Origin of the sequence: Microcoleus sp. Aus8_D2 (assembly GCF_036702665.1) — a bacterium.
Taxonomy (GTDB): Bacteria; Cyanobacteriota; Cyanobacteriia; order Cyanobacteriales; family Microcoleaceae; genus Microcoleus.
The window spans coordinates 78,870-124,123 of record NZ_JAUBUN010000018.1; the positions used below are offsets into that span (position 1 = coordinate 78,870).

General features: G+C 46.1%; 30 protein-coding genes and 2 pseudogenes. 14 read left to right on the plus strand and 18 right to left on the minus strand.

Annotation, left to right across the window (positions count from 1 at the left end):
• Positions 1-1,931 (minus strand): tetratricopeptide repeat protein (locus QUB64_RS16215; RefSeq protein WP_333394125.1); only part of this gene is annotated, 1,931 nt, incomplete at its 3' end.
• Positions 1,932-2,224: 293 nt separating this feature from the next.
• On the opposite strand from QUB64_RS16215, the gene QUB64_RS16220 reads away from it, so the two are divergent.
• On the plus strand, positions 2,225-2,488 hold the full coding sequence (locus QUB64_RS16220) for a hypothetical protein (RefSeq protein WP_333271704.1): 264 nt from the start codon (positions 2,225-2,227) through the stop codon (positions 2,486-2,488).
• Between the two features lie 605 nt (positions 2,489-3,093).
• On the opposite strand, the gene tsaB is transcribed toward QUB64_RS16220, so the two are convergent.
• The 3 genes from tsaB to QUB64_RS16235 all read right to left on the minus strand — a co-directional run bounded on the left by tsaB (position 3,094) and on the right by QUB64_RS16235 (position 6,231).
• A complete protein-coding gene (gene tsaB / locus QUB64_RS16225; protein WP_333271702.1) occupies positions 3,094-3,858 on the minus strand; it encodes a tRNA (adenosine(37)-N6)-threonylcarbamoyltransferase complex dimerization subunit type 1 TsaB in 765 nt (254 codons plus the stop codon).
• 2 nt (positions 3,859-3,860) lie between these two features.
• The gene (locus QUB64_RS16230; RefSeq protein ID WP_333271700.1) at positions 3,861-5,570 is read right to left on the minus strand and encodes a serine/threonine-protein kinase; all 1,710 of its coding nucleotides are present in this window, start codon (positions 5,568-5,570) and stop codon (positions 3,861-3,863) included.
• A gap of 412 nt (positions 5,571-5,982) precedes the next feature.
• On the minus strand, positions 5,983-6,231 hold the full coding sequence (locus tag QUB64_RS16235) for a Ycf34 family protein (protein WP_333271698.1): 249 nt from the start codon (positions 6,229-6,231) through the stop codon (positions 5,983-5,985).
• 108 nt (positions 6,232-6,339) lie between these two features.
• Between QUB64_RS16235 and QUB64_RS16240 the strand changes: the two genes are divergently transcribed.
• On the plus strand, positions 6,340-7,593 hold the full coding sequence (locus QUB64_RS16240; protein WP_333271696.1) for a CCA tRNA nucleotidyltransferase: 1,254 nt from the start codon (positions 6,340-6,342) through the stop codon (positions 7,591-7,593).
• A 178-nt stretch (positions 7,594-7,771) separates the two neighbouring features.
• Here QUB64_RS16240 and QUB64_RS16245 read toward each other — a convergent pair whose 3' ends face one another.
• From QUB64_RS16245 to QUB64_RS16260, 4 genes are all read right to left on the minus strand, one after another.
• On the minus strand, positions 7,772-8,134 hold the full coding sequence (locus QUB64_RS16245) for a DUF952 domain-containing protein (protein ID WP_333271694.1): 363 nt from the start codon (positions 8,132-8,134) through the stop codon (positions 7,772-7,774).
• A gap of 13 nt (positions 8,135-8,147) precedes the next feature.
• Complete coding sequence (locus QUB64_RS16250) at positions 8,148-8,306, minus strand: hypothetical protein (protein ID WP_333271691.1); 159 nt, start codon at positions 8,304-8,306, stop codon at positions 8,148-8,150.
• A 56-nt stretch (positions 8,307-8,362) separates the two neighbouring features.
• Positions 8,363-8,815 carry a cupin domain-containing protein gene (locus QUB64_RS16255; protein WP_333271687.1) on the minus strand — a complete coding sequence of 151 codons (453 nt, stop codon included), beginning with the start codon at positions 8,813-8,815 and terminating at the stop codon, positions 8,363-8,365.
• A 452-nt stretch (positions 8,816-9,267) separates the two neighbouring features.
• Complete coding sequence (locus tag QUB64_RS16260) at positions 9,268-10,038, minus strand: cysteine hydrolase family protein (RefSeq protein ID WP_333271684.1); 771 nt, start codon at positions 10,036-10,038, stop codon at positions 9,268-9,270.
• A gap of 378 nt (positions 10,039-10,416) precedes the next feature.
• Here QUB64_RS16260 and QUB64_RS16265 point away from each other — a divergent pair, with 378 nt between their 5' ends.
• The 5 genes from QUB64_RS16265 (at position 10,417) to QUB64_RS16285 (ending at position 16,658) form a co-directional block, all read left to right on the plus strand.
• Positions 10,417-11,826, plus strand: a complete 1,410-nt coding sequence (locus QUB64_RS16265) for an amidohydrolase (RefSeq protein WP_333271681.1) — start codon at positions 10,417-10,419, stop codon at positions 11,824-11,826.
• 106 nt (positions 11,827-11,932) lie between these two features.
• Complete coding sequence (locus QUB64_RS16270) at positions 11,933-13,123, plus strand: glycoside hydrolase family 10 protein (RefSeq protein ID WP_442921666.1); 1,191 nt, start codon at positions 11,933-11,935, stop codon at positions 13,121-13,123.
• A 119-nt stretch (positions 13,124-13,242) separates the two neighbouring features.
• Positions 13,243-13,920 carry a DUF2459 domain-containing protein gene (locus QUB64_RS16275; RefSeq protein ID WP_333271676.1) on the plus strand — a complete coding sequence of 226 codons (678 nt, stop codon included), beginning with the start codon at positions 13,243-13,245 and terminating at the stop codon, positions 13,918-13,920.
• Between the two features lie 207 nt (positions 13,921-14,127).
• A complete protein-coding gene (gene hisA / locus QUB64_RS16280; protein ID WP_333271892.1) occupies positions 14,128-14,901 on the plus strand; it encodes a 1-(5-phosphoribosyl)-5-[(5-phosphoribosylamino)methylideneamino]imidazole-4-carboxamide isomerase in 774 nt (257 codons plus the stop codon).
• 347 nt (positions 14,902-15,248) lie between these two features.
• Complete coding sequence (locus QUB64_RS16285) at positions 15,249-16,658, plus strand: cation:proton antiporter (protein ID WP_333271674.1); 1,410 nt, start codon at positions 15,249-15,251, stop codon at positions 16,656-16,658.
• 310 nt (positions 16,659-16,968) lie between these two features.
• Here the strand turns inward: QUB64_RS16285 and QUB64_RS16290 are convergent, their stop codons facing one another.
• Positions 16,969-17,193, minus strand: a complete 225-nt coding sequence (locus tag QUB64_RS16290; RefSeq protein WP_333271672.1) for an ADP-ribosylglycohydrolase family protein — start codon at positions 17,191-17,193, stop codon at positions 16,969-16,971.
• 25 nt (positions 17,194-17,218) lie between these two features.
• On the minus strand, positions 17,219-17,977 hold the full coding sequence (locus tag QUB64_RS16295) for an ADP-ribosylglycohydrolase family protein (protein WP_333271670.1): 759 nt from the start codon (positions 17,975-17,977) through the stop codon (positions 17,219-17,221).
• Between the two features lie 117 nt (positions 17,978-18,094).
• Here QUB64_RS16295 and QUB64_RS16300 point away from each other — a divergent pair.
• Positions 18,095-20,986, plus strand: a pseudogene (locus QUB64_RS16300) (two-partner secretion domain-containing protein).
• A gap of 337 nt (positions 20,987-21,323) precedes the next feature.
• Here the strand turns inward: QUB64_RS16300 and QUB64_RS16305 are convergent.
• The 4 genes from QUB64_RS16305 to QUB64_RS16320 all read right to left on the minus strand — a co-directional run bounded on the left by QUB64_RS16305 (position 21,324) and on the right by QUB64_RS16320 (position 27,988).
• Positions 21,324-23,498, minus strand: coding sequence for a glutamine synthetase III family protein (locus tag QUB64_RS16305; RefSeq protein WP_333271667.1), 2,175 nt, complete (start codon positions 23,496-23,498; stop codon positions 21,324-21,326).
• 1,172 nt (positions 23,499-24,670) lie between these two features.
• Positions 24,671-25,282, minus strand: a complete 612-nt coding sequence (locus tag QUB64_RS16310) for a 2OG-Fe(II) oxygenase (protein WP_333271665.1) — start codon at positions 25,280-25,282, stop codon at positions 24,671-24,673.
• Positions 25,283-25,502: 220 nt separating this feature from the next.
• Positions 25,503-27,704 (minus strand): ATP-binding protein, encoded by a 2,202-nt coding sequence (locus QUB64_RS16315; protein WP_333271662.1) that lies wholly within the window; start codon positions 27,702-27,704, stop codon positions 25,503-25,505.
• 110 nt (positions 27,705-27,814) lie between these two features.
• The gene (locus QUB64_RS16320; protein WP_333271660.1) at positions 27,815-27,988 is read right to left on the minus strand and encodes a hypothetical protein; all 174 of its coding nucleotides are present in this window, start codon (positions 27,986-27,988) and stop codon (positions 27,815-27,817) included.
• A 19-nt stretch (positions 27,989-28,007) separates the two neighbouring features.
• Between QUB64_RS16320 and QUB64_RS16325 the strand changes: the two genes are divergently transcribed.
• The 4 genes from QUB64_RS16325 (at position 28,008) to QUB64_RS16340 (ending at position 37,654) form a co-directional block, all read left to right on the plus strand.
• Positions 28,008-29,120: an ankyrin repeat domain-containing protein gene (locus QUB64_RS16325; RefSeq protein WP_333271657.1), complete on the plus strand. Its 1,113-nt coding sequence runs from the start codon at positions 28,008-28,010 to the stop codon at positions 29,118-29,120.
• Between the two features lie 358 nt (positions 29,121-29,478).
• Complete coding sequence (locus QUB64_RS16330) at positions 29,479-31,659, plus strand: SpoIIE family protein phosphatase (RefSeq protein ID WP_333271654.1); 2,181 nt, start codon at positions 29,479-29,481, stop codon at positions 31,657-31,659.
• 258 nt (positions 31,660-31,917) lie between these two features.
• Positions 31,918-32,046 carry a hypothetical protein gene (locus QUB64_RS16335; RefSeq protein WP_333271652.1) on the plus strand — a complete coding sequence of 43 codons (129 nt, stop codon included), beginning with the start codon at positions 31,918-31,920 and terminating at the stop codon, positions 32,044-32,046.
• Positions 32,047-32,308: 262 nt separating this feature from the next.
• Positions 32,309-37,654, plus strand: a complete 5,346-nt coding sequence (locus QUB64_RS16340) for an AAA family ATPase (protein ID WP_333271649.1) — start codon at positions 32,309-32,311, stop codon at positions 37,652-37,654.
• A gap of 223 nt (positions 37,655-37,877) precedes the next feature.
• Here the strand turns inward: QUB64_RS16340 and QUB64_RS16345 are convergent.
• Both QUB64_RS16345 and QUB64_RS16350 read right to left on the minus strand, forming a co-directional pair.
• Positions 37,878-38,159: pseudogene (locus QUB64_RS16345) on the minus strand (type II toxin-antitoxin system PemK/MazF family toxin); the annotation flags it as partial.
• 55 nt (positions 38,160-38,214) lie between these two features.
• The gene (locus QUB64_RS16350; protein ID WP_333271646.1) at positions 38,215-38,340 is read right to left on the minus strand and encodes a hypothetical protein; all 126 of its coding nucleotides are present in this window, start codon (positions 38,338-38,340) and stop codon (positions 38,215-38,217) included.
• 209 nt (positions 38,341-38,549) lie between these two features.
• On the opposite strand from QUB64_RS16350, the gene QUB64_RS16355 reads away from it, so the two are divergent.
• Together QUB64_RS16355 and QUB64_RS16360 are read left to right on the plus strand one after the other, a co-directional pair.
• Positions 38,550-41,099 (plus strand): glycoside hydrolase family 31 protein, encoded by a 2,550-nt coding sequence (locus QUB64_RS16355; RefSeq protein ID WP_333271643.1) that lies wholly within the window; start codon positions 38,550-38,552, stop codon positions 41,097-41,099.
• A gap of 314 nt (positions 41,100-41,413) precedes the next feature.
• Complete coding sequence (locus QUB64_RS16360) at positions 41,414-43,279, plus strand: ABC transporter ATP-binding protein (protein WP_333271640.1); 1,866 nt, start codon at positions 41,414-41,416, stop codon at positions 43,277-43,279.
• A 95-nt stretch (positions 43,280-43,374) separates the two neighbouring features.
• On the opposite strand, the gene QUB64_RS16365 is transcribed toward QUB64_RS16360, so the two are convergent.
• Positions 43,375-44,955: a hypothetical protein gene (locus tag QUB64_RS16365; RefSeq protein ID WP_333271638.1), complete on the minus strand. Its 1,581-nt coding sequence runs from the start codon at positions 44,953-44,955 to the stop codon at positions 43,375-43,377.
• 19 nt (positions 44,956-44,974) lie between these two features.
• Positions 44,975-45,254, minus strand: a 280-nt coding sequence (locus tag QUB64_RS16370) for a hypothetical protein (RefSeq protein WP_333271636.1), incomplete at its 5' end; no start/stop codon positions are given.

Sequence of the window (45,254 nt, forward strand, 5' to 3'; positions counted from 1 at the left end):
CGATCGCCCACGGCGCGTGTTAGGGGAAGCGACTGGCTGTAATACTCCAAGGCTTTCTGTTTTTCTCCCAAATTATCATAGACTAAACCGATATTGTTGAGGGTGGTGGCTTCCCCGCCGCGATCGCCCACGGCGCGTTTTAGGGGAAGCGACTGGCTGTAATACTCTAAGGCTTTCTGTTTTTCTCCCAAATCAGAGTAAACTTTGCCGATGTTGCTGAGGGTGACGGCTTCCCCGCCGCGATCGCCCACTGCGCGTCTCAGGGGAAGCGACTGGCTGTAATACTCTAAGGCTTTCTGTTTTTCTCCCAAATCATCGTAGACACTACCGATGTTGTTGAGGGTGTTGGCTTCCCCGGTGCGATCGCCCACGGCGCGTGTTAGGGGAAGCGACTGGCTGTAATACTCTAAGGCTTTCTGTTTTTCTCCCAAATCATTGTAGACAGCCCCGATATTGCTGAGGGTGGTGGCTTCTCCGCCGCGATCGCCTACTGCGCGTTTTAGGGGAAGCGACTGGCTGTAATATTCCAAAGCTTTCTGTTTTTCTCCCAAAGCTGAGTAGACACTACCGATGTTGTTGAGGGTGACGGCTTCTCCGCTGCGATCGCCCACGGCGCGTGTTAGGGGAAGCGACTGGCTGTAATACTCCAAGGCTTTCTGTTTTTCTCCCAAATTATCGTAGACAGCCCCGATATTGCTGAGGGTGACAGCTTCTCTCGAACGATCGCCCACGGCGCGTGTTAGGGGAAGCGACTGGCTGTAATACTCCAAGGCTTTCTGTTTTTCTCCCAAATCATCGTAGACACTACCGATGTTGTTGAGGGTGTTGGCTTCCCCGGTGCGATCGCCCACTGCGCGTGTTAGGGGAAGCGACTGGTTGTAATACTCTAAGGCTTTTTGTTTTTCTCCCAAATCTGAGTAGACTAAACCGATGTTGTTGAGGGTGCTGGCTTCCCTGCCGCGATCGCCCACTGCGCGTGTTAGGGGAAGCGACTGGCTGTAATATTCCAAAGCTTTTTGTTTTTCCCCCAATGCTGAGTAGACACTACCGATATTGTTGAGGGTGACGGCTTCTATCGAACGATCGCCCACTGCGCGTGTTAGGGGAAGCGACTGGCTGTAATACTCCAAAGCTTTTTGTTTTTCTCCCAAATCATCGTAGACTAAACCGATGTTGTTGAGGGTGACGGCTTCCCTGCCGCGATCGCCCGTTGCCCGACTCAGTGGCAGCGACTGGTTGAAATACAAGAGTGCTTTCTGTTTTTCTCCCAAATCTGAGTAGACTCTACCGATATTGGTGAGGGTGAGGGCTTCTATCGAACGATCGCCCACTGCGCGTGTTAGGAGAAGCGACTGGCTGTAATACTCCAAAGCTTTTTGTTTTTCCCCCAAATTATCGTAGACTAAACCGATGTTGTTGAGGGTGACGCCTTCTATCGAACGATCGCCCACTGCGCGTGTTAGGGGAAGCGACTGAGTGTAATACTCCAAAGCTTTTTGTTTTTCCCCCAAATCTGAGTAGATTAAACCGATGTTGTTGAGAGTGACGGCTTCCCTGCCGCGATCGCCCGTTGCCCGACTCAGTGGCAGCGACTGGTTGAAATACAAGAGTGCTTTCTGTTTTTCTCCCAAATCTGAGTAGACTCTACCGATACTGGTGAGGGTGAGGGCTTCCCCGCTGCGATCGCCCGTTGCCCGATACAGCTTCAATGCTTCTTCCAATTTCGCGATCGCACTTTTTTTCGCTTCCTTTGTTCCTTCTTCGTAAAGTTTTGCTGCTTCTGTATATATTTTATCGGCAGCCTCGGTACTGCTAGTTTGTGCTGTTTGTAGGGGTTTGACTGCGGGGGCTGTTGCTGCAACGGCTGGGCTTAATTGAAGGGCGAGGGCGATCGACATACCAGTAAAAACTAATTTAGTGCGATCGAACATGATCGAGCCCTGCTACTAAGATATTTTCTTCAATTCTACTCATTCACCCTGAAGCGTCAAGGTGGAAAGATGTGATATATATCTTTACTTTTTATGCGGCCTTTTTGAGCCGGATGTTGATTTATTTCCGGTTTTTTATACTAATAGGAATGACGCGAGCCGACCCAAGAAACCGGGTTTTTTAGCGGGATTAAAAGCTACACAGCAGTTTTTTCCTCAAAAAACCCGGTTTCTGCGGCCAAGACTAGCAATTGCTAAAATGAGCTTGTAGTGCGATCGAACTTTTGCCCAAAATGAGCAACAGCCTAATTAACCCCGATTCTATAAACACCTACTGGGATTGCCCCGAGTGTGGCGGCACAGGCACAGTCAGCACAGAAACCTGCCCCGAATGTCTCGGAGCAAAATACATTGATATCGACGCAGTAACTAGCTGGATGCTCGCTTTTATGGAATCTCGCGGCTGCAATCCCGACGAAATCGAGCAATTGCGAACCGAAAATCCAGATTCGCTGACATTAACATTTTGCCTCGAACTTTGTCTCGCCCTGAAATAAACAACAACAAAAACTCATTCTTCTCTTCTTTACTCTTCCTTTGCGCCCTTCGCGCCTTCGCGGTTCATAAAAAAATCTCCTTCACAAATCATTGAAAACGGCCACACCAACTCCAAAATTCATAGCATTTTATCCCGAAAATACAAATTTTCCAAACTCATCTAACAGTATTTGTAGGGTGCGTCGCCACAGACAATCCCTCAACAAAGAGCAACAATCTGACAGATCCGCACCTTATACAATTTTGACAGATTTTTGACGCAAGATTCTTGGGCGGAGTGAAAGCGAGACTTGTGTACTCCAGCATTGTGTAGGTGCGTCGCTATGAGATTGTCGCTCTTTGTTGAGGATTTTTCGTAGCGACACACCCGCTCGATTACTCCAGCATTGTGTAGGTGCGTCGCCATGAGATTGTCGCTCTTTGTTGAGGATTTTTCGTAGCGACACACCCGCTCGATTACTCCAGCATTGTGTAAGGTGCGTCGCTATGAGATTGTCGCTCTTCATTTATGATTTTTCGTAGCGACACACCCTACCAATATTTAATTCATCAATTCTTCCCAATTCTTCAATCTAAAATCCCAAATCCCAAATCAAAAATCGGCTCATTTTCCCTGTACGGGATGTTGCCCGTAATAAGGCAAAGCATCAAACCAATCAGGCCGACTTCCTTTTTTCCACTCCAAATAAGCCAAATCCAACACACCAGAAACCGACGCACCCAACTCGCTGCCAACTTCAATCAACTGATAGGAATTTCCCCAACTTTCTAGCTTTTCCTGCCAAGATTCCGCCGTCATTACCGAATCGGCAAACAACTCAGTTACACCAGAATTCTTATTAACTGAATAAACAGCCCCAAATAATTGACCACGCTGTGCAGGCATTTGCAGCGCAATATCCAAAACAAGAGGGGATTCCTCTCTCAAAAGCCCCCCCTTAGCAAGGGGGGGTTGGGGGGGGTTCTCGCTCTTACCAAGAGGGAATTCCTCACTCAAAAGCCCCCCCTTAGCAAGGGGGGGTTGGGGGGGCTCCAACCAAGCGACAGCCGCCAAAGTTGAAATCGCAAAAACCGGAATATTTAACTGTTGAGCCAAAGTCCGCGCCGTCACCATACCCATGCGAGTGCCAGTGAAACCTCCGGGCCCTTTCGCTACTGAAATAAAAGCCAAATCCGCCCAAGTTTGCGGCTGGATAAATTCTACTAAATGCTGGTGCAAATCCGTTGCTAAACTGCGGCCCAAATTCCAAGTTTGACAGCGAGAATCGCCGGAAAAATTGCTGATTGCTAAGCCTAATTCGGGGGTTGCCGTGTGCAGGGCTAAACCGTATTTTTTAACTAATGTTCCGTCTTGGGGATTGCTATTCACGATTAATGATAATTTTCCTTAACAAAAAACAGAGGCAATGCCACAACTAAGCAACCCAAAAGAATGCCAAATATTCCGGTATTTAAAATCCTGGAATTACCCATGCCACCAGTTATCAAAAACAGCACTACTAAACTGGCAAATAAATTCTTGTTCGCAAATTCTTTATTTTGGGAAACTTGATGTTTGACCACCATAAAACCGGAGGCAACTATTAGCGCGAACCAAGAATTAAAGATGACTATTTGAGAGCCAAAGATAAACCAAACTAAAGCAAACATGAGCGAATCGAGCCAGAAATCCTGAGTTTTCAACTTCGGAAGCCAAAATTCTTGGGTAGCAACTGGGGCGATTTTCTTGGCTAATTGATTGTGTTGCAGTCGCACGAGTTTGTTTTTAAATTGAATCTTGGGATCGATTTGCAATACTTCCTTCCACTCGGGGACGCGAGAATTGTTAACTCTTCCCAACAGCTTAATGGCTGCGACTTTATTTAACTGCAAATCGGTGATTTTGGTGGCAATTATTTGGGATAAGTGCGGATAGTGAACGGGATTGTCTTCGGTTCTGTTGATGACGATATTGAGCTTTTGTTTGGCTTGACTAACTTGGATTGTAACATTGTACGGGGCGATCGCCTCTTGTAAAGCTTGCTGAATTTCGGCTTGCTGTTCCCGACTGAACAGCGAAGGTACCGGTGGCAGCACAGGCTTCGATTCTGCGGGGATTTCCGGCGCATCTAGCACGGGCTGCGCGTCTAAATACACCGGCTTGGGGTTCAACTGCCGGATGACTGCGGATGCTGAACTGTAGCGGCGGTTGGTGGCACTTTGGAGCATCGTATCGAGGATGCGGCCGAAATCGTCGCTAACAGCACTCTTCAAATAATTGCGCCAAGCCCAAGAATCCTCGGCGCTGTCGAACAAGTCGAAGGGAGGAATGTGAGTCAGCAAGTGAATGCAAGTAACGCCCAAACTGTAGATATCGCTGGCAAAAACTGCTTTTCCCATCAATTGTTCTGGGGCTGTATAAGCAGCACTGCCGATAATTGTACCAGTTTGTGGCAGTCCGGTTGCTGTTACTTTCTTGGCTGCACCAAAGTCTACTAAAACGATATCTTTTTGGAAAGGAGAGGGTTGATAGGAATTTTCTAAGGCTGGTAAAGGGGCGGGAGATAGGCGGCGGCGAATGATATTTTCGGGTTTGATATCGCGGTGAATGACTTTGGATTTGTGAACGAAGTGGATTACGGGCAATAAATCGTTGAGGATTTGCCGAATTTGGGTTTCGGTGAATGCTCCTTTTTGTTCTAATTCTTGGGCTAAATTTTTGCCGTCGATAAATTCTTGTACTAAATATTGTCTCCCGTCTTGTTCAAAATGCGCGATCAATTCGGGAATTTGGGGATGTTTCCCCAAGGTTTCTAGCTGGGCTGCTTCTTGGTGAAATAGTTGAGAGGCTTTTTCGGCTGCGGTGTTGGGCGGTAAAGATTGCTTGATGACGCACTGGGAAAAAATCGGGGGTTTGGTTTCATCAAATGCTAGGAAAGTTCTGCCAAAGCCTCCTTGCGCGATCGGCTTTATGGTACGGTAGCGAGATGCTGATGGCGATTGTTCGTTAGTTAATAGCAATTTTGAGCCGCAACTTTGGCATAATTCTGCATCACCGGGGTTTTGCGGATTCTGACAAGTTGGGTTTAAGCAATAGGACATTGGATTTTAGATTTTAGATTTTAGATTTTAGATTTTAGATTGGGGAATTGGGAATTGGGCATTGGGCATTGGGCATGGGGAATTGGGAATTGGTAATTGGTAATTGGGAATTGGGCATGGGGAATTGGGAATTGGGAATTGGTAATTGGTAATTGGTAATTGGGAATTGGGCATGGGGAATTGGGAATTGGGAATTGGTAATTGGTAATTGGTAATTGGCAGCCCCAAGCTAATGACTAATGACTAATGACTAATGACTAATGACTAATGACCAATGACTAATGACCAATGACCAATGACTAATGACCAATGACTAATGACTAATGACTAATGACCAATGACTAATGACTAATGACTAATGACCAATGACCAATGACTAATGACTAATGACTACTGACTAATGACTAATGCCTTAAGTCGGTACAAGTTCGCCCGGCCGCAATTTTGCCCATTTGCCGGTTTCTTGCTTGAAACTTTGGCACCCGACTACATCCCATTCCATTTCTACTTCGTCTTGGCGGGGGCGAATGTTGACGTTGATGGTAGGTTCTACGGGGTCGAAATCGGGTGTTTCGGTGAGGTGAAGCTGTTCGTGCTGTCCTTCTACGGCGTGATAGGTGAAGCAGCGGTCTACATAGTGGCAGTTAATACAAATACACATTCTTGATATCCTCTGTGCATTTCAAAAAGATTGGTGAAATTTAAGCTTTCTGTTAATCTAGCGTAGCAAGAGTTTAATTGTTTGTAAGGAAAGTAGATTTTTGTTGCGATGCCGATGAATTTGCCACCTGCGTTATCTCCTGAGACTTGGCCGTTCGATTTGGAACTGCTGACACCGCCTGTTTATTTGGTGGGCGGCGCGGTGCGGGATGCGCTGCTGGGCCGCCGATCGCACTATTTTGATTTGGATTTTGTTATGTTAACACGGGCGGTGAAAACTGCTCGAAAAATTGCCGATCGCACGAAAGGCGGATTTGTGTTGTTGGATGCGGAACGACAGATTGCGCGGGTGGTGTTTGCGGGCGGTACGGTGGATTTTGCCCAGGCTTTCGGGGGGAGTCTGGAGGGGGATTTGCACCGCCGGGATTTTCGGATAAATGCGATCGCCTGCAATCCTTTTACTGGAGAAATCATCGATCCTGTGGACGGTCAAGCTGATTTGCGGTTGGGTTTGCTGCGGATGATTTCTCGATCGAATTTAGAAGACGATCCGCTGAGGTTATTAAGAGCTTACCGCCAAGCGGCACAGTTGGGTTTTGCGATCGAGCCGGAAACTCAATCTGCGATTCGGGAATTGGCGCCGTTGTTGAGTCGGGTGGCGGTGGAACGGGTGCGGACAGAATTAGGTTATTTGTTGAGCAATAATCACGGTGTTCCTTGGATTTGCAAGGGCTGCGAAGATGGTTTGTTTTCGATTTGGTTTGAGGGCGCGATCGACCGTTTCAATATCTTGACAAAAATTGACTCGTGTGCTGCTGATTTGGTGGCAATTTACCCAGAGTTGGAGAGAGAGTTTGGGCGATCGATTCGCGATACAATTAAAACGCCGTTGTTGGCGATCGGGAAGCTAGCTATTTTGGCAAATCCCGACCCGACAATCGCTGAAACCGAGTTGCTGCGGTTGAAGTACAGCAATGCAGAGATTAAAAGTGCGATCGAGCTTTTGACATACTTACCAAAACTGCAAGCAAAACCGATTGCCAAAATGTCCTTACGAGACCAGTATTTTCTGTTTCGGGATGTCGGAATAGTATTTCCAATTTTAGCAGTTTTAGCCCGAGCAGCGGGAGTTGCGGTTGATGAAATTTCGCTGTTAATTAAGCGCTATCTGGATGCGGATGATATTGTTGCTCATCCGACACAATTACTTAGCGGCAATGAGTTAATGGAAGCTTTGAATTTGCCGAGAAGTCCGCGCATCGGTCAATTGTTAATGGAGATTCAATTAGCGCGGGTGGAGGGGAGAATTGCGACTCGCGAAGATGCGCTGCAATTGGCGGCAGAATTGGTTGATGTTGATTGATATTTGGGAAATATTGCCACAACAATATTGGTAGGGGCGGGTTCACAAACCATCTGTAATTCACATCCCAAATATCTATAAACCCGCCCCAGCGACAATCGGTAAATGCGTCTGCCTTTATCTGCGTTAATCCCCGTGAATCTAGCTTGAATCTGCGGTCGATATATCAATCAAAAACTTATGAAATATGTCTATTTATACTTTCCGTTAATTCATTAGGCAATTCAAACTTGCCACCTGCACCAGGTTCAAACTCAAAAACTTTCAACACAGCATCCACATTCAGCGGCCCGTAAATGTGCGGGTAATCCTCACCTGCGGCAAATTCATACTTAAGTTCAGATTCTACTTTGTCCGAGTCAATCCACAGCAGCAGCAATCCTGTTTGTCCGGCAAAAAATTTATTGGCAGATCTCAGAACTTGCGGTAAAGTGGAACAGTGGATAAATCCTTCTGTATCTAGCGTATCCCCGCGATAGGATTGCATTTGTTTTGCTTGTTCCCACTGTTGGCTGCGGGTGATGTGAAAGATAACGCTCATAGTTAGATGGGTTTTAAGTGCGATCGCCAATTGGCAGTAAAATCTGAGCAGGACAACTCCCGCCGCAACTTACTGTCAGCGCGATAATTCTAGCATCAATTAACCGCGCCGCACCCGGAGGCGCACCAGTTCCCGGATTCACGTCGTAAGCGGGAAAGCAAGCCGCGCTCAAACTCAGACGCCAGGACTTTAGTCCTTCCTAAGAGGACTGAAGTCCTGACTGCGAACCTAGCACGGCACCAGTACATCCGATCGCCCTAAAACCCTCAGATCTTCCTCATCGAGTTCGACTGGTGTACCGCTGCGAATTAGTTCGACAAAATCCTCATTCGGCACCATAATGCACAAAGCGTACAAACGTTCGCTGCCCGTATTTTCAATGACGTGAGTACCCGTTGGAGGCACTAACAAACTATCACCCGGTTTAATACTAACTGTTTTGCCGTCGCAGGTTGCTTGCCCTCTTCCTTTGAGTACAAAAAACATTTCTACTGCGAATTGATGGCGGTTGGGAGGAGTTTTGCCACCCGCATCGAAAATCTCGACGCAAACAGTTAATGAAGCATTAGCTGTTGCAGGCTCGAAGACGATTGCTAATCTGTTAGTATCGCCCGGGCTGATGCGAAATGCTTGGTAGTCTTTCGGAGACTTGACGACTGGAATCATGCACTGATTTGTCATTTTTTTGTTGTTAGTTGTGAGTTGTTATAGCTGAAGGAAGTGCGGCAACGGATGCAAGTAACGGATGTAACGGATGGAAGGAAGTTCGGCAACGGATGCAAGTAACGGATGTAACGGATGGAAGTTCGGCAATGGATTGTGTAACGGATGTAACGGATGTAACGGATGGAAGGGATGGAAGGAAGAAGGAAGCAGGAAGAAGAAAGAAGAAAGAATAGAGAATAGCTGGGTTTTTGCAATTAAGAACTTCCTAACCGTCGGGTACGGTGGCTATATGTTTCTGCTGTCATTAGTAAGTAGCGAGAGCCATTAGTCTGCGACTCAACCTCCCAAGTTTATTGCTAATGACTAATGACTGATGACTAGCCTTCGACTTCGCTCAGTCTAAAATGACTAATGACCAATCCCCCATGCCCGATGCCCCATGCCCGATGCCCCATGACTAATGACTGCTATTTAATTGCTTCTAAGATAGCCTGAGAATCAGACAAAAAACCAAAACATTGTTTAACGTTATAAAGAGTAGCGTGCCAGCAATACTCGGGAGATGTGGTAGCTGTACAATCTTTGAGCAGGATGCAGTCGTAGTTGAGAAAACTAGCATCTTGCAGCGTAGCCATGACGCACTGATCGGCGTTGACTCCTGCAAAGAAAAGTGTAGTTCTTCCCAGGTTGCGCAAGATACTATCTAAAGGAGTATCCCAAAAGGCACTCATCCGATATTTATCAATGCAAATATCCTCTGGTTGCTGTTCTAATTCATCGACAACTGCGGCCGCCCAACTCCCCGCCATTAAAACAGATGCGCCGTTTTTGGGTAGCGGATCGCCCAAACCTACGCCCTCGCCCGTGGGATTGTAAACGTGACGGGAAGCTGCGCTAATATTCAGCAAATCGGGGCGGTTTCCCCAGTTTATCCAAATAATTGGTACCGCGTGCGATCGCAATTTTGGTAGTAAATTTTGTAAAGGATGAATTGGAGCGCGCGCGGGTGTTACATCGACGCCGATATGCGCCAGCCAACCGTCGGGGTGACAAAAATCGTTTTGCATATCGATCACCAACATTGCTGCTTTTGCTAAATCCAAGCGCAGGGTTTTGGTTTCTGTCTCTAGAGTAACAGGTTGAGGCGCGATCGGCGATCGGGTGATGTCGGCAATTTTAGCATCAACTTTCCAAGCATTCGGCGGCACGCCCAAGGTGCGGAGAGATTCAGGATTCATATTAATTGTGACTTGAAAACAACTTCAATCTTATAACTGTTTGATTCTTGCTAACTTGTCATATCTTAAATCTTTGCTAAGATTAAGTATCTGGGATAACTGTTTTGATAAATTTAATTATTTATTAACTTAACAAAAATTATCCAAAAAGTAGTTTAACGTGCTACTTTTATCGTTACCAGGTAGAGCTTTTTCTCGTTCCCAGGCTGTACCTGGGAATGCCTTGCAGGAGGCTCTGCCTCCAGTAAAGCACCGGCGAGGCAGAGCCTCGCTTATATGCGTTCCCAGGCATAGCCTGGTAACGAGATTAAATCTCCAAACCCTTGATTTATCAGTGATTTCCCAATCTCAAATCTCAAATCTCAAATCTCAAATGGTATGAGTTTTACAATCCAAAATGCTTTAATTCCGGTTGAGAGTGGTTATGAAACCGCAGACGTGCAAGCGGCGGATAACTGCATAAGTGCGATCGCGCCCAATTTAGCTCCTACAGGAACAGCAATCGATGGCAAAAATAAGCTACTGCTGCCCGGTTTTGTCAACGCGCACACCCACTCTTCTGAAATGTGGCAGCGCGGGATTATTCCCCCTTTGCCCCTGGAGTTGTGGATTGGCGAACTGTACGATTTTACGCCTCTAGATCCGGAACAAGTTTACTTGAGTGCCTTGGGAACTGCGGTAGAAACATTGCTCTCTGGCGGTACAAGTGTAGTCGATCATTTAGTTTTGATTCCGGGGCAAGAATTAGAGACAATTGCCGCCGCAGTTCGCGCTTATCAAGAAATCGGCATCCGCGCTTTTATCGGGCCGTTAATTCAAGATGAATCCCTGACAGCGGGAATGCCTGCGGGCGATGGCGGCCTCGAACACGCGGCTTACATTCGCTCGACAAAGGCAACTTTGGAACTCATGGAATCAGCCATCAAACAGTTTCACCAACCCGAAAAAGGTGTTAATATGTTGCTGGCGCCGACGGGAATTCAACTGTGTTCCGATGCTTTATTTGAAGGCTGCATCGATTTGGGCGATCGCTACAATCTTTGCCTGCACGCCCACCTCTTGGAAACGCCCGCTCAAAAACAGTTAGCTCACGAAAAATACGGCTGTAGCGCCGTCGAACATTTGCAACAAATTGGTTATTTAAGTCCGCGCACTTCTTTCGCGCACTGCGTGTGGCTGGACGATTCCGATATTGAAATCATGGCAGCAACTCAATCGACAGTCGTACACAATCCCCTCAGCAACCTGCGGCTGGGAAGCGGGATTGCACCGATTTTGAAATACCGCCAAGCCGGAGTAAACGTATCTTTCGGCTGCGACGGTGCCGCTAGCAATGACTCTCAGGATTTGCTAGAAGCAATTAAAATTGGTTCGATTCTGCACAATATTACGGATTTGGATTACCGCCACTGGATTACACCGCGCCAGTCTGTAGAAATGGCATCGCTGGGCGGAGCAAAAGGCTTGAATCTCGGTGATGAAATGGGTTCCCTGACTGTCGGCAAAAAAGCAGATTTTGTGCTGTACGATTTAACCAGTTTATCATTGTTGCCACGCACAGATCCGATTGGCTTGCTAATTTTGGGACGCCCGACAAATGCGGTAGACAGTGTTTGGGTAAACGGCACACAAATTGTGTCTGAAGGTAAGGTGAAAACGATTGATGTTGATGGTTTGCGGCGGGAATTATTCGATCGCAGCGAGTGGAGTAGCAAGCGTCAATCGCCGATGGTGGGCGAGATTGAATCGCACTACCGCCAAGTGATGAAATTGCCACTCGGCGGTTGAAACCGATCCTATACAGACAAAACCCGCCTCCGCGGGTTCAAGAAAGTCAGGTTGGCAGTGCGAACGTTACAGTATGATGTTAGATTGTGGTGTTTGCGAAAGATTGATGATTAAACTGCACAAATGGCGGCGGATACTGGCTTTAATAGTTGTTTTTGCGATCGCCCTTACCTCCGCCGCCATTTTCTCCCCCCGAATGGAGGCTCAAACTCCGCGCAACACCCCAACCACCGAATTGCGCGGCATCTGGCTGACTAACATTGACAGCGACGTTATTTTCTCCCGCAACAACATCATTGACGCTGTAAACCGCCTGGAAAAACTCAACTTTAACACAATTTATCCCACGGTTTGGCAAGGAGGCTATACGCTGTATCCCAGCGCTGTAGCCAAACGAGTATTCGGAGAGCCGATCGATCCATCACCCGGATTGCAAGACCGAGACATTCTCAAAGAAATTATAGCACAATCCCACCAAAAAGGTATAGCAGTAATCCCGTGGTTTGAGTTTGGTTTCATGGCTCCCGCCGAATCGGAATTAGCCAGACTTCACCCCGAGTGGCTGGCGAGGCGGCGCGACGGTTCAACTATTTGGAAAGAGGGCACGCACGATCGAGTTTGGCTGAATCCTTTTCATCCAGAAGTTCAGAAATTTCTCTTAGATTTAATCCTAGAAATTGTCGATAATTACGATCTAGATGGCATTCAATTTGACGACCATTTCGGTTTGCCCGTAGAGTTTGGCTACGAGCCGCAAACAGTGTTAATGTATGAAAAACAAATCAAAAGTCCTCCCTCCAATGACGCCCGCGAAACCTTCTGGATACGCTGGCGCGCCGACAAAATCAACGACTTCATGGGGCGAATTTCCCGCGCCATCAAATCCCGAAAACAAAAATGTATTATTAGCTTATCTCCCAACCCCCTGCACTTTGCTTTACCCGCCCACTTGCAGGACTGGTTTACCTGGGAAAGACGTGGCTATATCGAAGAACTTATAGTACAGGTTTATCGCAGCGATATCAAGCGTTTTAATGCCGAAATGGAACGGGAAGAAGTTAAATTGGCGAAGGATCATATTCCAACTGCGATCGGCATTTTAACTGGTTTGAAAAATAGTTCTATCCCACTAAAACAAATACAAGAACAAGTGCAAGAAGTCCGAAACAGAAAATTTGCAGGCGTTTCGTTCTTTTTCTACGAAAGCTTGTCGAGTTGGGCCAGCGAAACCCCGGAACAGCGCAATTCTGCCTTGCAAGAATTCTTCCCCACAAAGATGCAGCGCCCGCCAGTTTAAAAAGGTTTGTAGTGAGGAATGCGAGTCCTTCTTCTTAGGATTATTAAGGACTAAAGTCCTCACTACGAACCTTTTTAAATATAAAATCTAAAAAGCAGATTTGTTAAGCCACGGTTAAAATGAAAAAAAATATACAGCGCTTAGGAATTTTCATCTGCTCTTTTACCGCTTTTCTAATAATTGGGTTTCTCACTCCCACAAAGTGGGGACATTACTCGCAAACAGATTGCACGGTTTCCGTACAAATTTATAACGGAGGCATCCACACCGAAATCATTGTTCCAGTTAAAAATGAATATTTTGACTGGAATCAATATTTACCGCTAACAGAAATAGGACGCGAGGCCGCTTCCGATTATAAATATTTGTCTTTAGGCTGGGGAGACCGAGCTTTCATGCTGGAAACTCCCACACCAGGAAGTATCAACCCAATTACTGGTTTAAAGGCGCTTATTTTCCCTAATCCATCTACCGTACAAGTCCAAGGTTATCGGGTTTTATCCCAAAATTCAGAAACCAAATGTGTTAAAATTAGTGGAGCGAATTATCTGAGGATGGTAAATTTTATTAAAAATACATTCCAATTAGACGCCCGAGGAAATAAAATTAAAATTAGCTACGGCTATGACAAGAACGACAGTTTTTATGAAGCAAAAGACAGTTACTGGATTTTGAGAAATTGCAACGATTGGACGGCAGAAGCTTTGCGAAAAGCTGAGGTCAATACTCCTGTATGGTCAACTCTATCATCATCGATTATGTTTCATTTAAACAGCGGTTGCCAATGTATAGAATAAGTCATTGGTCATTGGTCATTGGTCATTAGTTGGTTGTTATTTGTTATTTGTTATTTGTTATTTGTTACTCGTTTGGGGCTGGCAATAACGAATAACTGATTACCTATGCCCAATGCCAAATGCCAAATGCCCGATGCCCGATGCCCGATGCCCGATGCCCAATTCCCACTTCCCAATTACCAATCACCAATTACCAATTACCAAATTATGAATGTAATTCCAGCGATCGACCTTTTGGATGGAAAATGCGTCAGACTTTATCAGGGAGACTACGCCAAGTCCCAAACTTTTAACGAAAATCCCGTCGAAGTCGCCAGACAGTGGGTAGATGAAGGCGCGACAATGCTGCATTTAGTCGATCTCGACGGCGCCAAAGCCGGTCATCCTGTAAACTTAGCAGCTATTGAGGCGATCGTCCGCGCAGTAGACGTTCCTTGTCAATTAGGAGGCGGAATGCGCGATCGCCCTTCTGTCGCGGCAATTCTCAAATTAGGCGTTCAGCGCGCCATTCTCGGCACTGTCGCCGTCGAACAACCGCAATTAGTCGGTGAATTGTGTGCCGAATTTCCGGGTCAAATTCTCGTCGGAATCGATGCCAGAAACGGTAAAGTTGCTACCAGAGGCTGGCTGGAAACTTCCGAAGTGTTAGCGACAGAATTGGCGCAAAAAATGGCCCAATTAGGGGCGGCTGAAATTATTTACACTGACATTCACCGCGACGGTACTATGGAAGGGCCGAATTTGGAATCCTTGCGCGAAATTGCTAACTCGATTTCGATTCCGGTGATTGCTTCGGGTGGCGTCAGTTCGATCGCAGATTTGTTGAGTTTGTTGGCTTTGGAACCAATTGGTGTCAAAAGTGCGATCGTCGGTAGAGCAATTTATACCGGCGATATCATACTAAAAGAAGCAATTCAAGCAGTCGGACAAGGAAGATGGCAGGATGTACCGCCAGATTTGGGTTCTTCGAGTTTTGCTTGATACAGCAGATTGCAGGTTTACGAGGTACATTCAATATCCCCGTAGGGACAAAGGCTTTCGCCCAAGGAGTGTTAACTTAAGCCTGAAACCGTTGAAAAATATCGTTTTTACCATAGTTCAGATCCCCCTCGCATCCCCCTGATTGTTGGGGGACTTTGATCCTTTTCCGGTTCCCCCCGACTATCCGGGGGGCTAGGGGGGATCTACATTTAATGGTCAAAGAGCAGTCCCTGGCGGTTTTTCGGCTTAAGTTGACACGAAGAAGGGCTCTTGGAGTGTCCCTACTACACTTCATAAATTTAGTCAACAATTAGCGTAGAATCGTCTTTATTACCATCACATCGCTCATGTTTTTGAACCATACAATTACAGCCTTAAGTTCTGGGATGGCATCTCTGGTTGCTCCCATACCTTTGCTAGCAACAGTCGATCCCGAAAATTCGCCGATCGTCCTCAGCGGAGTTTTGCTTAGTTTAGTAGTGATTTATATCGCCAGTAAATTAGGCGCAGAAGTAGCGAGAAACTTCGATTTACCGCCCGTATTGGGTGAATTGGTAGCAGGGGTAATTGTCGGGGTATCTGCTTTACACCTGATCGTTTTTTCCGAAAGCGGGCTGTCAGCTTCAGACTCCGGGATTATGAGTGTTCTGCAATCGCTCAACCATCTATCCCCTGCCGCCCTTACCAGTGTTTTTGAGTCGCAGAGTGAAATCATTTCAGTGATCGGCGAATTAGGCGTAATTATTCTGCTGTTTGAAATTGGCTTAGAGTCCGATCTCAATCAACTAAAACAAGTTGGAGTTCAAGCCGTCGTTGTCGCCTGTGTAGGCGTGGCTGTTCCCTTTGCAGCGGGTACCGTTGGGTTGATGGTGCTGTTTCACACTCCGGCAATTCCAGCGATTTTTGCAGGTGCGGCTTTGACAGCAACCAGCATCGGAATTACCTCAAAAGTGTTGTCTGATTTAGGACAACTGACATCTAAAGAAGGTCAAATTATTGTCGGTGCGGCGGTGATTGATGATGTGCTGGGAATTATTGTCCTAGCTGTTGTCGCTAGCTTAGCCAAAACTGGTGAAATTGATGTTGTTAATGTCATCTATTTGATGGTCAGCGCCACTGTATTTCTGTTAGGTTCGATTCTGTTGGGCGGTGTCTTCGACAAAACCTTCTCGGCGGTGGTAGGTCAACTCAAAACTCGCGGCAATATTATCATCCCGGCTTTTATTTTTGCCTTATTCATGGCATTTCTGGGCAACGCAATTCATCTGGAAGCGATTTTGGGTGCGTTTGCGGCTGGTTTGGTGTTGGATAAAAGCGATGCGCGCACAGAGTTGGATGAATTGGTGAAACCCATCTCCGATGTAGTTGTGCCCATCTTTTTTGTGACGGTGGGAGCACGGGCCGATTTGGGAGTTTTGAACCCAGCGATACCGGACAATCGGGCGGGTCTTTTAATCGCTGCTTTCTTGATTGTGGTGGCGATTATTGGCAAGATTGTTACAGGTTGGGTGGTGTTTGGTGTTCCCGGAATCAATCGATGGGCGATCGGAGTTGGGATGATTCCTCGGGGCGAAGTCGGGTTAGTGTTTGCCGGAATTGGTTCGGCGAGTGGGGTTTTGGATAAACCGCTGGAAGTGTCGATTATTATCATGGTGATTCTGACGACATTTTTGGCGCCGCCGTTTTTGCGGATTGCTTTTGGCGATACGGTAGTACCTCCTGCTAGCGGGGAAACTGCGAGCAAGCAAATTGTTTGATTGAGGGAATTTGAGTTCAGGGCGATCGGCTGATTTGGAAACACAAATAGGGTTTACGCAACTGTCACACTCCTATCGACTTGTAGGGTGCGTCAGACGAATTTCTAGAATGATTATCGAGGAATTCGGTTCTGACGCACCTTACTATATATGCCCGTTGCGTCCAGGACTGACAAATACAGTACCCAAATCCCCGACTTCTTAAAGAAGTCGGGGAGCTTACAAGGAAGAATGAAGAAACTTTTAAATACTAATTTTCGACTGACAATGCCCAATTCCCAATTCCCAATTCCCAAGGCCCAACTTGATATTACAATTTGATTTTCAACTGATAACAATTGTCAGCGAGTTGAATCAGTTCCCCCAAACCCCAAGTCTCCCGATCGGTCAAAAGTTCCGTTAGTTGCTCCGGGATGGCTTCTAGGCCCAGAAATGCCCCGCTGATGGCACAAGACATTGCTGCGGTCGTATCTACATCGCCACCGACAGCGATGCTAGTGCATAGAGTTTCCCAGTAATCTTGAGGTGTTCTCAAAAACGCATACAAACTCCACAAGACGCTACCAACTACAAAAGGGGAAATTCCTTGCCAAGATCGATCGATCGTAGTTTAACGGTAGTCCAGCTCTAGAAATCAACTCTACGGCTGCTTCTGGGGGCAATTTCACCCACTCAATCAAATCTTTCAGCAAAGTGGCAAAGGAAGAATCGACTTCTCCTACCCAGTCGCTCAGTTGGCCGAGAAATGCCTCAGTTTCAATCATGTCAGATTGAATGGCGATCGCCACAGCCCCGGCAATTGCCACAGCACCCGCACCACAGCGCGAATCTTGATGGGTGATGCGCCCTTGATCGCAAGCAGCTCGTACAAGCTGGGATGGGTCATCGTAGAATATTAAGCCGATCGGCGCTGCCCTCATCGCACTGCCATTACCAGCACTGGGAGCAGGAGTACCGGCTTCTTGCCAAGAAACGCCCCGGATCAAGCGGTTTGCAGCTTCTTCAGTCGATCGACCCCGCCCGACAATGCGCTCTTGAGCGAAAATGTCAGCGATACGATTCGCGTAGTCGCTGGGGTCGAATTCGCCACAAGCGAGGTAGCTTTGGAGGAGTTCGCGGGCGAGTTGGGAATCGTCAGTATATTGACCAAAAGGAAAGCCGAATCGATCGCGATCTTTGATTTTTTTAAGTCGAACTTCGTAGCTGACAAAATTTTGGCAAACTTCGGGAGGATAGCCTTCTACTCTACAGCCTATAGCGTCACCGAGGCACTGACCGATCAAGCAGCCTCTAAATTGTTCTAGACGCGGTACAATCATTTATCTGGCTTTAATTATGTGTATCTAATCTTATGTTAAATCCCCGACTTATTTAAAAAGTCGGGGAGATGAGTATTCTATTTGTTTATTTCCCATAATATCTGGAGCAATTTAACTATGCCTCGCACATCTTCCGCCCTATTTTTTGCTTTATTACTGTTGTTTCCTTTCCCCACCCTCGCTCAAATCGTCCCCGATCGCACTTTGGGAACAGAAAACTCCCGCACAGTTTCCGACAGTATCAATAACTTACCATCAGACCGCATTGAAGGCGGTGCAACTCGCGGCCCTAACTTATTTCACAGTTTCCGCGAATTCAACGTCGGTGAAGGACGCGCTGCTTATTTTGCCAATCCAAACGGCATTTCTAATATTTTTACCCGCGTCACAGGTGGCAATCCTTCCAATATTTTAGGAACATTAGGAGTACAACGAAACGCCAACTTATTTTTCCTCAATCCCAAAGGAATTATCTTCGGGCCCAATGCACGGTTAGATTTGCGCGGCTCATTTATCGGTTCGAGTGCTGATAGTATTGTTTTTAATAATAGCTTTGAATTTAGCAGCGCGAACCCCAGCCAAGTGCCGTTATTAGCAATTAATATTCCTGTAGGTTTGAGATTTCGAGACAATCCCGGTAGAATTGTCAACTCTTCGCAAGCAATTGGCCCCACACCAACCTTACCGCCACTTACCGTAGAAATTCCTGTTTCTAACAAACTTGGTTTAGCAGTAGACCCCGGTCAAACTTTAGCATTAATTGGTGGAGACATCCAACTGCCAGGAGGAAATTTAACAGCTTATACTGGACAAATTCTTCTGGGTAGCGTCAAGAGTCCAGGTTTAGTGCAATTTGAACCAACAGCTTTAGGTGTGAATTTAAACTACAGCAATATTCAGAACTTCGGCAATATTGAAATGAACGGTGCTTTTATAAATACCAGTGGCTTAGGAGGTGGAAAAATTGACATCAAAGGTTCAAACGTCACTGTCAGCAGTTCGGGAATTTATAGCCTGACACTCTCGAATATTGATGGCAGAAGTATTGATATTAATGCCCAAAACTTGCGAGTAGATAAAGGGTCGCAAATTCTCACCGCCACACTGGGAGATGGGAAGGGGAACAATTTAAACATCCGCGCTACTGACTCAGTAGAAATGAGCGGGCTGGGAATTGAAGGCTATCTGCGGATTTACAGCCAATATCTAGCCTCTGGATCGTTCAACCCTTTTGACCCGCAAATTATGCTGAGTGCTGGTACTACTGGTAGTGGAGCCGCTGGAAATATTAACATTGACACCGGACGGCTGCTGCTGCGCGATGGGGCACTGGGCGGTACCAGTACCTTTAGTGCTGCAAATGCCGGAAATCTGAATATCCGTGCTAACACCGTCGAATTGATCAGCTCAGTGCTCAACAGCGGCACAACTCGCGGAAGTACCGGCCAAGGCGGAAGTATAACTGTTGACGCACAACGGTTAATGATGCGCGATGGCTCAAATCTCGTCACCATCAGCCGTAGTGATGGAGCATCGGGGAATATCGCGATTAAAACGAATGAATCTGTAGAATTGTCGGGGAGTCTGGGTGGAGTTACGGCGCAAACTACTCTGGCTACTAGCTCTTTCGATGGGAATGGGAAAGCTGGGGATATTACGATCGACACTAAGCGGCTGAGTGTTTCGGATGGAGCTGTAATTACTTTATCGACGGGTGCGATTTTTGGTGAAAGCGTGTTTTCTAGGAGTGGGGGGGCCGGAGGAAATTTAACTGTCAGAGCGTCAGAGTCGATCGAAGTGAGTGGCGAATCGGGAGTTTTGGGGACTGCGGGCTACAGGCTTAGTGTGATTGGCTCTGAAACTTCAAGCTTTAGTCGGGGTGGAGAGATCCGCCTCTCTACACCCAGGCTCACTCTGCGAGGTGGGGGCGTTATTACTGCGGGTTCTTTGAGTGCAGCAGATGCGGGAGATATTACGATTAATGCCGATCGTCTAGAAGTGCAAGGTATCGCGAGTAACGGTGGCTTCAGAAGTAAAATTGAGGCTTCCACTGGCAAAGCGTACACTGTTGTCAATCCCAACGCTACGGGGAATGCAGGTTCGCTAAATCTGAACGTTAATCAATTGATTGTCCGGGATGGAGCCACAGTCAATGTTGAGGCTTTGGGAACGGGAAGAGCTGGTAATATTAATGTGGTTGCAAACTCGATCGCCCTGGATAACAAAGCCAGCATTGATGGTACAACTGTATCTGGTACTGGGGCAAATATTAATCTGCAAGCACAAAGCATTCAGTTGCGGCGCAATAGCAGAATTACGACCGATGCAGGTATTTCTGACAGTGGAAATATCAGAATTAACAGCGATATTTTGGTGGCTCTACCGCGATAAAATAGCGACATTAAAGCTAGTGCTCGCACGGCTAGGGGCGGGCAAGTTGCGGTGAATGTCCCGAATATCTTTGGTTTTACGAGCGTTAATCGCGAAACAGCTAGAAGCAGTTTAGGATTGACTGATGCTGAATTTGCCAACTTACAAGTAAATCCAACTTCTTTAATTCCCACGAGCGATATCGCCGCTATTTCGCAACAGGCTGGCCCGGCTTTGCAAGGGGCAGTAACCTTTAGCACTGCTGGTATCAATCCGGCTCAAGGATTGGTAGAATTGCCGCAAAATGCGATCTCTCCAGATGCGTTAATTGTGGCTAATCCTTGCACTCAAGGGGCGGGAAACGAGTTTACTATTACTGGTAAAGGAGGAGTACCTGCGAACCCAAATGATTTGCTCAGCAGCGATTCTACCCAGTTTAGTTGGGTGGAACCAGCCGTCGGTGGAAGTCAGAATCTACAGGCTACAAAGGCAGAAATAGAAATTCAGCCGCAGCCAGTGATTCCGGCTGGAGGTTGGGTGATGGACGATCTAGGTCAAGTAACCCTTGTAGGGTACAATTCAACGGCTCAAGCGCGGCAGCGCCAGAGGCGAGCTTTGCCTGTTTGCCCGGAGCGCTGAAATGCTTTATTCTCCCTCTGCGTTCTCTGCGGTTAAATCATCGCCATGCAGGAAACGACATAAAAGGACACTCCAAGAGCCTTTCTTCGTGTCAACTTAAGCCTGAAACCTTTGATAAATATCGTTTTTACCATGGTTCAGATCCCCCTCGCATCCCCCGGATAGTCGGGGGACTTTGAGAAGAATCTTGTCCCCCCCGACTATCCGGGGGGCGCCGGGGGGATCTAGATTTAATAGTCAAATAACAGTCTCTGACTAGGTTTGACCTTAAGTTGACACCAAGAAAGGCTCTTGGAGTGTCCCGACAAATCTCGCCCGAAATTAACCAGGTTTGCGATTACTTAACAAACAGCATTTCTTGATAAGTAGGCAGCGGCCACAAATCATCAGCCACTTCAGCTTCCAAAGCATCAACATACTGACGAACCTCATCCATCAAAGGACGAATGGTTTGCGAAGCATACTGCATATGCTCTTCAGTTGTAGCAAAATCGTGCTTGCTCAAAGCATCACTCAACTTGCTCGCAGTATCCATCATCGACTTAACCAGCGTCGCGACTTTTTGAGCAGTTGCCTTTTCGAGTTCAATGCCAATCTCTTTCAAGCCAGCAATCGTGCTGGAAAGATCCGACAAATATCTCACCGCTGCGGGATAAATGATGGTTTTGGCAATGCTTCCGACCAGTTTTGCTTCGACTTCAATAGCCAGCAAATACTGCTCTGCATACACATCAAAACGGCTTTCCAATTCAACCGGAGTCAGAACGCCTGTCTTGGCAAACAAGTCTTCAATGTATCCTGCTTTCAATACCGGCAAAGCATCTGCGGTAGTCCGCAAGTTAGCTAAACCCCGTTCCTCAACAGCCATTTTGTGCCATTCTTCAGAATAGCCGTTGCCACCAAATACCACGGCGCCGTGCTCGTCCATCACTTCTTTCAAGAGTGTTTGGATGGCAGCATTCAAGTCAGTTCCTTTAGCCAAATCGCTTTCTAATTTGTTAGCAACCCAGTCCAAAGAATCGGCAAGAATTGTATTCATCGCCACCAGCGGGCCGGAAACAGATTGACCGGAACCTACTGCACGGAATTCAAAGCGGTTTCCTGTAAAGGCAAAGGGTGAAGTCCGGTTTCTGTCGCCGGCATCTTTTACGAAAACAGGCAGTGTTTCTACGCCTAAATTCATGATTCCCCGATTTTGGGAACCCTTAATTCCTCCCTGGCGAATTTGCTCGAAGATATCTTCTAATTGCGAACCCAAATAGACAGACATAATCGCTGGCGGAGCTTCATTTGCACCCAAACGGTGGTCGTTGCTAGCAGTTGCAACTACCGCGCGCAACAAGGGGCCGTATTTGTGAACGCCGCGAATCACTGCGCCGCAGAACACTAGGAATTGTACGTTAGAGTGGGGTGTATCGCCGGGGTCTAACAAGTTGCCTTGGGTGGCGTTACCGACTGACCAGTTGACGTGTTTGCCGGAACCGTTGATTCCTGCGAAAGGCTTCTCGTGCAGCAAGCACATAAAACCATGTTTCTTCGCTGTGTTGCGCAGAATTGTCATGGTTAATTGTTGGTGGTCGCTGGCGACGTTTGCTGCTTCAAAAAAGGGTGCAATTTCAAACTGGCCTGGTGCTACTTCGTTGTGGCGAGTTTTGGCAGGAATTCCCAGGCGGTACATTCTTTCTTCTACTTCTTGCATGAAGACTTGAACGCGCTCTGGAATTGCTCCAAAATAGTGGTCGTCAAATTGCTGACCTTTGGCAGGAGGCTTGCCAAACAGGGTGCGACCTGCTAATAACAAATCGGGGCGGCTGTTGGCGAAGTTGGAATCGATCAGGAAGTATTCTTGCTCGGCACCGCAACTGGAATTTACGGGAGCGACTTCGGTATTTCCTAACAGCTTTAAGACTCTGGTTGCTGCTTTGTTCATGGCAGCAATGGAGCGCAAAAGCGGGGTTTTCTTGTCTAGAGCTTCACCTGTCCAGGAGATGAAAACAGTGGGAATGCACAATGTCATGCCGTTGTCTGTTTCCATGACATAGGCGGGGCTGGTGACATCCCAGGCTGTGTATCCGCGAGCGGCTGCGGTGGAGCGAATGCCGCCGTTGGGGAAGGAGGAACCGTCGGGTTCGCCTTGTACTAGCAGTTTACCTGCAAATTCTGAGATGACGGAACCGTCGCTTTGGACGGAGATGAAACCGTCGTGTTTTTCGGCGGTGCTGTTGGTTAGCGGGTAAAATACGTGGGCGTAGTACAGCGCGCCTTTGGAAATAGCCCAATCTTTCATTGCTACTGCAACTACATCGGCTACGGAAGGATCGAGTGTTGTACCTGTTTGAATGGTATTTTTTACTGATTTGAAAATGCTTTTGGGCAGGCTTTCTTGCATTTTGCTCAGACTAAACACGTCTGTTGCCCACATTTCTTCTAACCGCTTGGGAGGCTTGGCAGGAGTTATTTGGCGGTTGACGATTTGAGAAATTGCTTGAATGCGCGATTCGTTTCCACTCATGGTTATTTTTATGGGTATTAGGGACAAGTAGCTGTGAAAAAATATAGGTTAGTGCAGGTCTAACCGTTGACGAATATGTTGGATTTAGCAACATTTTTAGTCCAATACGGTTGACTTAAGAAACAGAGGCGCGTGCCGGCCTTAATACAGTCGATTATTTCATGAATTATTCACCGGCACCCGCCCGTACCACAATCTGGTTGACTGAAGAAATTCGTCAAAAAGCCTATTTGTCAACCGTATTGATTTTTAGTCTCACCTAACTTTTTGGAGAATGCCTTGTTTGGCAGGCTCTCAAAGATTGGAGGAGCGAGGCGGAATCTCTTCGCCGTCCGTGTTGGTGAGAATCCGGTGTTCCATAGATGCGGTTGGATTTCGATTATTACCAAGCAAATAGATGACTGGATACTGTACTAACTTGAGTCAACATGATAGATGTCGGCGCTGCACAGATTTAGTAGCTAATTTTCGCCCGGGTCAGCTCAAAAATTTTGTGCGAGTTAATTCCGATGAATTCTGGTCAAAACTACTTATGGTTTTTAATGGTTCGACGATCGATAAATCGCAGTCCAGCAAACAACGCACTCGTTTAGGGTTTTGGAGAATTATCGAGAGTACACAATCTACACTTGGAAAGTGTAAACAATCATTAAGGAAATAAATGTATCGTAGGCTACAGAATTTTAATTTTTTCTGAAGGGGCGATCGCCCGGAGCGCAGATAACGGCCGGATTTGAGTTGTAGGGTGCGTCAGCAGCGGTGGGACGGGCCGAAGATCCCATCCCACAATTATCAAGATTAGATATTCTCTATTCATTGCTTTGGGACGGGCGAGACGCCCATCCCACAATTATCAAGATTACAGGTTATCTATTCATTGCTTTGGGACGGGCGAGACGCCCATCCCACAATTATCGAGATTACAGGTTATTTAATTCTCATTCCAGTTGTAGGGTGCGTCAGCAGCGCGTTATTTTATCCATAATTGACGGTTCAAAGCTGACGTACCATACTAGCTCATCTCATGTCCGTTGAATTGCGCGCGATCGAATTTTGTCGCGTGGTGGGGGCGGGTTTATAGATATTGTTGGTTTGAGTCAAAGTTTTTTGGTTAACCCGCCCCTACAAGTATTGTGGCTAATTTACGGAAGATATCAATTATCAAATAAACGTCACTTCGTTTTTGCTTTCGCCGCCCGAGACTCGATTGTGAATCCGGGAATATCTTGCAATTCTGTGGCGCTCAAACTGTACTGTTCGCACACCAAACTTAAGCGAGTACCGCTACTTTTTACGGCGTTGACTGAGTGTGTCAAATCTCCTTGAAAATAGATCAGCGAGTTGGCTTGTGGCTTAATCTGTCCGACTTGCTGTTTGTGGCGCCGCAGTATCAACTCTCCGCCTTGCAAGTTTGGGGGTACTTGTACGTACAAAACGCTGACGGCTGCGGGAGGTTCGACGGTTTTGCAGTACGATCGCAAAGATCGATCGATATGCGGATCGACACGGGAACCTTCAGCCAGCAGTAGGGGATTGAGGTAAAAAGCGTTGCATTCAGGCTGTAATGCTCGGTCTAGGTAGGGTTTGAACAACGGGAAGCGGCCCTCTACTTCGGCGATTTGGGCGCGCTGGAATACTACGGAAAAGCCTTTTGTGCCGATGAAATCGCGGTTGAGGTTGTTGATGGCAAAATAAGGTGAAGCGAGAATTGCTCCTCGCAAGTCGTTGAGATAGTCGATCGAGAAAGCGTTAGGATGTTGGCTGTAGTATTTCAAGGCGCTCAAAAATCGTCAAGGTTAAATGGGATTGCTGCGTTGCTCGCAATCATATGATATCGTAGTTTGCGATCGCCCCAAATACACAACATGGCAGTGCCGTTTCCCTACGAGTATCTGAGGTTTGTGGTTAGATGAAATACAAGACTGGACACTGTGGCGTTTTGCGATCGATCGAAAAATTATGCAATAAGTATAATAACGTCTTCCTTCAGCTTAGCTACGACAGTCATTTTTTATGTCGTATAGGAATTTTAATCGCCAACTCTGTTCCCTCATTCACAGTAGAGAAACACTCCAGTTTTCCGCCATGTTTTTCAGTAACAATTTGATAGCTAATTGACATTCCCATTCCCGTTCCTTTGCCAACAGGTTTAGTTGTGAAGAAAGGATCGAAAATGCGTTGTTGGATCTCTTTCGGTATACCCGCACCGTTATCGGCGATCGCAATTTCCACCCACTCGGCATCGATTACAGAGGTGGCGATCGTAATTTGACGGGGATTGTCTTTAATTTCCTGGTAATTCCGGCGAGCATTCTTCTCTTCCAAGGCATCAATGGCATTGGAGAGAATATTCATAAACACTTGATTCAGCGGGCCTGGATAGCACTCGACTGGCGGTAAATTTGCGTAGTTTTTGATCGTATGAATTTCCGGTCTTTCTGAGCGAGCTTTGAGGCGGTGTTGCAAAATCATCAAAGTGCTGTCTAGCCCTTCATGGATATTGACAGATTTAAGATCCACTTCGTCGGTACGGGAAAAATTGCGGAGGGAAAGCACAATGTTCCGAATGCGATCGGTGCCCAGTTGCATGGATGAAAGCATTTTGGGCAAATCCTCTTGAATAAATTCTAAATCAATTTCTTCGGCTTCGCTTTGAATTTCATTCACCGGATTTGGATAGTGTTGTTGATAGAGTTGCAAAAAAATTAACAAATTCTGGGTGTATTCTTGGACGTGAGTGAGGTTTCCGTGAATAAAGCTGACGGGGTTGTTAATTTCGTGGGCAACTCCAGCCACCAGTTGTCCCAAACTAGACATTTTTTCACTTTGAATTACCTGGGCCTGGGTGCGATGCAATTCCTGTAATGCAGTTTTGAGATCGAGGGTACGTTCTTCTACTCTTTCTTCTAGTTCTGCATTGCTGTTTTCCAAAGCGATAAAAGATTCGCGCAATTGCTCTCCCATGTGGTTAAAAGAGCGGCCGAGAATATTGATTTCTGCGATGTTTCCTGGTGCGACTGTCTGTTCTAAATTGCCGGATGCGATTGCTTTACTTGCCTGATTTAAGCGTCGGATGGGATGGGCAATCCAGCGGGAGGTGAAAATGCCGATCGACATTGCCCCAGCCAGCGCCCCAAAACACAGCAGAATCGTGGTTTTGGTGTTGGCATAAATCTGTGCCATGAAGCTGCTTTCCGGGATGCAAGTTACTACCAACCAGTCCAACCCGTATTTGTCGCGCCAGGGCGCAATATGTACGTGATATTTTTCTCCTTGAAAATCGAGGTTCAGTTTTTGAGTGTTGGTAATAGTATGAAAGTCGGGAATCTGTTGCTGAATCTGCTGCGCAATACTCCGTACAACCGGGTTAGCACTGTCGGTGGCTTTGAGGCGCTTAATTTGTTTATTTGCTACGACAAAAGGCTCCTCCTGGGAGGAATTGGCAATCAACATTCCATCGCGCTCCATAATAAACACTTGGCCGGAGCGACTGACATCTAAGTTTCGCAAAAATTCGCTGAGTTTTGATAGATGAATATCTGCCGCCACCAGGGCAATCAGTTTTTTGTTGTCATCATAAACTGGACGAGCTGCTGATGCTGCAATGTAGGGAGGATAGCTGGGATCGTAAAATGTAAAAATCGGAACCCACATAGGTTTTCCTGCTTTCACAGGTTCAATATATGTAGGCTCGTTGAGGGTGTCCCAAGGACTTGTAGTCAAAATGCGAGTCCGGTTGCCATGGCTGTCGGTGGAGTAAGTGGTATTATTGTTGGGGAGGCTTGGAGTTCTGGTTGGTATATCGTCAATGGTGACAGTATGACCATCGTAGCGGGAAGCTCCTGCTGCTTCCCCGTTGGGAAGGTTGATGCTGATGTAGCTCAGATCGTAGGCTTGCATTTGATACCAGAAGTATTTGCCTTGAGTTTTACGATCGCGCAAATCGAGCAATCCCATACGAATGATATTGGCATTTAGCTGGCTGACTTGCTGCGGAATCGACAGATAGCTAGTCAAATGCTGATCTACCTCACCGCTGGTGCGCTTCATTAGCTGTTCACCTAGATCCTGAACAGCTTTCTCGCCATTTTTGAAGGATAGGTATCCCACGAGTCCAACAGCGCCAAAAACTTGCAGCACGAAGGGAACAATCAGGACAAGCTGCAACGGGAATGCGCGGGCTTTGCTGGATGAATGTTTTTTCATGAGTTGTAAATCGGGAATCTAACACGACAGCTACAACTCCAGCTTGCAGCAAATTTTGCCGATCGTCAAAAAGTCCCTCTATCAAATTATTTCCGAACCAAATAACCATCCTAAGACTGGTTTGTAGTGAGGACTTTAGTCCTTCTATAGATGCGGACTAAAGTCCTCACTACAAACCTTAGCTTTTGAAAGATAGGTTTGAGGATTTGCGGGCGCGTGCGATTTTTGGCTTGCAGATTCCAAACCGTGCGATCGCCAGAGTCTTGAGTTATAGTCGATCGCATAAGCTACTTTAAGATCGTGATGCGTTTCTTTCGTTTTGGCTGTCTTAGTATTTTAGGCTTGTTAATTATTCTCTTGGTGGCGTCTGGACAAATTATGAAAGCGGGTATTCGCAGCGCTAATTGGAGTCCAGACGGCAAATATGCGATCGCGATTCTCAGATATCCGATGCTATTTTCTATGCCCGGTGGAGGAAGCGATGCCCCCTGCGATGTATTTCTGTTCGATGCGGCTGGAAGAGAGTTGAATAGTAGAAGTGTTGACATGGTGCAACTTGTGTCTGTGCATTGGCAGGGCGATCGAGTTAGACTTGGCGATATCTTCGATGAATGGCAATTGCCCAAAGTAGATAATATCAACATTCTGCTGTTTAGTGCTGCTTACACGGGCAATTTGTTAGAAGTTGAAAGACTCCTGGCCAAAAATGTAGATATTCATTTCAACAGTTATTTAGACAAAACGCTGTTACACGCCGCTGCTTTTGGCCCGAATCAGGCAATTGTACGGTTGTTTCTGCAAAAAGGATTGGATGTAAAGGATCTCGACAAATCAGGACAAACGCCCCTGCACGCGGCGGCTGCTGGACGAAGCAGCGGGGCGATCGACCTATTAATCGCCAGCGGTGCGGCTCTGGAGGCGATCGATCGGAACGAACGCACGGCACTCAACATCGCAGCAGAAAGCGGCAATTCTCAAGCAATGAAAGCCTTGATCGATCGAGGCGCCAAGGTGAACGATAACACTTTTTTTTATGTAATCAATAGGTTTGAGTCTGAAAAAACGAAGCAAGAGATAATTGAATTGCTGCTCAAAAATCAAGCCCAAGTTCCTTCAGGTTTACTGTACAGTGCAGTGTCCCGTGGAAGTATCGATATGGTAAAATTATTAATCGCTCGCGGTGCTGATATCAACGCTCGCGATCCTTACGATAATACCACTCTGTTGATGAGAATTGTGGAACCAAGCAATGGTATTTCCCCGCAATTAAAACCTGCATTAGTGAGGTTATTCCTTTCAAATGGTGCGGATGTGAACGCTCGCAATAAAAATGGTGCAACTGCTTTAAGCATTGCTGAAAAATCATCCACTCCGGAGATTGTTAAGCTGCTCAAACAGCACGGTGCTAAAATTTAACGCGATACCGATATTATTCTTATTTCCTGTGAAGCCTCACCTACGTTACTTAGCTACTGTAGCAAATTAACATATTTTATTTAGATCGCTATTAATTTATACTTTAAAAACAATTAAATAACAGTAACGTTAGTAGAGCAAGTATAATTGTAAGCTACAGTTAATTATCTCTCTTCTACTGATTAGAATAAGATGGTGATATGCGATGCACTTCATGAGTCAGCTCGACTGTATATTAACATTATCCACTTATAGCGGTTCTCAAAAAAGTGAGGATAGCCCTATGCCCTATGCCCTATGCCCTATGCCCTATGCGCGGTTTGGCCTATAGTACCTCATCTTTCGCTTGAAAGGCTATATGTTTAACTTTATCCTCAAACCAATGAGTGCCAAGCAAATTTCACCAAATACTACCCGAGCCTCGTCCAATCTCGGCCTCCGCACTACCCTGATACTGCCCTTCGTACTGCAAATTTTTGCTGCGGTTGGGCTGGTTAGCTATCTTTCGTTTCGCAGCGGGCAGCAATCTGTCAACGATTTGGTCAGCAACCTACAAAACAGCGTTGCTCAACGAGTCGAGGAAAACATTCACTCCTATTTAGAGTCTTTACAGTTTTTAAATCGCATTAATGCAGCCAAAGTTAATAGCGGCGAACTCAATCCCGATGACTTTGAACAATTAAAATATTATTTTTTAAATCAACTAAAAATCCAAAACCAAACAGATTATTTTATCTATGCCAACAACCAGGGGAATTCATTAGGAATTGTGCGAAATAGCCCAGAAACATTTGAACTAAAAGTGCGCGATCGATACTCCGTTCCCAACCGAGTTTCTTACGAGTTAACTCAAGACGGTCAGCTTGGAAAAGAGCTAGCAAGTGAACCCTTCGATCCGCGCAAGCGTCCCTTTTATAAAGCAGCCGTTGCTGCCGGAAAACCCACCTGGAGTCAGATTTTTATCTCATTCTCGCGCAAGATATTAAGGATGGATGCTCTCACTCCTATGTATGCAGAAAATGGTGAGTTTAGAGGGGTTTTTAGCACAGAGGTTACTCTAGCACAAATTAGCAATTTTTTGAAAACATTAAAAATTAGCCCCAATGGAAAAGTATTCATTCTAGAACGATCTGGTGAGATTGTTGCTAGTTCAACCGATGAGGCGCCGTTTGTCAAAAATGCGGATAGCGAAAAACGTCTCTTGGCCCTTCAAAGCCAGGAACCAATTATTCAGAAAACTACCGCACAAATACTGGCAAAATTTCAAACATTAGATAGCATCAGCGCCCCTGAAAATTTTACTTTTGATTTAAATGGCAATCTCCAACTCGTTCACATCCAACCCTATCAAGATCGATGGGGCTTAAACTGGTTAGTAGCTATAGTGGTTCCAGAGTCAGATTTTATGGAGCAAATTAATGCAAATACTCGCAATACAGTTTTGCTAAGTTTGGCGGCATTGGGAGTAGCGCTCATCCTTGGTATCATCACCGCCCGCGCGATCGCAAATCCGATTCTCAGACTGACTCAAGCTTCTAAAGAACTGGCGGATGGCAACCTGGAGCGACGAATAGATACCAAGGACTTTGTGGAAATTCAACAAATCGAAACCTTAGAACAGTCTTTCAACAGCATGGCTGGCCAACTGCAAGAAGCATTTGAAACCCTAGAAGATAAAGTCAAAGAACGCACCGCTGAACTTGCCCAAGCTAACGCAGAAATTTCTGCCCTCAACGAACGCCTCAAATCCGACAATCTCTGCATGAGTACCCAACTCGATCTTATCAAAGAAATGCAGCAATTGATTCTGCCTAAACCCGAAGAACTCCAAGCAATTAAAGACTTAGATATTGCCGGGTTCATGGAACCAGCCGACCAAGTAGGAGGCGATTATTATGATGTCCTATATGCGGATGGCGTTGTTACTCTTGGCATCGGCGATGTCACCGGACACGGACTCGAAAGCGGCATTTTGATGGTGATGACTCAAGCAAGCGTTCGGACACTCCAAGAAATCCAAGAAGCAGATCCGGTACGTTTTTTAGATACCCTAAACCGCACAATTTACAAAAATGTTCAGCGCATGAACTGCGACAAAAACCTGACGTTAGCTATCCTAAACTATGCGGATGGTATAATCAGCATCAGCGGTCAGCACGAGGAAATTTTAGTTGTGAGGAAAGGGGGTAAAATCGAGCGGATTGACACGATCGATTTAGGATTTCCCATCGGGTTAGATGACGACATTGCCCATCTGATTAGCCAGACAACTGTGGAATTAGCACCGGGAGATGGAGTGGTGCTGTACACTGATGGCATCCCCGAAGCGCGAAATATCGATCGCCAATTCTACGGATTGGAAAGACTGTGTGAAGTGATTGCAATTAATTGGCACAAAACTGCCGAAGGTATCAAGCAAGCAGCCATTGACCATTTGCGGGGATTTATTGGAGAACAACAGGTGTTTGATGATATTACTTTGGTGGTTCTCAAGCGCGGTGAAGAGCGATCGCCGGCTCTCGATCGTGACAGTTTGTAGTGCGAATTTTAGTCGGCAGATTCAAATGTAGGTGATGCGAGACTGGAGTCGCCTGCTTGAAGGTTAGAAATAAATCTTTACATATTTTTTGGGAATTAGATAAATTGATGCTGTACAATAGACATCTCCTAAAATTGGGTTTTTTCTCAGATATTGTAAGGCTGACAGAATCTTTTTAGGAGATATCTAATTATGTCTCTGTCGCAAGCCAATATATTAAGTTAAATCAACTAACGTCTCAAACAAGACAACCTGCGCATGAGTGCCGAACTCGATGTTACCAAACAACTGCAACAAATGGTGCTTCCTAAACCTGAAGAACTCCAAGCAATTGAAGGTTTAGATGTTGCCGGTTTCATGGAACCTGTCGATGAAGTAGGAGGGTAGACTAACAGCGTGAGGTTTTCTACCAGATATTGACATTCTATCGCAGGCGTGTAAATTGTGTGAATGGCATATATACCACCGCCGAAAGCGGTTGAGTTTCTGGGTTGGTAAGCAAACACCTTAAGGAAGTACGCAGGTCACCGGAAACGGTTTAGAAAGTGGCGTACTGATGATTATGGCGCAAACCACCGTGAGAACCTTGCAATAAAGCTGGTAGTGCTTAAGCAAAAATAGTTCAGAAGAGTCAGCCAGGAGAAATTCAATGATCCAGAACTTTCAAAATTACCAAATTGTTGAATTACTGAATGAAAACTCCAAAACAGTCGTTTATCGAGGCCTTAGAATTCGCGATCGCAACCCCGTCATCCTCAAGACGCTCAAAGCGGATTATCTAACAACGACAGATATTGCTAAATTCAAGCATGAATACGAGATTGTCAAAAATCTAAATATCTTAGGCATTGTCAAATTCTACAGCCTGGAAACTTACAGCAACACTCCATTACTGGTTCTCGAAGACTTTGGCGGTCAAGATTTAGCGCGCGTCCTCGCCACCCAAAAGCTAGAACTGCAACAATATCTCCGATTCGCAATTCAGTTAGCCCAAACGTTAGGGGAACTTCATTACAATCAAATTATTCATAAAGATATTAAACCGCAAAACATTATCGTTAATCTAGAAACAGAACAGGCAAAAATCAGCGATTTCTCTATTTCTTCTAAGCTGTATCGAGAAAGCCAAACGATTAGCAATCCTAATCTGTTAGTCGGAACTTTAGCGTATATGTCTCCAGAACAAACGGGAAGAATGAATCGTACTGTTGATTACCGGACGGATTTTTATTCTTTTGGCGTTACGCTTTACGAAATAATGACCGGACAGTTGCCATTTCAATCTACAGATCCGATGGAATTGGTTCACTGTCACATCGCCAAGCAACCCACTCCGCCTTATGAAGTCAATCCAGAACTTCCGCGATCGCTGTCTTGTTTGATCGTGAAACTTTTGGCAAAAAGAGCCGAAGAGAGATATCAGAGTGCTTTTGGGATTAAAGCCGATCTAGAAGCTTGTTTAAATCAATTCCTCAGCGGTGGAAACTTTGAAAAATTCCCTCTCGGCCGGCAGGATTTTTCAGGTAAATTTGAAATCCCACAAAAACTCTATGGGAGAGAACGAGAAGTTGAAATTTTATTGGCGGCCTTTGAACGGATAGCAGGGGAAGGCTCTTGCATCGAGTTAATGCTTGTTAGCGGTTACTCTGGAATTGGAAAATCGTCCTTAGTTAACGAAATTCACAAACCAATTGTCCGGCAGCGCGGCTTTTTTGTCAGCGGTAAATTCGATCAGTTCCAACGCAATATCCCCTATGCTTCTCTGATTCAAGCCATTCAAGAATTAGTGCGACAGTTACTCACGGAAAGCGAAGATAAGTTTGATTTTTGGAAGACGCAACTATTAGAAGCATTGGGAAGCAACGGTCAGGTGATTGTTGACGTGATTCCCGAAGTCGAACTCCTGGTGGGGAAACAGCCTCCCGTTCCCAGTTTAGGCCCAACAGAATCTCAAAATCGATTCAATTTAGTCTTTCAAAAATTCATAGGTGTATTCGCCAAAAAAGAACATCCTCTCGTTTTATTTTTAGACGATCTACAGTGGGCAGATTCCGCCTCTTTAAAATTCATTCAACTCCTGATGACTGCGCCCGACAGTCAATATTTATTACTCATTGGAGCTTATCGAGATAACGAAGTTAGTCCCTCTCATCCTCTAATTTTAACGTTACATGAAATTGAGGAAGTTGGAGCTACGGTCGATAATATCGTCATCGAACCGCTAGATTTAGCCAATGTGACTCAACTCATTATCGATACGCTGCACTGCGATCGCGAAAAAGCAACCCCCCTTGCCGAACTGTGCGTCCAGAAAACTCAGGGAAATCCCTTCTTTTTAAATCAACTTTTGAAATCTCTCTATAGCGATCGCTTATTTGAGTTTGACTTCAACAGTGGCACTTGGCAATGGGATTGGGAGCAAATTCAAGAAATCGAGATTACCGATAACGTTGTCGATTTAATGAGCGGAAAAATCCGACAACTCGACCCCCAAACTCAAGAAATCTTAAAATTAGCGGCTTGCGTTGGCAATAAGTTTGATTTAGACGTTCTGTCAGTAGTTAGCGAAAAATCGCGATCGCAAACCGCCACCGATCTTTGGGAAGCACTTCAAAAAGGGTTAATCCTTCCTCTGGGCGAATCCTACAAAATCCCCCTCGTTTTTGACCAAGATACGCAAATTGGGACGGAAGATGTACAAGTTGATTATAAATTTTTGCACGATCGCGTCCAACAAGCGTCTTATTCACTCATTCCCGAAGCCGATCGAAAAAAGATTCATCTCAAAATCGGTCAACTGCTTTACAAAAATAGCACCGAACAAGAATTAGAAGAAAAATTATTTGATATCGTCAACCATCTCAATGCAGCCGTAGAGTTAATAACCGATTCAGCAGAAATCTACCAACTTGTTTGCTTGAATCAAAGAGCGGGAAATAAAGCCAAAACTTCAACGGCTTACGAACCTGCGGCGGGACACTTTTCGATCGCGATCGGCCTCTTACCGACGAACCTTTGGCAAGATCGTTACGAACTGGCTTTCTCGCTACACCGAGAACTATCTGAGTGCGAATATCTCTGTGGTAACTTTGAAAGAGCAGAAGAACTCTTCGATCTGACGCTCAATAACGCTCGCTCGGACTTAGACAATGCGGAAATTCAAAATATTCGTTTAGCTCTCTACGATAACACCGGAAAATACTTAGAAAATCTGGAAATTGGTTCGGAAGCTTTAGCCAATTTTGGACTTACCGTGCCGGCTCAGAATCAAGAAGAGATTCTCGCCACCTTCAATCGCGAGTTACAGATTTATAGAGCATCTTTAGAAGTAGAAGGATTTGCGATCGCGGATTCGATCGACGCACCAGAAATGACAGATTCCCAAATTAAAGCTTGTATGAACCTGTTAATAAATATGACGGGATCTGCTTATTTTACCGATCAAAATTTATTCGCGTTGATTTCCTTGAAAATGACCAATCTTTCGATCGAATACGGCAATTCAGAGGTTTCATCTTCTGGCTATGCGGTCTGGGGAATCATCTCGGGTTCGGCATTGGGCGAATATGAAACAGGTTATAAATTCGGTCAACTCGCTTTAAAACTGAACGAGCGGTACAATAATTTAACCTCTAAGGTTTTTAACTTATTTGGCGCTCATATCAGTCCTTGGCGCAGTCATTTGAGAACCAGCATTCCCATCCTCAGAGCGGGCTATAAAGCAGGGGTAGAAACGGGAGATGTTTACACCAGCTACAACTCCTATAACTTGATTATGCAACGCATTATTGCCAACGATGACTTTACGAGCGTCCTCGAAGAATCCAACAAACATCTGGATTTTTTGAATCGCATCAAAAATTATGCGTTTGCTGGTATGCAGCACATAGAGCAGCACTTCCTCTTTAATTTGCAGGGATTAACGAGGGATAAATTCTCCTTGAGCGACGACCGCTTCGACGAAGCAGAATGCGTGCAGATGTGGCGGGATACCCGGTTTATGCCCGGTGTGGCGACGTACAACATTTTTAAAAGCCAAATTTTATATTTGTATGGAGGCGAGGAAAATGCACTTCAAGTCGCTCGGGAGAGCCAGGAAACAGTAGTATTTGTTTCAGGTATCGCCAATCAATTTGAACATTACTATTACTACAGTCTGATTTTGACTGCTCTTTACCCAACAGCAAGCGATGGGGACAAACAAGAATATTGGGAAATCTTAGAGAAAAATCGCCATCAGATCGAAATCTGGGCAAATAATTGTCCCGATAACTTCCTCAATAAATTCCTACTGATCGAAGCAGAAATTGCTCGGATTACTGGGAAAAGAGAAGAAGCAATGGACTTGTACGATCGCGCCATTGCTGCGGCAGCAGAAAATGGATTTGTGCAAAATGAAGCCCTGGGGAACGAACTCGCAGCTAAGTTTTGGTTGGGGAAAGACAAAGAGGAGTTTGCCAAACTTTATCTGACCAAAGCACGCTATGCTTACCAACGCTGGGGTGCAACACGAAAAGTTGAGGATTTAGAGGAAAAATATCCGCAGTTTTTACCCCGATTATCCAGCCGCCTATCGGCGAAGTTGGATGCAACACTTCCAACAACGTCTTCGACATCTGGAGAAAGTTCGGGATCTCTAGATTTGGGAACAGTCACCAAAGCAGCACGAACCATTTCCGGCGAAATTGTGCTAGACAAGTTGCTGTCTAAACTCATGGCTTTGGCGATCGAAAATGCGGGCGCACAACGCGGTTTTCTGATTTTAGCTGAAGGCGATCGCCTGAAAATTGAAGCTGCCAAAGAAAGCGATCGCGAGGAAATTACCGTTTTGCAATCTCTCGATACCAACAACAGCGAAATCCTTCCCCTCTCCCTGATTCAATACGTGCAAAGAACCCAGGAGGATATTGTTCTCTCTGATGCCACCTGCGAAGAACGCTATCTCAACGATCCCTACATTATCCAACACCAACCCAAATCAATTGTAGCCGCACCGATTGTCAACCGAGGCAAATTCATCGGCATAGTCTATCTCGAAAATAATCTTACCCCAGGAGCCTTTACGCGCGATCGCTTAGAAGTCCTCAAAATGCTCTCTTCCCAAGCCGCCATCTCGATCGAAAATGCGCTGTTGTATCGCACCCTAGAAGACAAAGTGAAAAAACGCACCGCACAACTTGCTGAAGCCAATGAAGAAATTACTCTCCTCAACGAACGGCTCAAAGAAGACAACCTGCGCATGGGTGCCGAACTTGATGTTGCCAAACAACTGCAACAAATGGTGCTGCCCAAACCTGAAGAACTTCAAGCGGTTGAAGGTCTAGATATCGCGGGATTTATGGAACCAACCGACGAGGTAGGTGGGGATTATTACGATGTACTTTATACTGATGGTGTTGTCACTGTTGGCATTGGTGATGTTACGGGACACGGACTAGAAAGCGGTATTTTAATGGTAATGACTCAAGCAATTGTCCGCGCTTTTAAAGAGATTCAAGAAATCGATCCCGTGCGCTTTTTAGATACCCTCAACCGCACGATTTATAAAAATTTGCAGCGGATGAACAGCGAGAAAAACTTAACCCTAGTTCTCCTCAACTATGCCGATGGTATCGTCAGTATCAGCGGTCAACATGAGGAAATAATTGTTGTCAGAAAAGACGGTTGCCTCGAACGAATTGACACGATCGATTTAGGATTTCCCATCGGGTTAGATGACGACATTGCCGATCTGATTAGCCAGACAACTGTGGAATTAGCACCGGGGGATGGGGTGGTGCTGTATACCGATGGCATCACCGAAGCTAGAAATATCGATCGCCAATTCTACGGATTGCAAAGACTCTGTGAAGTAGTGTCGAGCAATTGGCACAAAACTGCTGAAGGTATCAAGCAAGCAGTCATTGACGATTTGCGGGGATTTATTGGAGAACAAAAGGTGTTTGATGATATTACTTTGGTAGTTCTCAAGCGCGCGGATGACCAGAGGGTTTAGAATGAGGATCGATCGGTATTTTTGTTGTGAGAGCTATCCAAAAGCTTCATAATAGTAGCAATCCTTGCAGGATTTTCATTAGTACCCGTAGGGACTTAGGCGCCGGCACCGTGTCCCTACGGATGGATTGGGCCCAAGCAAAATCAAATTTATGTTCGTTGTCTCGATCGGGATTTAGGATTGCTATAGTGCAGGATCTGAGAGAGCTACTTATTATCATTTGTTAACCCACGCCTTCCTCAGCGCTTGCGTCTTTAAATCCCAACCATAAAAGCAAAACCTCTTCCACTTCCGTCATTTGCTCTGTTGTCAGACTTCCCAAGTTTCGCAGCAGCTTGGCGTGAGGGATTGTAATAATGTTCTGCACATCAAATACTCCCGATCGCAAAAAGTGAGTTTTAATCTCCACCTCAAATCTCGAACGGCGCGAGCTTGTTGTATGTGGAACTAGAGTCGCTAACGCGCGGTCTATATCCAAAGCCGGAATACTAATTACTAGGCACGGTCTGACTTTCGCTACTTAACCTAGATCGACGAGCCAAACCTCTCCGCGATTAGGACTACTCATAAGCCGATTCTTCTCGATCTAACTCTAAAAAAAGTCCTTCAGCATTCAGAACTAAATCCTCGTCAGACAAAGGTGGTAAGTCTAAATGAATGACTCGTTTCAAAATTTCTAACGCCACTTCCAGCCGCTCTGAGTCGGGTAGGCGATCGAAGGTGTTTAGGAATTATTGTACTAAAGCGGTCATAGTTATTTTCCTGAGACACGTTTTTAGTATAACACAAAATCTATCTGTTCTTTGCATTTGCCATGACTGCTTCTAACCTCAGAGAGAGCGCGCTTTCTTTCTCAACTGCCATTATAGTTAGGAACGGAAACCTAAAACTACCCATGCCGCAATACTTCGGAAAACTCCAAACTACTGAACAGCCTTGGTCAATTATCGGTTCAGTAAAGTCGATCGACAAAACCGATCGCACAATTCACTTAAACTGTACCAATGCCACTCTCAAAATCAGCGTACTCGCACCGAACTTAATTCGAGTACGAATGCGGCCAAACCCCCCCCAACCCCCCCTTAGTAAGGGGGGGCGAGAAATGCAATTGCCATCCCCAGAAATGCAATTCTCACCCCCCCTTGGCAAGGGGGGGCAAGAAATGCAATTGCCATCCCCAGAAATGCAATTCTCACCCCCCCTTAGCAAGGGGGGGCAAGAAATGCAATCCCCATCCCCAGAAATGCAATTCTCACCCCCCCTTGGCAAGGGGGGGCAGGGGGGGGTAGAAGACCGATCGCACTCAGTAACCCTCCCCGACGAACAATGGGAAATCGTACCTTTTGAAGTGCGAGAAACCGAAGAAAAAATCGAAATTGAAACAGCACAAATAACAGTTTCTGTCAAGCGCGATCGGCCTGCAATTCAATGCTTTGACAAATCTGGAAAACCCTTTGCTAGCGATTGCGAATCGGCGATGGGATGGCGCGCGGGCGCAACAGCAGCCTGGAAGCGGATTGAAACAGACGAGCACTTCTACGGTTTTGGCGAACGCACCGGCTTGCTAGACAAACTCTCGGAAGTCAAGACAAACTGGACAAACGACGCCCTCGACTACAATTCGCAGACAGATGAAATGTACCAGGCGATCGCATTTTACATCGCCCTGAATCCCGATCGCGCTTACGGCATCTTTTTCAACACCACATTTTGGAGTCAATTCGACATCGGCGCCGAAAAGCCGGGGGTGTTGCGGATGGAAACCAGAGACACGGAACTCGACTACTACATCATTTACGGCCCGGAACCCGCCCAAATTCTCGCTACCTACACGCAGCTCACCGGCCGGATGCCAATTCCGCCAAAATGGGCGCTGGGATACCACCAGTGCCGCTGGAGCTACGAATCCGAGGACGTTGTGCGGGAGTTGGCCAAGGAATTTCGCGATCGGGCAATTCCCTGCGATGTCATCCACCTCGACATCGACTATATGCGCGGCTACCGGGTGTTTACTTGGAGCCCCAAGCGTTTCCCCGATCCTGCGAAACTGATCGCAGACTTGAAAGCAGCGGGTTTCAAGGTTGTGACGATTGTCGATCCCGGTGTCAAGTACGAACCGGAAGCAGATTACGAAATATTCGATCGCGGTGTGGAAAACGACTATTTCGTGCGCACCGCCGACGGAAAGCTTTTTCACGGCTACGTTTGGCCCGACAAAGCCGTGTTTCCCGATTTCATGCGCCCAGAGGTGCGCCAGTGGTGGGGTGAATTGCACAAAAGCCTTACAGATATGGGTGTTGCGGGGATTTGGAACGACATGAACGAACCTGCGATCGCGGAACGTCCTTTTGGCGACGGCGGCGAACACATCTGGTTTCCGCTGGATGCACCGCAGGGCCCGGATGACGATCGCGCAACTCACGCGGAAACGCACAATTTGTACGGCTTGATGATGGCGAAAGCTTGCGCCGAAGGGTTGCGAAAAGTGCGAGGGGGCGATCGATCTTTTGTGCTGACGCGATCGGGATTTGCGGGCGTACAGCGTTACTCTTCCGTGTGGATGGGCGACAATCAATCGCTGTGGGATCACTTAGAAATGTCCTTACCGATGTTGTGTAACATGGGACTTTCCGGCGTGCAGTTTGTCGGCTGCGACATCGGCGGTTTTGCGGGGAATGCAACCGCCGAATTGTTCGCGCGGTGGATGCAGGTGGGAATGCTGTATCCCTTGATGCGCGGTCATTCGGCGATGAGTACGGCGCAACACGAACCGTGGGTTTTTGGATCTCGCACCGAGAAAATTTGCCGCGAATATATCAATTTGCGCTATCAGTTGTTGCCGTACATTTACACCTTGTTTTGGGAAGCTGCGATGACGGGAACGCCGATTTTGCGACCGTTACTCTATCATTTTCCGCGCGATCGTACAACTTATCACCTTTACGATCAAGTATTGCTCGGCCCGTCGCTGATGGCTGCACCCGTTTACCGCCCTGGAGTCGAACACCGCGCCGTGTATTTGCCGGAGGGTACTTGGTTTGATTGGTGGACGGGCGAATGCTATCACGGCCCGACGCACATTTTGGCCCATGCGCCTTTGGAGAGAATGCCGCTGTACGCGCGCGGTGGGGGGATAATTGCGATCGCGCCTGTGAGGCAATTTGTGGGCGAAGAGTCGATCGATTCCTTAAAAATGCGAATTTGGCCGGGAATTGGTGAATGGACGCTTTATGAAGACGACGGACACAGTTTTGAACACGAACAAGGTATCTGGGCTACAACTAATTATCAAGTGTATGTTGAAGGCGATAAAATTATCGTTGAAATTGCAGCGCGACAAGGACAATTTGCAATTTCCGAACGCCAAATTAATGTAGAAGTTGTTGGCATTGGCGAACAGCAATTTACCGACAACGGTACAATGCGCCGCCTGACATTTGGATAATTTTCTCCGCCATACCCGTAGGGACACAGCAGTGCTGTGTCCTGAGGTTTGTAGTGAGGACTTCAGTCCGCATCATATCAGAACAAAAACTCACATTCCCAAAGATCGAACCAACGCTTATTTTAACGGCAACTATCTAATTTGAGTGCAGGCTGCTAATTTCAAAGCTATAATATTAGTTTCAGCTAGTAGCCGAGACAACAGTCAAACAAAAACACCAATAACTTCCCTTTCACGCTCGCAAAATATAGCTACTTATACCAATAAAAAAATGAGTGAAAAATTGAGTTAACAGTTATCCCTAACAACAAATAATGCAACTCCTTCAAATTACCACATTCCAAGCTTTGCGCCGCAGTCTCGGCGTCATAATCAAAGCCGCACCGATCGAACTCCGCAATTTAATCATACTCAACATCGTTCGTGGTGCTGCACCATCTGGCGTCCTATTTTTAGATAAATTAATCATTGATGAAGTATCTAAGCTGCTGTCGCAAACCCGAACAGCACAGCCCTTAGCTTTGATGATTTCCCACCCAATCTTGCTGTGGAGTATTGTCGGAGTCTTAACTCTCAAATTAGTCAGCGATTCTATCGAAACCATGAGTTCATTTGCAGCAACATCTTTGCGCGATCGAGTGCAAGGCGGAGTTGAAGGACAAGTTCTCGAAAAAGTCGCCAATTTCGACGATATCGCCCTGTTTGAAAACCCCGAACTATTAAATATATTAGAACTTGCCAAAACCGGAGTTAAACAAGTACAGCAACTAGCCTTCACCATCAGCATGACAATCACGGGAATTTGTATATTCATTCCCTCGATCGGCCTGGCTGCATCAATAGCTTGGTGGGTTCCTGTGGTGATGGTGGTTTCATCACTTCCCTCAATTCACATTGAAAGAAAATATCTCAAACTTATCTGGAGAGTTCAAAAAAAGCAAGCTAAAATCACTCGCGAGATGAACTTATCCGCTACAGTATTGACAGGGGAAGAATATGCTAAAGAATTGCGTTTGTTTGGCTTGCAGGAACTTTGGCTAAAACGTTGGCACGGTCAATATTTGCAGTTTTTTAGCGAGATGCAGCAAGTGCGAAAAAAAGGAGCGATTGTTGTACTTTTGTGGTCGATATTTAGTAGAATAGGTGTAGCCTTGCCATTTGTTTATGTGGTCATGGGAGCTTTGGGAGGGCGCTACACTTTAGGAGATTTGGCGCTGTATTCGGGTTTGATTGTCCAAGTAGAGACAAGTTTGCAATTACTGATTGGGAATTACACTAATTTGTACGATATTTCCCTCGGCGTCAGTCCGATTTTTCAACTTTTGGATCTGAAACCTGAGTTGCAGTCGCCGCTGCTGAATGTGGCATCTCGCTTGCCTAGTTTAGCAGATGGCGGGCAAGATTCCCGCCCTACAAAAGATAAAATTAGTATCGAGATTAAGGATTTATCTTTTTGCTATCCCGGTAGCACTAAAAGCACGATCGCAAATATCGACTTAACGGTTAATCCGGGTGAAATGCTTGTGCTTGTCGGTGAAAATGGCGCGGGTAAAACTACTCTCGGCAAACTCCTCGGCAGACTGTACGACCCGACAAGTGGTACGATCGCCTGGAACAATCAAGATTTGCGATCGTACTCTCTAGCATACGTGCGATCGCGCATCGCAGTAGTCATGCAAGATTACGCCCGCTTCCCCTCGACAGTACGCGAAAACGTCGGCTTCGGCGACTTGCTTTCCCTGTCGGATGACACAGCAATTAACGCAGCGATTTCTGAAGCAGGAATTGCAGCCAAAGTCAACAGTTTAGAACAAGGTTTAGAAACACCCTTGGGGAAACAATTAGAAGACGGCATCGACTTATCGGGGGGACAGTGGCAAAGAATTGCGATCGCCCGCGCCCTCATGCGCCTTTCTACAGCCGAAGTCCTAATTTTTGACGAACCAACCGCCGCCCTCGATCCCAAGACAGAACACGAAATTTACAGCATCTTCCGGCAAATCGCCGCCGGGAAAACCACGATTGTCATCAGCCACAGATTGGGATTGGCCAAAATTGCCGATCGCATAGCGGTGATGGAAAATGGTAAAATAGCCGAAATTGGAACCCACGACGAATTGATCGCATCCAACGGAATTTACTGTTCCATGTTCACCCGCCAAGCTAGCAGTTATATTTAGTGGTTCGTAGTGCGGACTTTAGTCCGCAGCATAAAAAAAGCGGACTAAAGTCCGCACTACGAACCGTTTTATTATTGTTGGGGAAGCCGCCCCTACTACGGTAATATCTTCCTTACCAGCGGCACAATTTTCGGCAATATTCTTCTCGCCAGCGGTAGGATACCTAATATCAGCAAGCCGAATACTATACCAAAAACCAAACTCCAGAAAATCGTGGCGGTGAAAGGATGAAGCGGGCGGGAAAAATCCGGCAGCAAGTAAATCGGTGTATCCTTGATTAGGGGATAGGCGGCTGAAAAGATTTGGCCGCCGCCGATCGCAGTTCCGACAAAAAATATGGTATTCTCAAGCTGGCGATCGCGCTTTCTCTCTTTGTCTTCATTTGCCTTGTCGAGTTGGATTTGAGCTTCATCGCGATCTTTCTGCTCTTGTTCCTTTTGCTGGTACAATTGTATTTGTTCGCGATCGCGCTGGTGTTCCCTTTCTGCCTGTTCCCGGCTTAGTTCAGCCTGTTCGATTTCCACCATCCCGCGGATTGTGGAGATTGTCTGCTGGAACAAATCCTGATTCGCCATCAGGTAGTTTAAGTATTTTTGAATTTGACTTTGATATTTGCGATCGCACAAACTCCGAAACTTCTCTAAAAACAGGAGATTGTCACCATCCACGGACAACTCTTTAATTTTAACATAAGCATCCTCATAATTTTCAGTATTAATGTCAATCGTATTGCTAAATTCTCGCAAATGCCGCAACTCCTTAGTATAATCAAATACTAAACTGCGGACTGTCGCCAACAAACTCTTTAACTTCGTGAGTTTAACCTCTCGATTTGGTTCCGACTCTATTTGAGTGAATTCTGGCCGTAATTTATCTAGCTTAGTCGCTATTTGTTGTCCGAGGCAATAACTTTCCTTAGCTTGATTGTACACAAACAAAATTTTACTGCGAGCACACAGTAGATTCATCAAATGATAGTTAAAAGTTGATGTTGCCAACTTCAAAGTATCAGGATTCTGTTGCAACCATACTAAAATATGACACTTTTTGGCAGAATTATCATATTCAAAAATCGGACTACCAAATAACTCTCCAGTCCCAGTAATTTGTAATTCTGTCTCGATGCCATCTCCCACCAAAGCCCGCACGCATTTATCCGCCAGACTGCGATAATCATCATAGACAACAGGCTCCGCATACAGGAATAACGTCTGTCCCAGAGATGCTTGAATTTGATTCGAGAGCAAGCAACCTTCGGGATTTAATTGCTTTAAATCAGCAACTAAAATCGTAGCATTTTGATAATATAAAGTCAAGTCTGCGGCGTAGGTATCGTTAATCCTTCGTGCATTAATCGAGCCACGGAGATTGGGATAATTAGGCTGAGTCAGGGGCGTAAAATTTAAGGGTTTGCCATTTTTTAGTAACTTTGGATCGCTCAAATTCGCATCTTCGCCCGCTGGGTGATACTTGCCATCTTTGTAGCAAATTAGCTGATTTCTCAGGGCTTTGAGTTCGGGAAACTCGAATTTTCCGCCGACATTATCGGCTAGGTGTTGCCAAATGCGATCGGCATTTTGGGCTGGTTCTTGGTAGCCTTCGTCTCCGTCATTTCGCAGGTGGAAAGGATAGAGAGTGATGCTGGGATTTTTAATTTGCGGTGGTTCGTTCATCATCAAACCTTGGAGAATATACTCATATTATATCCGGTGAAATAAACTCACAAACAATATTAATAAACCCGCCCCCACCCAACGACAGATTAACGGTAGGCAAATTTTGATTGTGCGCCTGGTAAAACCAACCAAATTCCGGTAGGGGCGGGTTCACCAACCAGATGTAAAACTCACAAACAATATTGATAAACCCGCCCCCACCCAACGACAGATTAACGGTAAGCAAATTTTGATTGTGCGCCTGGTAAAACCAACCAAATTCCGGTAGGGGCGGGTTCACCAACCAGATGTAAAACTCA

Excerpts from the sequence above, each read along its gene's own strand:
- QUB64_RS16315 (WP_333271662.1), bottom strand. The coding sequence starts at position 27,704 with ATGAAAAAACATTCATCCAGCAAAGCCCGCGCATTCCCGTTGCAGCTT.
- QUB64_RS16340 (WP_333271649.1), top strand. The coding sequence starts at position 32,309 with ATGATCCAGAACTTTCAAAATTACCAAATTGTTGAATTACTGAATGAA.
- QUB64_RS16255 (WP_333271687.1), bottom strand. The coding sequence starts at position 8,815 with ATGACAAATCAGTGCATGATTCCAGTCGTCAAGTCTCCGAAAGACTAC.
- QUB64_RS16360 (WP_333271640.1), top strand. The coding sequence starts at position 41,414 with ATGCAACTCCTTCAAATTACCACATTCCAAGCTTTGCGCCGCAGTCTC.
- QUB64_RS16265 (WP_333271681.1), top strand. The coding sequence starts at position 10,417 with ATGAGTTTTACAATCCAAAATGCTTTAATTCCGGTTGAGAGTGGTTAT.
- QUB64_RS16330 (WP_333271654.1), top strand. The coding sequence starts at position 29,479 with ATGTTTAACTTTATCCTCAAACCAATGAGTGCCAAGCAAATTTCACCA.
- QUB64_RS16230 (WP_333271700.1), bottom strand. The coding sequence starts at position 5,570 with ATGTCCTATTGCTTAAACCCAACTTGTCAGAATCCGCAAAACCCCGGT.
- QUB64_RS16305 (WP_333271667.1), bottom strand. The coding sequence starts at position 23,498 with ATGAGTGGAAACGAATCGCGCATTCAAGCAATTTCTCAAATCGTCAAC.
- QUB64_RS16295 (WP_333271670.1), bottom strand. The coding sequence starts at position 17,977 with ATGATTGTACCGCGTCTAGAACAATTTAGAGGCTGCTTGATCGGTCAG.
- QUB64_RS16355 (WP_333271643.1), top strand. The coding sequence starts at position 38,550 with ATGCCGCAATACTTCGGAAAACTCCAAACTACTGAACAGCCTTGGTCA.
- QUB64_RS16235 (WP_333271698.1), bottom strand. The coding sequence starts at position 6,231 with ATGTGTATTTGTATTAACTGCCACTATGTAGACCGCTGCTTCACCTAT.
- QUB64_RS16320 (WP_333271660.1), bottom strand. The coding sequence starts at position 27,988 with ATGCGATCGACTATAACTCAAGACTCTGGCGATCGCACGGTTTGGAAT.
- QUB64_RS16270 (WP_442921666.1), top strand. The coding sequence starts at position 11,933 with ATGATTAAACTGCACAAATGGCGGCGGATACTGGCTTTAATAGTTGTT.
- QUB64_RS16260 (WP_333271684.1), bottom strand. The coding sequence starts at position 10,038 with ATGAATCCTGAATCTCTCCGCACCTTGGGCGTGCCGCCGAATGCTTGG.
- QUB64_RS16285 (WP_333271674.1), top strand. The coding sequence starts at position 15,249 with ATGTTTTTGAACCATACAATTACAGCCTTAAGTTCTGGGATGGCATCT.
- QUB64_RS16325 (WP_333271657.1), top strand. The coding sequence starts at position 28,008 with ATGCGTTTCTTTCGTTTTGGCTGTCTTAGTATTTTAGGCTTGTTAATT.
- QUB64_RS16365 (WP_333271638.1), bottom strand. The coding sequence starts at position 44,955 with ATGATGAACGAACCACCGCAAATTAAAAATCCCAGCATCACTCTCTAT.
- QUB64_RS16275 (WP_333271676.1), top strand. The coding sequence starts at position 13,243 with ATGAAAAAAAATATACAGCGCTTAGGAATTTTCATCTGCTCTTTTACC.
- QUB64_RS16240 (WP_333271696.1), top strand. The coding sequence starts at position 6,340 with ATGCCGATGAATTTGCCACCTGCGTTATCTCCTGAGACTTGGCCGTTC.
- hisA (WP_333271892.1), top strand. The coding sequence starts at position 14,128 with ATGAATGTAATTCCAGCGATCGACCTTTTGGATGGAAAATGCGTCAGA.
- QUB64_RS16245 (WP_333271694.1), bottom strand. The coding sequence starts at position 8,134 with ATGAGCGTTATCTTTCACATCACCCGCAGCCAACAGTGGGAACAAGCA.
- QUB64_RS16220 (WP_333271704.1), top strand. The coding sequence starts at position 2,225 with ATGAGCAACAGCCTAATTAACCCCGATTCTATAAACACCTACTGGGAT.
- QUB64_RS16335 (WP_333271652.1), top strand. The coding sequence starts at position 31,918 with ATGAGTGCCGAACTCGATGTTACCAAACAACTGCAACAAATGGTGCTT.